The following is a 56,372-nucleotide window of genomic DNA, read 5'->3' as shown; positions in this document are numbered from 1 at the left end:
TCCACCGGGAGTGGCGGGATCGGGTAGTCGCTGTGCTGGCCACGGCATGCCGCGAACGGGCCGTCCGGATCCAGCAGCGCCATCATGTGCGGATCCGCGTGGTCGCGCCACCAGACCGACATCCCGGTCGCCGGGTCGAGCCGCAGGTGCTCCCAGGCTCGCCAGATCGAGTCCAGCCGGCTCAGCGCCTCGGCGTGCCGGTACCACTCGGGGCACCAGACGAACTGCTGGCCGAGTCGCCGGCAGTACAGGTAGACGAGGCGGTCCTCCACGAAGGCCGCGACGTGCGGGTAGAAGAGTTCCTGCTCACCATCCACGGCGCTGCTCCTCGTTCTGCTCCCAGACCGGCACCGGCGGTCCGGCCGGAGCCGAAGGCGCCGACTGCTGCGGGCGGCCGGCATTGATCCAGGCACTCGCGCCGCCCTGCGCCGGGATCGCCGCCGTGGCCCCCGGGTCATGCCGCGCGAACGAAGCCTTCACCGCGGCGGCGTCGGGGCGGACCATCCACGGCACCGTCTTGATCATCGTCGCCGGGATACCCGACGGGAAGACCACGGCCCGGCCGGGCGGCATCGACGCGAGGTCCGAGACCTCCATGATGTGGTGGCGCTGGGTCTGCTTGCTGGTGCCGCGCTCGCCCTTGTTGTAGGACACCGAGCTGGACATGATGTCGTAGTCGCCGATCAGCTTGCTCAGCCGCTCGAGGAAGTTCGCGTCGGACACACCACCGCCGTACACCCGGATGTTCGCGGCGGACCAGAGCTTCTCCATCCCGCGCTCGCCCCAGCACTCCACGCCCTGGGCCCACGACTGCAGGATCGTCATCAGCACGATGCCGCGCGAGCCGAAGTGGCTGTAGAGGTCCGGCAGGTCCTTCCAGCGGCAGACGTTCGCCGCCTCGTCCAGGACGCCCACGAGCGGGCTCGGCATCCGGCCGCCCGGGCAGGTCTTGGCGTAGTCCTCGGCAGCCTCGACGACGGCCACCGTCAGCGCGGTGACCAGCGGGCCCGCAGTACCGGCGCCTTCCTTGGACAGGCTGTAGAGGGTGCCGCCCTCGCGGACGAACTGGTGCGGGTTGAACTGCGGCCGGTTGTCGTTCGGGCCGTTCGGGATGACCCAGCGGGTGACCTTCCGGTTCACCAGGAACTGCGCGCTCTGCTGGGCCGTTCCGTAGATACCGGCGCGTTGCTTGTCCGGCGCGTTGATGACCCCGGACAACGCGTCGGCGGACAGTTGCAGACCGGGAGTCGAGCGCAGGATCCGCTCCGGCTCGTCGTTCCGCTGGTCGGCGAGCCAGGTGTAGACCTGGGTGATCGGGCGCTTGGCCACCGCCGCGGCCAGCAGCAGGCCGGCCAGCAGATCGGTGCCGGCGGCATCGAAGAAGGCGTCGGTGCGGGCGTTCTCGGAGCGCTGGGACGCGACGAAGTGGTCCGCGAGCTGTCGGGCCTTCACCTCGTCGGTGATGTAGCTCAGCGGGTTCCACCACCAGTTCGGCTCCTCGGCGCAGACCTCCTGCGGGTCGAAGACCCAGACCGTCCCCTTGGCCGAGCGCGGGTCCCGGGTGGCGTCGACGATGTCGCGCTTGTTCGAGGTCGCGATCACCGCGCCCGGCGCGTCCAGGATCGCCGGTACTGCGCGGGAGGTGGTCTTACCGGTCCGGGGACCCCACACGTCGACGTGCATGTCCTCCCATGACCCGAAGACCTCCACGTTGTCCCGGACGGTCCGGCCGATCAGTACGCCGGGGCCCGCGTGCCCGGCGCCGAGGCGGTTCGCGATCTGCTGGGCGCCCTCGCGGGTCAGCTTGTAGATCTCCTTCCGCTTCGACATCAGCTGCGCCGAGCGGTCCACCCGGGAGCCTTTGTCCTTCATCCGCAAGACGAGGTAGTAGCCGAGAGCGGCCAGCAGGAGGAGCACCACCAGTTCGGCGATCATGACCCCGGTCGCCGTACCGGACCAGCGGATCGTCCCGTTCAGGATGTCCGCGAGGGTGCTGATCGGGTTCCCCGAGACCGGCCGGGTGTCGTCGATCGCCGACGCCACCTTCACCGCGATCCAGGTGCCCCCCACGATCAGCGCGAACAGCCCGATCCCGATGAACACCAGGACCGATTCGGCGGACAGCCCGCCGGGTCCTGTGCTCTTCCTGCCTTGTGCCATCAGTGACCTCCATCCGGAGTCCGTGCGCTGGCTCCGGTGTTCAGGTGGGTGGATCGCAAGGCGGAGGGAGTGGGCGATGCTTCTTCCATCGTCCGCTTCCGACAACGCCGCGAGGCGCCCGCCTGGGCGCCGGAGACAGTGTGCGGAGTTCGGATGGGGCTCACTTACTCGTCAACTCCCGTTCTGGCGACCACGCGGGTGGTCGGGTCGGGGGGTGGAAGGGTGGTCGGGTCGGCGAAGGTGTATTCCTCGACGACCTCTTCGGTGCCGTCCGCGGCGATCTCCACCTTGAGCGGGGTGCCGTCGGCGCCGGTCTTCCACAGCTTGTTGGTGTCGTTGATCTCGCGCTCGACCGAGGTCAGCCCGACGTGCACCGGGATGCCCGGACGCCCACCGACCTTGACCAGGAAGTTGCCTCGCCCGGGCGGCGCGGCCTCCTCACCGGTGGCCGGGTCCCAGGCGGGCGGGTCCTGCCAGCCGATGAGCATGTTCTGCTCCTCGTCGGACAGCGGGACGACGGCCGTCAGGTTCTCCATCTCGGCGCGCGGCAGACCGCCGCAGATCACCATGCCGGACCGCTCGACGAATCCCTTCGCCTTCATCCGGTCCTCGGAGTGCTCCAGGGCGAGCAGGTCGGACATGGTGTGGGAGATCATCGCCATGCCGACACCACGCTGCCGGTTCAATCGGGTCAGCGCGTCGACCCGGTCGACCAGGCCGCGCCCGGCCCGCAGTACGCGCCAGAGCTCGTCGAGGATGACGAAGTAGTGCCGCCGCGGCTCCAGGCCCGCGTCGGCGAGCGCCTGCGAGACCGCGACGGCGCCGAAGCCGTAGGACCAGCAGGCCAGCAGTACTGCGGCCTGCAGGCTGGTCTCGGAGTCGTCGATGGCGGACACGTCGAACACGACCGGCCGGTCCATAGCCATCGGGTGGTCGGTCTGCTCGGAGAAGATCTCGCCCAGCCGGCCACCACCGACCAGACCGATCAGCGACGCCTCGAGGCCTTCGGTGATCTGCCGGTAGCGGTCCAGGCTGCCGCGGTCCAGGGCGACGTCCCGGACCCGGTCCGGCGCCTCCTGGATCACCTGCAGCAGGTCCCGCAGTACGGGCGTGCCGTCGTGGCGCTCGTCGAGGACCTTGAGGGCCTCGTCGATGATGGTTTCCTCGCGGTCGGTCGGCGGCGCGGACCGCATGATCGAGATCAGCGCGGACACCATCGTCTGGCGCCGGCCGTGCGCGTCGGCCTGGATCGCCTGCCGGGCGCTTCCGGTCAGCCGCAGCGCGGCCTTGCGGGACTCGCCCGGGTCCAGCACGTTCAGGTGTCCGCGGCCACGGCCGAGCTCGATCACCTGGCCACCGAGGGCCTGGATCAGGTCCTTGTAGTCCGGCTTCAGGTCACCCAGCACCAGCGGCATGATCCCGTAGCCGGCCAGGCCGAGAGCCATCCGCCGGGTGATCGTCGACTTGCCCAGACCGGGCTTGCCGAGGACGAACATCGACGGGTTCGAGATCAGCTTGGCCCGCATGAACCAGCTGATCGGGTCGCAGCACATGGTGGCGCCGGACAGGATGTTGCGGCCGATCGGCACCCCGACCATCGGGCTGCCGGTGCCGGCCGCGAACGGCCACATGCCGCACACCTGCACCGTGGTGCCACGCCACTCGGCCGGCGCCTGCAGGTACGTCGAGTAGCCGCCGCCCGCGCCGGGCCAGCCGCGCGGCATCGGCCGCTTGCCGCCACGGGTCGGGTCGACCGTCTTCTGCGCTTTCTTGCTCACACGGGCTCCTGACGGGTCATAGCGATTCCCTGAGGCCGGCCGGGACCGAGAGGTGGCTCTGCAGCACCACGCCGAGCGGGAGCGCCGCGACGAAGGCGGAGTCCTGTGACCCGTACGCGGGACGCAGCAGGATGCGGGCGGTCGCGCCGAGGTTGTCGATCGCGGCGACCATGTCCGGGATCTGCTCGGCCGACATCACCGTGCCGGTGACGAGCATGCCGAAGTTGACCAGACCCGCGCCACGGGCCTCTTCCTGCGCAGTACGGTCGGCGGCCCTGGCCTCGGCGATCGAACGGGCCGACGGACGCGACGAGGTCGACGCCCGGAAGGACGCGTTGCGCTTGTCGGCCTCGACCATCCGGGCCGACGTGGCCGCGTCCAGCGGGCGGTAGAGCAGCGTCACCCGCTTGCGGTCGATGTCCGGGTGGGGGCCGACCAGTTGCGACAACACCGACGAGAACACCTCGCCGCGCGGCGCCTGTGTCATCTGCCAGCTCACCGACCAGGCGCTGTCGTGCCGGTACTTGTCCCAGAACGACTGGGCGCCGGCCGGGCCGACGTCGGTCCACTGCAGCTCGGGCGACATGCCCTGGCTGCGAGCCTCGTCGATCAGACCCGCGGCGGCCGGGTCGTACGCGATCCGGATGGTCTCGCACAGCTCCTGGGCGGTGACCGGACGGGCGGCACCCGCGCCGGTGGAGTTCAGGCTCTGGGTCAGCGCCGGGAGGCGGGAGGCGAGCTCGCGGCCCATGTCCTCTTCTTTGCGCCGCTTGCCGTTGCGGTCCGTGCCCTTGAAGGTCAGCGCGACGCGGGCCGACACCAGCGCCGAGCCCTCGGGGTACGTCTGGATCACCTCGGCCAGCATCGCCCGGGCGATCGCCGGGGTGCCATCCTGCATGTTGTTGGCGACCTCGCGGCGCAGCCGGATGCCGGTGTCGGGCGCGCTCTCGACCGTCACCGAGGCGGCGATGATGCCCGGCTCATGGCCGAGCGAGGCGAGCCACTGGCCCCAGTGCGCGACCCAGACGTCCACCTGGTCCTCGTCGACCAGCGAGGCGCCGTCCGGCTCGGCGTTGATGATCACGGTGAAGTGCCGGGTGCTCGGGTAGAAGAGCAGGGCGAACGGCCGGCCGTAGGAGTCCTTGAACTCGCTCAGCTGCGAGGCGGCTGCCAGCCCGGGCAGCTGGAACTTGCCCCAGGCCGTACGTCCGAGTGGACCGGAACGGTAGATGTTGTGCTTGGCCATCTTTGCTCGCTGCCATCCAATACGGGTCGAGAGGCGTTGCAGTGCGGACTGTCCGTGCTTGTCCTTGGTCATCAGCATCGCCAGGCTGAAGCCGACGATGAGCAGCGTCACCATGGCGGCGATCAGGCCGCCGGCCATGGTGGCGATGATCGTCATCACCAGGCCGCCCATCATGATGCCGGTGCCGAGCGACCCCATCCCGCCGATGCCGGCGGAGGCCGGCTGCCGCCAGTTGCCGTACGTCCGGGGGGCGCTCCGTACGTTGTCAGCCGCTGCCACTTGGTCCCTCATCCATCGCGTCGTTGTTGATCGTCTCGTTGGCGCCGGCCTGGGCGGCTTCCTTCGTCATGTCGACGCCCTTCTTGACCGCGACGGCCGCGGCGACCACCGCGATACCGACCGGTCCAGCCGCTGCGCCGGCGCCTGCCGCGGCACCACCCGCGGCCGCACCACCGGCAGCAGCTCCACCGCCTGCGGCCGCACCGCCCGCGGCAGCTCCACCACCAGCGGCTCCACCGCCTGCAGCAGCCCCGCCACCCGCGGCTCCGCCTCCGGCAGCACCACCACCGGCACCACCGCCAGCTCCACCGCCTGCGCCACCACCCGCACCGCCACCGCCGCCACCGCCACCTCCACCGCCGCCGCCGCCACTGGGCTGCGGCGACGGGCTCCCGGAGCCGCTAGGGCTGGAGCTCTGCGGGCTGGAGCGCGGGACGTTCCGCGAGCCGCTCGGGCCGTTGCTCTCGCTCTGGGCGGACTCGGACGCCTTGTCGGCGATCTTGTCCGCGCCGACCAGCTTGGCCGCCAGCGCACCCGCACCGGCCGAGCCGGCCGTCGCCGAGACCATCGGCGCGATGAAGCGCATCAGGGCCGGCAGGGCGAACAGCGCGAGTACCAGCATGGTGATGCCGGTGACCGTGTTCATGATCTGCGGGCCGGCGCCCTCACCGGGCCGGCCGGTGAAGTTGAGCCCGCGGCCGTTGTTCGAGGTGAGCCTGATCGCGGTCGCGTAGATGAGCGCCGCCACCGGTTTGTAGAGCACGAAGGCGACCAGCCAGGAGATGATCCGCTTGAACCAGTTCTTGCCCATCTCGGTGTTCGTCGCGGCCGCCGCGATCGGCAGTACGCCGACCAGCAGGATCAGCATCGCGGTCCGGACCACCATCAGCACGATCTGGATCACCGAGGCGATCACGGTCAGGATGGCGACGGTGATCATCAGCCCGATGCCGAGCGGACCGGCGGTGGCCGAGATCCCCACCAGCGCGGCCATCGTGGTCCCGAAGGCGTCGCTGTCACCCGTCCCCGGACGGCCACAGGTCCACCCCTGACCGCTGTCGGTCAGCGCGGTGGTGACGATGCAGTTGGCGAACTGGTCGCCGAACTCGATCAGCACCTGGACGACGGCGATGGCCAGCGCGGACGCGACCGCCAGCGTGATCAGCGATCTGAGCAGGTCCCGGACCGCCTCACCGCGTTGGGTGAAGGCCATCTGGATGCCGGCCACCAGCACGCCGATGGTCGCCACGACGACCGCGATGTACTGCGTGTGGCTCCAGATCCAGGCGACCGTGTCGCTGCTGGGGGCGCCGGTCGTCGTACTGCCGACGGCCGGGGTGTCCACGTACAGCCAGAAGGTACCGATGGTGCCGAACAGCGTGGTGCACGCCTCGGCCAACGCATCAAGGATCGGCTGGAACATTTTCTCGATCAACCCTCCGACCACATCGCCGAGGAAATTGCCGATCTCGCACGTCAGCCGCTGGAGCCAGTTGCCACCGCAGTCGAGCGCGATCATCTCAGGCCGTCCTCGGGGAAACGAAACGCAGCAGCGCGGGCAGCGCGACCACGGCCATCAGCATCATCGTCACGCCGGTGATGACCTTCAGGGTGGAGTCCGTGGGCGCGGAGATCAGCTTGATCGCCGCCGCGTAGATGAGTGCGGCCACGGGTTTGTAGATGATGAAGCCGGCCAGCCAGGCGACGGCCCGCTTGAACCACATCATCCCGACCTCGGTGTTGGTCGCCGAGGCGGTCAGCGGCAGTACGCCGACCAGCAGGATCAGCATGCCGTAGCGGACGATCATCAGCGCCAGTTGGACCAGCGAGGTGATCACCATCAGGATGCCGATGAAGACGACCAGGATCAGCCCGAGGCCGCCGTCCTTCAGCGGGTTCACCATGATGTCGGCCAGCTTGGTGGCGAACGACCGGTCCCCGAGGGCCTCGCCGATGATCCATTCGGAGAAGGCGTCCGAGGCCTGGATCAGCAACGAGGCGAAGCCGACGCCGGCGGCGGAGACCATCGTCATCGTGAGCAGGCTCTTGAGGATGTCGCGCAGCGGTTCACCGCGCTGCGAGACGGCCATCTTGATCCCGCCGACGATCACCGCGATCGAGGCCGCGACCACCAGCAGGTACTGGGTGTGGCCCTGGACGAAGCTGACTGTCTGGTTGCCGTCCAGGTTCGGGCTGTCGATGGTGATCCAGAGGAAGCCGACGGCCTGCATCACCGCCTGCACCGCCGACACCACCAGTTCCTTGATGGCGTCGAAGAGCAGACCGAAGAAGGGCCCGAGGGCGAGGTTCACGGCCTCACCGAGGACGTCGGCGATGCAGTCGTCCCAGTTGGGCGGGTACCAGCAGTTGCGCAGCGGAATCATCACGCGCCCCCGAACCGGACGTAACCGTCCAGGGTCCGCAGCAGGTCCGGCGCCGTCTCACCGTTGAAGCTGCCGTCCTCCTTCAGCTCGGCCCGCCAGTCGCCCCGCTGCCAGACCATCGTCACCGGCATCGCGGCGACGTTGCGGTCGTCGATCCGTACCGCGACCGCGATGATCGCGCGGTTCGGCAGGTAGTCCAGCACCTTGAACCCGGTGAACTGCGACTGCCCGGGTGGCGCCGTCTCCGGCGTCCGCGGTCCTCTGGCCTCGGCCAGCGCCCTGGTCCGGCCCGGATTGGCGACGACCTGCTGCATCAGCACCCTCTCGGTCAGTTCGGGATTGCGGATCTGGCCGAGGATCACCATCGCCGCGAGCACTGCTCCGGTCGGCGAGTGGGCGAAGCAGTACCGGATGCCGGCCGAGTCCATCGCGGCCGGACCGCCGACCTGCTGGGTCGGGATCAGCATGTCGGTCTCGAACTCCCACGTCACCGCGATCGGCGCCGTGTGCGGAATCCGCTGGTCCGGGTTCTTTGCCCGGCAGCCGGCCCCCGCTCCCGGCGTGGGCCGCCGGGTCGGCGTACCGGTCGGCTCCTCGGTGGGAGTCGCCGGCGGCACGGTCGGTTCGCCTGTGGGCTGTTCAGTGGGTGCCACGGTGCTCGGCGTCTGGGTGGGCTGGCTGACCGGGGTGCCGTCACCCCGGGCGAAGAACCAGACCAGGAGACAGACGACGATCGCACCGACGACGATCGCCGAGGCGACGAAACCACGTTCTTCCCAGAAGCTGGTGTCCTCGCCTCCGGCGTCGTCTGCTCCCGAGTCAGCGTCGGGATCCCTGCTGAACAGTCCCACCGAGGATCAGCCTCCGACGGTCCGGTGGGCAGGAGTGCACAACGTCACTTCAGGGCGCCCACGAGCACGGTGGCCGAGGCGATCACGATGCAGGCCGCCAGGACCCAGCCCAGCCGGGCCGCGTGCTCGCCACCCTCGCCGCGGCGCTGCCCGACGGCCATCATGGCGCCGGCGATCAGGATGCCGAGGACGCAGATCGAGAAGGCGATCCAGCGCACCCAGTCGATCACCAGGTCGAGCTTGTCCCCACCCGGGGGCTTAGTGCCGCCGTTCATGATCAGGTCGGGAATCAGTTGTGCCAACATCATCGCGCTAGTGCCTTTCAGTATGGGGCGGGGTAGTCCGCTGGGTTTGACGCGCGTAGAGCGTAGATGGATTCAAGAACTTCGAAAACCTCGTCGGGGGTGTTGTCAGGCGTGGGATCCTCCCCCCTTCGCCACTCCTCGATCCACGGAATGTCCCAGACCCTCGGGACACCGCCGCCGACGATGTCGGCGAAGTCGTCGAGCACGCGCGGCAACCGGCCGGGGGCGTCGGCGATCAGCACCAGGCCGAGCACCGCCACTCCCTGGACGACCCCGGAGGCCCACTCGATCGCGGCCCGCTGAGCGGCGCGCAGGCCCGATCCGTGGGTCCGGGCGACCAGCACGACCGGCGTCGGGATCGGCGGCGGCGGGATCGGCCAGCGATGGCCGGCCGCGCGGGTGCCTGGCAGTAGGTGCGACATCGTGGTCTCGCCGGCCCCGCCGTGCACGCCGACCCACCACAGGGTGTCGGCGGCGGGAATGGCGAACTTGGGCAGCCGCTGGTCCTCCGCCGGGGCGGGGACGCCGTGCTGCGGCGCCGACGGACCGCGCGGAGTCAGGTCGACAGGCTGCTGGGGCGGACCCTGCGGCGGCTGCTGCGGACCGGGATTCGGCGGTTGTTGCCGAGTCCACGGGTTGTGCTGCGACTGCGTCATGGCCCCTCCTTTCGCGGCGTGTCACGGGCTGTCGCCCACAGTATTCTCTCGCTATCCGGGTGTGCTGGCGTGACCCATCCACAGGCGAGGATGTTTCTACCCCCTTGTCGGGGTCAGACGAGCCGGGCGGGCTCGCACGGTGGCATGCCATCGGGCGGGAGCATGAGTTCGGGCGGACGACATGCTAGAACGGCCAGGTCCGCGAAGGTCTAGCGAGGGAGTTCTGTGGCTGGAATGAGAGGTCACCGTGGCTGACAAGGGCATTCCGTCCTGGCCCAAGGTGACGATCCGGCTGTATGACGACCACAACGCCGAGGTGAAGATCGCCGGGCGCAGTCACCCGGTCAACCACCACGACCCGCGGCAGGCCGCGATCCAGCTGGTCAGCGAGCGGGCGGCGCAGCTGGGCCGGCCGGTCAAGGCGACCGCGATGGAGTCCGACGGCGTCTCTTGGCCGCTGATCATCCACCCGGACGGCCAGGTCGAGGCGGTCGAGGCGGCGACCAAGAACCAGAAGCCGATCTGGCCGATCATCGTGGCCACGGTGGTGGCCGGAGTACTGATCGCCGCGACCGTGCTCTATCTCGTCGTGCTCAGGCCCGACGACGGTGTTCCCACGCCGACCGAGTCTCCCAAGTTGCCGCAGCTTCCTCCGCCGAGCGTCGGGCCGGACCAGTTCGCCGCGCGTCCGGTGCCACCGGGCTGGTCGGAGAAGGCCAGCTGGACCGTGGACATCAAGCCCGACACCGCGCCCGCCGTCTCGCCCGACGGCAGCGAGGTAGCCATCCTCACCACGGACGAGAAGGTCGCGGTCTTCGACAGCGCGGGCAAGGTCCTGTGGCAGGACAAGGTTCCGCGCGACGCGGAGACGCCGGTCTACACCACCATCGATTCCAAGCCCGTCCTGGCGGTGGCCGCGCCGGAGACCTTGTACTACTGGGCGGGTGACGGCGCCGAGCCGATCGAGCTAGAGCTGCCGAACTCGGCCGAAGTGCAGTTCTTCGGCAGCTCTCCATTGATCGTGCTCAGCAGCGAGGCGGGCACGAGCATCGTGTCGGGTGGCGAGCTCAAGGCCGTCCCGAACCAGCCGCGGCTGTCCACGACCCTGCTGGCCGAGGGCGACAAGGCCCTGATGGCCCGGTACGCCGGACCGCTCTACTGGAGCCAGCCCGGCAAGGATCTGAGCACTGTGCAGCTCACTGCGCCGAAGGGCTTGAAGGACGTCGACCACATCGTTGCCGCCAGCCCCGGCCAGGTCCTGGTGCTGTGGAAGTCGGCCACCGTCGACCAGGTGGTCCCGGTGGTGCACTCCACGGCCACCGGCGCGATCGTCGCCACCTGCCCGGCCGCCTCCACCAGCGATGTCTCCGGCTGGCAATTGGTGCCGGACACGGCCCGCAAGGTGGCCGCGTGGGGTGAGTGCCTGATCAACTTCACCACCGGGGAGACCTCGCGGCTCGAGGGTTTCCAGCCGCTGTCGATCACCGGCCAGACGATCTACGGGACCACCGACGGCAATCTGGTGGTGACCACCCCGGGCGGCAAGGTGTACCCGTTGCCCAAGGGAACCGCCCGGCCGTGGGGTCTCGCCGGCACGCACGCGATCGTCGTACACAACAGCGTGCTGTACGCGTTGGACAAGAAGTGAAGGCCTGGGCGCGGGTGGTGGCCGCGCTGGTCGCCGTGCCGTTGCTCCTGGTGTCGGCGGTCACCGCGGTCGCCGACGACGATCCGGAGCCGACCAAGTGGCCTCAGGTCGTGCAGCCGGACGCCAACGGCGAGGACGATCCCGAGCCGCCGAAGTGGCCTGCCCCGGAAAATCTCTGACCTGGTACTCCGTACGCCCCGGTGGCCAGCTTGGGTCCACAACACGAGAAGGCCCGCTCTCGGCGAGGAGAGCGGGCCTTCTTGGTCTTGCGTGAGGTGCTGCCTCAGACGGAGACGACCTCGAGCCGAACGGTCGCGGCCACGTCCGGGTGCAGCTGCACCGAGACCTGGTGCTTGCCGGTGGTCTTGATCGGCGAGCCGATCGAGATCGCCCGCTTCTCCACCAGCGGTCCGCCCGCGGACTTGATCGCGCCGGCGATGTCCGCCGGGGTGACCGAGCCGAACAGGCGGCCGGTCTCGCCGGCCTTCACGTCCAGCTTGACGCCCAGCTGCTCGAGCTGGTTCTTGACCTCGCTCGCGTGCTCCTTGCCCTGGATCGCCCGGGCGTCACGCGCCCGCTTGATCGACTGGATCTGCTTCTCTGCTCCACGGGTCCAGCCGATGGCCAGACCGCGGGGCACGAGGTAGTTACGGCCGTAGCCGTCCTTGACCTCGACGATGTCGCCGGGGGCTCCGAGGCCCTCGACTTCCTGCGCCAGGATGAGCTTCATGTCTCAGACCTCCCTCAGCGAGCGGTGCTCGTGTAAGGCAGCAGAGCCACCTCGCGAGCGTTCTTGATAGCGGTGGCCACGTCGCGCTGGTGCTGCACGCAGTTGCCCGTCACCCGGCGCGCACGGATCTTGCCGCGGTCGGAGATGAACTTGCGCAGCAGCGCGGTGTCCTTGTAATCGACGTACGTTGCCTTGTCCTTGCAGAAGCCGCAGACCTTCTTCTTCGGCTTCCGAATGATCTTGGCCATTGTGGTGCTCTCTTCCTACTACGAAAGCCCGGCTACTGCCGGAATGGTCACTCGGTAAATTGTCCTGCTCAGCTCAGAACGGAGGCTCTTCCATCGAGCCGCCGCCACCCTGACCTGCCCAGGGGTCGTTCTGCGGCGCGGACTGACCGCCACCGCCGCCGCCACCCTGCGGGGTCGCCCAGGGGTCGTTCTGCGGGGCGCCACCCTGGCCGCCGCCGTAGCCACCACCCTGGTTGCCGCCACCGCCACCACCGAAGCCGCCACCGCCGCCGCCACCTTCGCCGCCGGGACCGGAGCGCATCGCTTTGGTCACCTTGGCAGTGGCGCTGCGCAGGCTCGGACCGACCTCGTCGACGTCGATCTCGAAGACCGTGCGCTTGTTGCCCTCGCGGTCGTCGTACGAACGCGACTTCAGCCGGCCCTGCACGATCACGCGCATGCCGCGCTGCAGCGACTCGGCCACGTTCTCCGCGGCCTGGCGCCAGACGGAACAACTCAGGAACAGCGACTCGCCGTCCTTCCATTCACCTGACTGCCGGTCGTACGTCCGCGGGGTCGACGCGACGCGGAAGTTCGCGACGGCCGCACCGGACGGAGTGAACCGGAGCTCAGGGTCGTCGACAAGATTGCCGACCAGTGTGACGACGGTTTCGCCTGCCATTGCCGTTCCTCCTGCTTTCGGGTGTGGCTGTGTCTACAGCTATCAGTAGCGGATGGCACCGACACTGAAGCTGCTGACGACCCCAGGGATCAGTGCTGGTCCGGACGGATGACCTTGGTGCGCAGGATCGACTCGTTCAGCGTGAGCTGACGGTCGAGTTCCTTCACGACTGCCGGCTCGGCAGTCAGGTCGATGATGGCGTAAATGCCTTCGGACTTCTTCTTGACGTCATAAGCCAGCTTGCGCCGGCCCCAGATGTCGAGCTTCTCGACCGTGCCACCTTCCTTGCGGACGATGTTCAGGTACGTGTCGAGGGACGGCTCCACGGTGCGCTCTTCGAGCTCAGGGTCGAGGATCACCATGACTTCATAACGACGCATGCGCGAACTCCACCTCCTTCGGACTTGGCGGCCACGGTCTCTCCGTGGCAGGAGGGCGATGCGGGTCGCTCGGCGCCGACAATCGCCGTCGGCGTCAAGCAGTAAGCCCGGTCGAAGGACCGGGCCCACACCAACAGAATACCAGCGGTCGGACACGCTCTTGACCACTATCCACAGGCCTCTATCCGCGGATGTGCTCCGGAGTTTGAGCCTGAGCAGCAACTCTATGCCTCCGAGCAACTACTACAAGCAACGGTAGCGCCAGAGCGATCGAAACTGTGGACAACAGTACGAAACCGCCCTCGGCGAAGAGCCAGGTGGAGGTGGCCGTGGCCAGCGCCGAGACGGCCCAGACCCAGGCTTCCACTCGGCTCTCCAGCCTGGCCTGAGCAGCCGGGGAGCCTGCGGCGGCCTGGGTCAGGAACGCGCTGCCGCCGAGGTAGCAGAGGTTCCAGGCGTAGCCCAGGAGGAACAGGGCCGGGGTGAAGGTCAGCCCGCTCGGCCCTGCCACGACTAGGGCAGAGACGACGAGGGTGGCGAGTCCGGCGAGCATCACGGGCTTCGGACCCACCCTGTCGATCCACCAGCCAGTGACGGGTGCCAGCGCGAACATGCCCAGCGTGTGAGCGGACAGCATCAGCCCGAGCACGCCGAGCCCGTGACCGTGATGGTGTGCGTGCACGGGCACCGAGGTCATCAGAGCCACCATCACCAGGTGCCCGACGAGCATGACGCCAGCCGCGACCACCGTCGTACTGCGGGCTGCCGCAACCGGGCGCGGCTCGCCCCGAAGGTCCGAGGAATCCGAGGCGTCCTCGCCGCCCGGGGCGCGCTGCGCGGCCAACTGCGGCCGGATCCGGCTCGCCGCGAGCAAAGCCGAGAACGCTGCAGCCACCGCGAGGAGGAACGGTCCAGCGAGTGGCGGGAGTCCCGCACCTTCGGCAGCGACCTGGGCTGGCTGCAAGAGGAACGGGCCACCCACGGCGCCTGCAGTACTGGCCCAGACGACTGTGCTCATGGCGGCCGCTCGTCGTGCGGGTGCGACCACCTCAGCGGCGGCGTACCGGGAGAGCAGGCTTGCGGCGTTTCCTGCGCCGAGCAGGAACATGCCTACGAAGAGCAGGAGCACGGGCCCTCCGACAGCGGCCAGCACTGTGAGAGCACCGCCCGCCACCGCTACGCCGTACACGGTCCGCAGGGCCTGGGCGCGGCCGAACCGGGCGCTCCACCAGCCGACGGCCACCGCGCCGGCCGCAGTACCGAGGACGCCTGCGGTGTTGGGCAGCCCGGCCAGGCCGGCAGACAGTTCGTCAGCGATCAGGATCGTGCTCACGGCGCTCGCGGCGACCATCGCGGCGTTCATCAGGGCGGCGGCCAGAATGACGGGGATCAGCATGGCATCAACGCTAGAAAGGCCGTGGCGGCTGCTGAATGCCCGAAGTAAGGCATCAGCTCTTGCCGGGCCGCGATATCGAAGGTGCTCTTGGGAGATGACCTTTCAGGAGCGAAACCTGGACGCCACCGACTGGCAGATCCTGTCCGAGCTGCAGGCCGACGGGCGGCTGTCGTTCAACCAACTCGGCAAGCGGGTCAACCTGTCACCCCCGGCCGTCGCGGACCGGGTCCGAAGGCTGGAGGAGTCCGGGGTGATCGTCGGCTACAAGGCGCAGGTCGATCCGTCCCGGGCCGGGCAGCCGCTGTCGGCCTTCGTCCAGATGCGCTGCACGACCGGACGCTGCCTGCTGAAGACGACCAGGTCCGAGGACTTCCCCGAAGTACTCGAGATCCACAAGCTCAGCGGCAACTCCTGCACCATGCTGCGGGTCCGGGTCGCGTCCATGCGCCATCTGGAAGGGCTCTTCGAGCGGCTGGGCGAGCACGGCGAGATCAACACCCACGTCGTCTTGTCGACGGAGTTCGAGGGCCGCCCGGTGCAGCCGCCCGCCGTCGACGCCCGGCCGGTGACCCGGTCGCAAGGCTGGTCCTGACGGGGTCTTGCCGGACTGTCGGTGGACGGTCATAGGGTGGCGGCATGAGCTTGAAGCTAGGTGCGCACGTCGATCAGGACGACCCGCTGGCCGAGGCGGCCGACCGGGGCGCCGACCTGGTCCAGTTCTTCCTCGGCGACCCGCAGGGGTGGAAGGGACCGAAGGTCTCGTACTCCGACGGCGCCGAGGCGCTGCAGGCCCGCGCGGAGGCCGAGGGCATCGACCTGTACGTGCACGCGCCGTACGTGCTCAACGTCGCGACGCTGAACAACCGGATCCGGATCCCGAGCCGCAAGCTGCTCCAGCAGACCCTGGACAAGGCGGCCGAGGTGGGCGCCAAGGGTGTCATCGTGCACGGCGGTCACGTCGGCAAGGACGACGACCCCGAGACCGGTTTCGACAACTGGCGCAAGTGCATCGAGCGGGCCGATCTGCCGGTGCCACTGCTGATCGAGAACACCGCGGGCGGCGACAACGCGATGGCCCGGCGGCTGGAGCGGATCGCGCGGCTGTGGGACGCGGTCCAGGCCTCCGGCAACGAGAACGTCGACAAGGTCGGCTTCTGCCTGGACACCTGCCACTTCCACGCCGGCGGCGAGGAACTGCCGACGGTGGTGGAGAAGGTGCTGGCAATCACCGGCCGGATCGACCTCGTGCACGCGAACGGCTCCCGTGACGCCTTCGGGTCCGGTGCCGACCGGCACAGCAACTTCGAAGAGGGCGAGATCGACCCGGCCGAGATCATCGCCGTGGTGAAGGCCGCGGGCGCGCCGGTGGTGGTCGAGACGCCGAACAGCGACCACGGGCAGAAGGCGGACATCGACTATCTGCGGGCCCACCTGAAGTAGCTTCCTGTACCGTCCGGCGCATGCCCGATGCCGAACCGTCGCCTGAGCGCGCCCAGCGCATCAGCAAGCGCCTCCTCTGGACCTGCGCCGCGCTCACCGCGGTCATCGGGGTTTTCCTGGTGGCCGACGTGGTCAAGTCGGCCGACACCTACCAGCCGCAGGCCTGGGTCGGCGTGACACTGTCCGCGCTGGCCATGCTCGGCCTGATCGTCCTGTACGTCGGTTGCGCCCGCGGGCGGCTCGACCTCGGGCAGTCGGCTGTGGGCAAGCTGAATCTCTTCCAGCTGTCAACTGTAGGCCTGGTGATCGCGGTGGGGGCGGACATCCTGATCCCGGATCGCGACACCGGCGGACTCGCCCTGCTGCTGCCGTGGGGCATCACCTACTGGCTGCACAACCTGAACCGCGAGCCCAAGCCCTAGCCCCAGCGGACAATGGCCGGATGCAGAACTGGACCGAACAGGTACCCGAGCTCTTCGCACCGGCGTTCTGGGGGTGGGGCGAGCTCGACGTCCGGTTCAGCACCGAGCAGCCACCCGACGAGCTGATCAGCAACGTGCACGTGGTCGCCCGGACCGAGGGCGGCATCGTCGTCTGCCGCAACGACCTCGGCTGGCGCTTCCTGCCCGGCGGAACCCGCGAACCGGGCGAGGCGATCGTCGAGACCGCTCGCCGCGAACTCCTGGAGGAGGCCGGCGCGCGCCTGCTCGGACCGCTGACGTGGGTCGGCGCCCACCGCGCGGATCACCGCCGGCCCGGACCGTACCGGCCGCACCTGCCGCATCCGGTCTCCTACTGGATCAACGTCGTCGCCGACGTGGTCATCGACCACGAACCGACCAACCCGGCTGACGGCGAGCAGGTCCTGGAGGTCGTCGTACTGCCGGCCGACGAGGCGATCGCGTATCTGGACGCGATGGACGACAACCAGGGCGTGATGGGCAACGTGGTCAGGCTGGCTCAAGCAATGGGACTGATTTAGCCTGCACCGACCGTGAGGTGATCGACCAGGAGGTGAACAATCGCGCCGCCCTGTCGCGCTGAGGATGAAAGCTGTCCACAGCCGACGGAAGTCCTGCCCCAGGGGCATCGGCCGCCGACAGAAGCGTCAGCGGAGGTTCAGGCCGCCGTCTAGGAGGATTACTTCGCCGGTCAGATAGTTGTTGGCGATGATTGCGGCGATCAGGTCGGCTACGTCTGAGGGTTGGGCGGCGCGGCGCATCGGGCTGCTGGTTTTCCACAAGGTTTGGGCTTCGGTCCAGGTCGCGGTCATGGCGGTGTCGACCAGGCCGGGGGCTACGGCGTTGACCCGGACGGCTGGGCCGAGGGCGGCCGCGAGGAGCTTTGTGACGTGGTTGAGGGCGGCCTTGCTGGCGGCGTACGCGATGGAGCTGCCCTTCGGGCGGACTCCTGCATGGCTGGTTACGTTGACGATGCAGCCACCCGACTCGCGGAGCGCGGGCAGGGCCGCAGTACAGAGGAGCCAGGGCGCGATCAGGTTCACGTCGAGGAGGCGTCGCCAGTCGGCGGCGGACAGGCCGTCCAGTTCGGCATGCGGGACAGGCCAACTGATGCCCGCGTTGTTGACCAGTACGTCGAGCCGCCCGTGCTCCGCGATCACCCGGGGCACCAGCCCGGCGGCTTCGTCCTCGTTCTCGAGGTCCGCCTGCAGGTAGCTGCCGCCGAGTTCGGCGGCCAGCGCCAGGCCGGCGTCCCGGCTGCTCCGCGAGTGCACCACCACCATTGCCCCGTCGGCCGCCAGCCGTCTCGCCGTCGCCTCGCCGATCCCGGAGGTCGAGCCCGTCACCAACGCCACCGCACCTGTCTGCACCGGTCCAGCCTAGAAACCTATGTACGCCGACGCGCATCGTCCCTACCTTGAGGAGATGAAGCCGTACGAGGAACTCGTCGAGGAGGCGCTGGCCGCGTCCTTCAGCGGCTGGGACTTCGGCTGGCTCGGTTACCGTGCGGTGAGCGCCGATCTGTCCTGGTCGTACGACCGGCTGGCCCGGTCCGCGCTGGAGCAGGCGACCCGCGTGCTCGACATCGACACCGGTGGCGGCGAACTGCTGGCCTCGCTCGCGCCATTGCCGGAAGCAACAATCGCGACGGAGGGCTACGAGCCGAACGTTCCGCTCGCGCAGTGCCGGCTGGCCGCGCTCGGCGTCGACGTCCGGCGGCACGGTGTCCTGGATCCGCTCCCGGTCGAGGACGACGCGGTCGACCTGGTGCTCAACCGCCACGGCCGCCTCGAAGCGCCAGAACTAGCCCGCGTACTGCGTACCGGCGGCGTGCTGGTGACCCAACAGGTCGGCAGCCGCAACCACGCCGACCTGAACGAGGCGCTCGGTGCTCCCCCGGTGATGCTGGCGGCCGCGAACCACTGCGAGGGCGCGGTGAACGCGCTGCACGAACAGGGCTTCGAGATCCTCGAGGCCGCCGAGGAGTGGCCGGAGTTCGTCTTCCTCGATGTCGGCGCGATCGTCTTCCACCTGCGCGCGATCCCGTGGCAGATCCCGGACTTCGACGTCGACAAGTACGAGCCCGCGCTCCGGGCGCTGGACCAGCGGATCCGCACTGAGGGCCCGTTCGTAGCCCACAACCACCGCTACCTGATCAGGGCCAGGCGTCAGGCCCGGTAGCGCAGCCCATCCATCAGCAGGTCGAGCAGCCGCCCGGCCTGTTCGCGGTTCGATCCGGCGGCCAGCGCGACCCCGCTCAGGCTGATCAGCACGTCCCCGGGCGCGACGTCCGACCGGATCTCCCCGGCCGCGGCGCTCGCCTCCAGCAGGGGCCGGATCGCACCGACCAGCAGTTCGACGCTCTGCGCGTACGGATCGGCGCCGGACGCGATCACCGCGCGCAACGCGTCGGCCATACCGAGTTTGCGGGTCATGTAGTCGATGAAGCGATCCATCCAGGCCCGGGTCGCCTCGGCCGGCGCCATCGAGGCGAGCAGTTCGGGCGCGGCGTCGCAGACGACGGCCAACTCGTTGCGGTAGGCGGCCTCGACCAGTGCCTCGCGGGTCGGGAAGTGCCGGTAGAGCGTGCCGATCCCGACGCCGGCGTTCTTCGCGATGCCCTCGAGGGTCGCTTCCAGCCCGCACTTGGAGAAGGACTCGACCGCCGCCGCGAGCAGCAGGTCGCGGTTGCGCTGGGCGTCCGCGCGCAGCGGACGTTCACCGCTCACGCCCATGCCACTCTCCCTTCGCTTCCCGCCGTCGGACCAAGAACCTAGCCGAACCCACCGTCGACTTGATAAACGGAGGCTCCTCCGATTAACTGGAAACCTACCGGAGGAACCTCCGTTTAATCCTAGCTCGGATCAGAACAGGACAGCTGATGAGCAGAATCACCACACCTTTCACCCGCGAGTCGACCGCGGACCAAGTGATCGGCGGAGTAGACCTGACTGGCCGCCGGGCCGTCGTCACCGGCGGCGCGTCCGGCATCGGCGTCGAGACCGCCCGGGTACTCGCGGCCGCCGGCGCCGAGGTCACCCTCGCCGTCCGCAACCTGACGGCGGGCGAGCAAGCGGCCGCTGAGATCACCGCTTCGACCGGCAATCAGAGTGTCTTCGTCGCGCCGATCGAACTGGCGGACCGTTCCTCGGTCCGCTCCTTCGCCGACAACTGGCAGGGCCCACTGCACATCCTGGTGACCAACGCCGGCGTGATGGCCGAACCACTCAACCGGACGCCGGAGGGCTGGGAGCACCAGTTCGCGACCAACCACCTGGGCCACTTCGGCCTGGCGCTCGGGCTGCACCCGGCCCTCGCCGCTGCCGGGAACGCCCGGATCGTCTCGGTCAGTTCCAGCGCGCACCTGAGATCGGGGGTCGTGTTCGACGACATCCACTTCGAGCACCGCCCGTACGACCCGTGGGCGGCGTACGGGCAGTCCAAGACGGCCAACGTGCTCTTCGCGGTCGAGGCGACCAAGCGCTGGGCGCCGGACGGGATCACCGCCAACGCATTGATGCCGGGTGGCATCCGGACCGCCCTCCAGCGGCACGTGGACCTGGACGCGGACCCCGCGCTCAAGGAGATCTTCGACAACTACCCGTGGAAGACGGTCGAACAGGGCGCGTCCACCTCGGTCCTGCTCGCGGCGTCGCCGCTGCTCGAGGGAATCGGCGGCCGGTACTTCGAGGACAACAACGAAGCCCTGCCGCACGCACCGGGCATCGAAGGTGTGGCCGAGCACGCTCTCGACCCGGACGCGGCGACCCGGCTGTGGGAGGTCTCGCTCGATCTGCTGCTGAGCTGAAGGCATTTCTCACCTGCGGTCCGAGTCCCCCCAGGTGAGCGGCATCCGGTCAGGTTTCCGGCTCGGCTACGGTCTGGCGCTGCGGGCCGGTAACCTGACGGACCGTGAGTGACTTGAGCATCCGGACCATCTCCGCCGAGCAGCACGCCGCGTACGTCGCGGCGCAGCCTTCGGCGAGCTTCCTGCAGACCCCGGGCTGGGCGGCGGTGAAGAGCGAGTGGAAGGCCGAGTCGCTGGGCTGGTTCGATCCCGCCGCTCCGGATCAACTGGTCGGCGTCGCCCTGGTGCTCTACCGGCAGATGCCGAAGGTCAAGCGCTACCTCGCCTACCTGCCCGAGGGACCGGTGATCGACTGGGACGCGATCGACCTGGGCCGGTACCTGCGGCCGCTGGCGGCGCACACCCAGGAGCAGGGCGCGTTCGGGCTGCGGATGGGTCCGCCGGTGCCGACCCGGCGCTGGACCGCGAAGACGATCAAGGACGCGATCGCCAGCGGGCAGCAGCCCAAGCTCGGCGACGTCCGGCCGGACGTGATCGAGCCGTCCGGCGCGACCGTGGCCGCCCAGCTGCGCGCGCTCGGCTGGAAGCCGCCGCGCACCGGCGAGGGCTTCGCCGCGGGACAGCCGCAGTACGTGTTCCAGGTGCCGCTGGCCGGCAAGACGCCGGACGAGCTGCTCACCGGCATGAACCAGCAGTGGCGGCGCAACATCAAGAAGTCGGCCAAGCTCGGCGTCGAGGTCTCCCTCGGGACGCCGGAGGACCTGAAGGCCTTCCACGCGCTGTACGTCGAGACGGCCGAGCGGGACCACTTCACCCCGCGGCCGCTGCCGTACTTCACCAAGATGCAGGCGGCGATGGCGAACCAGCCGGCCGACTGCTGCGACTTCCGGCTCTACAACGCCTACCACGAGGGCGACCTGGTCGCGTCGACGATCTGGGTCCGGGTGGGCGGGCACTCCTGGTACTCCTACGGAGCCAGCTCCACCGCGAAGCGAGACGTCCGCGGATCGAACGCGATCCAGTGGCGCATGATGTCGGACGCGCTCGAATCCGGTGCGTCCGTGTACGACCTACGGGGCATCACCGACACCCTGGACGCGAACGACCCGCACGTCGGGTTGATCCAGTTCAAGGTCGGCACCGGCGGCGAAGCCGTCGAGTACGTCGGTGAGTGGGATCTGCCGTTGAACAAGGCGCTCTACACCGCATTCGACCTCTACATGAGACGGCGATGAAGCTGACATGCCCCTGACCCTGCACATCGACTCGGACCGCTGGCGCGACCACCTCCGTTCCACGTGGAACCAAGACATCATCCCGGTCGCCAAGGGCAACGGGTACGGCGTCGGCAACACCCGGTTGCTCGCCGAGTCCCGCGCGCTGGGCGCCAAGACCGTCGCGGTCGGCACGTACTTCGAAGTACCGCCGGACTTCAAGGACGACGTCGTGGTGCTCTCGCCGTGGCGGCCGTTCCTGGAGATCCCGCAGGGCAAGAACGTCATCCACACGGTCAGCCGGCTGGCCGACCTGGTCTCCATCCCGGCCGGCAGCCGGGTGCTGATCGAGGTGCAGACCTCGATGCGCCGGCACGGCATCGGCGCGCGCGAACTGCGGCACACGATGTTGCTGAACGCCCTGGACCGGATCAAGTTCGAGGGCTGGTCCCTGCACTTCCCGATGGGCGCGGGCGGCACGTCCGCGAACATCCGGGAGGCGCAGGAGCTCGGCAAGGCGGCCCGCGCGGTCCGCAACGGCCCGCTGTGGGTGTCGCACGTGCCGGCCCAGAAGCTGGCCGACATCGGCGACGACGTCCGGCTCCGGATGGGCACCGGCCTCTGGCTCGGTGACCGCGGCGCCTTCTCGGTCGCGGCCACCGTGCTCGACGTCCATTCCGTACGCCGGGGCGAGCGCGTCGGGTATCGCCAGCGCCGGGTCGCCGGGGACGGCCACATCCTGGTCGTGTCGGGTGGCACCGCCCACGGCGTCGGCCTGGAGGCTCCAACCGCGGCCGCCACCGTGCGGCAGCGGGCGATCGCGATGGCCAAGGGCAGCCTGGACGCCGCCGGAATGGCGCTGTCGCCGTTCACCATCGAGGGCAAGCAGCGCTGGTTCGCCGAGCCCCCGCACATGCAGGCGAGCATGCTCTTCCTGCCGTCCTCGGTCGCCCCACCCGCGGTCGGCGACGAGGTCGGCGTCGATGTCCGCTTCACCACCACCGTCTTCGACCGGGTGTCGATGGACTGAGCGTGGACCTGGAGCTTGACTTCAGGTGCCCTTGAGGTTGGAGCGTGGGGGTATGGGCGAACTGACATTCCTGGACCGGATCGAGCAGACCACGGGGGCGCTCGCGTTGCGGGCGGAGTCGTACCGGTTGCTGGGGCTGGCCGCCGGTGACACCTGCGTCGATGTCGCCTGCGGAGCCGGGCACGCGGTCGGTGAGTTGACCGCGGCCCAGATCAAGGCGATCGGCGTCGACACCGACCCGGCCGCCATCGCCACCGCCAGATCCCGTACTCCGGACGCGGTGTTTCACGTGGCACCATCCGATCAACTGCCGCTGGAAGACGAATCGGTGGACGGCTATCGCGCTGCCCGGCTGTTCCACCTCCTCGCCGACCCACAGCCGACGATGGCCGAGGCCTACCGAGTACTACGGCCCGCCGGGCGGATCGTGCTCGTCGGTCAGGACTACGGCTTCTTCATGCTCGACAGCGACGACCAGGATCTGACCGACGTGGTCCTGCTCGGGCTCGAGTCGCGCTCGGTGTCTCCTCGTGCGGCACGTGGCTACCGCGATCTGCTGCTCGACAACGGCTTCCACGACGTCGAGGTGGTCGTCCACACCGAGGTGGTCACCGACCATCGGCTGCTGGCGAAGCAACTCGAAGGCGCGGCGGCGGCCGCGGTCGAGAAGGCGCTGATCACCCGCGACGACGCCGACGGCTGGCTCGCCGAACAGACCGACCGCGGCCGCCGCGACCGCTTCCTCGCCGTCCTCCCGATCCTGCTGGTCGCCGCAACCCGCTGAGTCCCGCGGGTCAGCCGTTCTTGAGGCCGCCGCGCCAGCGGACGGTGGGGAGGAGCGCGCCGAGGTTCACCCGATCCTTGTTCGCGGCAACGATGTCGAACATCGACTCGATCAGCGTGTCCGACAGCAGGTGCGGCTGCAGGCCGAGGCCGACCAGGCCGGTGTGCTTGACGTTGTAATAGTGCTCGGGCTGCTCGACCCGCGGGTTCTCCAGGTGATCGACCTGGACCGGGCCGGGGAAGCACTCGGCGACCAGGGCGGCGATCTCGCTGACCGAGTAGCTCTCCGTCATCTGGTTGAAGACGCGGAACTCCCCTGCCTCCGCAGGGTTCTCGACCGCAAGCCGGATGCACTCGACCGTGTCCCGGATGTCCAGCAGGCCACGGGTCTGGCCGCCGGTGCCGTAGACGGTCAGCGGCTCACCGAGCACGGCCTGGATGACGAAGCGGTTCAGCACCGTGCCGAACACCGCGTCGTAGTCGAAGCGGGTCGCCAGCCGCGGGTCGCGGATCGTCTGCGGCGTCTGCTGCCCGTAGACCACGCCTTGATTCAGGTCGGTGACCCGCAGACCCCAGACCCGGCAGCCGAACTCCAGGTTGTGCGAGTCGTGCACCTTGCTCAGGTGGTAGAACGAGCCCGGCTTCTTCGGGTAGAGCATCCGGTCCTTGCGGCCGTTGTGCTCGACCTCCAGCCAGCCCTCCTCGATGTCGATGTTGGGCGTGCCGTACTCCCCCATCGTGCCGAGCTTGACCAGATGGATGTCCGGGTCGATCTCGGCCATCGCGTACATCAGGTTCAGCGTGCCGATGACGTTGTTCTGCTGGGTGTAGACGGCGTGCTGCCGGTCGATCATCGAGTACGGCGCGGCCCGCTGCTCGGCGAAGTGCACGATCGCCTCCGGCCGGAACTCACGGAGTACTTGGTAGACGAAGTCGGCGTCGAGCAGGTCACCGGCGTACGACGCGATCCGCTGTCCGGAGACCTCTTCCCAGGCGGCGACCCGGGTGTCGAGATCCTCGATCGGGACCAGGCTGTCGACGCCCAGTTCGCGGTCGTACCCCCGGCGGGCGAAGTTGTCGAGCACTGCTGCCTGATGCCCTTGATCGGACAGATGCAGCGCTGTCGGCCACCCCAGGTAACCGTCACCACCCAGGACGAGAACACGCACGGACCGACCACCTTCCGGACAGGGAACAACCTTTGTCCTGATCATTTGTACCCACTCGACGCCAGATTCACCTTGGAGAAGCCTGGCAATCTCCTGTGAATCGGGTCGCACCGGCGACGTTCAGGCTCAGCGGGCACAATGGGCTGGATGCAAGAACATTCCGGAGCCTTCAGCAACGCCACCGGGCGTGACCTCGAGCAGGGCGGCGCGGATCAGCCTCGCTACCGCCGCTACCAACTCGACCTGATCTCCCCGTACTGCGGCCGCTCGGTGCTCGAGGTGGGCGCCGGACTGGGCGAGTTCGCGGCGGGTTTCACTGGTCTGGACCGATTGGTGGTCACCGATGCCGACCCGGACGCGGTGAAGTTGCTCGCGGCCCGTTTTTCCGATCGGCCCGAGGTCGAGGCGCGGCAACTGGCGCTGGGCAGCGAGTTCAGCCTGGACAAGCCGGTCGACTCGGTGATCGCGATCAATGTGCTGGAACACATCGAGGACGACGCCGGCGCGCTGCGATCGCTGGCCGAACTCGTGGTGCCGGGCGGGTCGATCGTCCTCTGGGTGCCCGGCTACCAGCAGTTGTACGGGGAGTTCGACCGCCGTGTCGGGCACGTCCGCCGGTACACGCCGGCCACCGTCAGCGACGCCGTACTAAGAGCCGGGCTGCAGGTCGAGGTCGCGAAACCGGTCAACCTGCTCGGCGGCATCGCCTGGTGGGCCGCGGTCCGCCGAGGGGGCAGCACCGCGCCGAATCCGAAGCTGGTGGCGATCTACGACCGGTTCGTCGTACCGGTCACTCGGGCGGTGGAGCGCCGGATCCGAGTCCCGTTCGGGCAGACGGTGCTGTGCGTGGCGCGGGTGCCGGCCTGAACTTGTTGCCGCGAGCAAGCACGTACTCGCGGAGCCAGGTGGTCGTCATCACCCGCGCGTAGTTGGCGCCGTACACGACACCGGGGCCTTTCTTGCTGGTCCCGTCGCCGCGGCGGCGCATGGTCATCGGCAACTCGACCACGCGAGCTCCGCTCGCCAGCACTCCGAGCAGCAGCTCCGACGACTGGTACTGCGGCTCCCGCAGCGTCACCGAGCAGGCCAGCTCGGCCCGCATCGCCCGGAACCCGAACGACGTGTCGGTGAGTTTCCGCCTGGTCAGAACCGACGCCAGTACGGCGAAAACCCGTACTCCGAGCCAGCGCAACCTGCTGTCCGCGTCCTCCTCACCCAGGCGGCGTGAACCGGTGACGAAGTCGGCCTGCCCGTCCAGGATCGGCTTCAGCAGCGCGTCGAGCTCATCGTTGTCGTACTGCCCGTCCGCGTCCGTAGTGGCCACGTACTGCGCTCCGCCCTGCCCGGCAAGGTGATACCCCAACCGGAGCGCCGCACCTTGGCCACGATTGCTCGGGGCGATACACACGTAGGCCCCCTGGGCGGCGGCGATCTCGGCAGTGTTGTCCTCGGCCCCATCCACGACCACCAAGACGTCGACGGGCAGACCCGCGCACGTCTTCGGCATGTTCGCCAGCACCGGGCCGATCCCGCCGGCTTCGTTGTAGGCGGCAATCACCACGACGAGCGGCGCGAAGGCCGGCTCGCCATGACGTTCGCGGAAGTCCTCCAGCGCCTCGGAGTCCACCTTGTCCGGGTAGTTGGCCATGGCCGGTCGTCCCTGGTCGGCCCCCAGCAGCGCGCGCAGCCCGATCGCTCCCGCCAGCGGGAACAGCACCAACCCGGGCAGCTGATAGCGCCAGGAGAACTCGAAGGCAGCAGAGCCGAGCAGCAGGATCAACCCGCCCGCAACGGGTAGGAGTGCGGCAGAGCGAAGACCGGACTTCCTGGCTCGGCCGAGACCGGCCACGGCTGCTAGAGCGATCAGCACGGCTATCCCGAGTGCCAACCCGGAGGTGTAGCCACCGTTCAGCTGGTAAGCCCTGAGGATCGCCGCAGGATCGTGGTTGACGTGCGGCGGCATCCCGCCCCACCGCTGCGAGGCCTCGACCGTGTCCGGGTCATCCAGGTTCGGATAGGTCAACTGGAACTGCCACCGCTCCAGCGGTACGTCGTCCGGCGAGGTCGTCCTGGTGGGAGCGAATCCCTTCAGGAAGTCCTTGAAAGCGGCCCAGGCCACGTCGAACGGCTGATGCCGGATCACCAGCCCGCTGAACTCCTCGGCCAACTGCTGCTTGGTAGTCCCCGGTGGTAGCGGGCCCGGCCAGTTCGGATCGCCGTAGTGGTTGTGCGCGTACTTGTCGACGCCGAGACGTTGCCCCAGCGGCTCCTTCGGGCAGAACAACCTGGTGCCCTCGTTGAGCGGCAGCTTGGCGCAGTCGGCGACCACTGCGGTCCGCCCGTAGAGGACCTGGTTCTCCGCGCCCGAGATCGCCCACCTACCGGTCTCAGAGTGGAAGTTGCCGGCGTAGGCGACCAGGACGAGAGCGAATCCGGCCAGCGCGGCACCGGTACGCAGTACGAGTTGGGTGCGGCGGTGGCGCCAGGCCGAGCCGACCACGACGAGGTACAGGAGCACAGGAACGATCAGGGTCAGGCCGATCGTGCGTACTGCGAACGCGGCGCCCAGGAGCAGCCCGGCCAACCCTGCTCGCTTCCAGCCCGGCTTACCCCAGCCAAGCAGGATCCAGAGGATCGCGACGAGCAGTACGTCGAAAGTGGTTTCAGCCATGATGTTCTGCTCGATCTGCACCTGGTAGGCGTCGAGCAGGATCGGTGCGGCGGCCAGTGCGGCGAGCCAGCGGTAGACGCCGAGCCGCCGGGCCAAGGCGTAGATGGCGATGCCTATGCCCAGACCCGCCAGGTGCTGGACGATCACGACGCCCGTCAGGCCGCCGAGGTCGACCAGAGGGCGCAGTACGAAGTCGTAGCCGATGGGGTTGAGCTGGTCGGGCTTCAGCTCCTCCATGTTCTTCAGGTACTGCACCGAGTCGGTGTAGATGATTGACGGCCGGTAGGCGATGGCCGCCAGGACACGAAGCGCCAAGCCGGCCACCAGGAAGATGGCCAGCAACCAGTGCGTTCTGAGCGCCCTCTTCACTGTTGCCGGAAGTACTGCCACGTCCGAGCCAAGCCGTCCTTCAGCGTCACAGTCGGCCGGTAGCCGAGCTTCTCTGCGCTCGCGGACACGTCGACCACCACTGCCGGCATCTCCCCGGCCTGGGCGTCCACGTGCTCTGCCGGGACGGCAGCACCCGAGACCGCGCGGACTGCCTCGAGCATGTCCATCACCGACACGGAGTCACCTGAGCCGATGATCGCCCGGCCGTCGTACTGGGTCTCCAGGGCCAGGAGCACGCCCGCGACCACGTCGTCGATGTAGACGAGGTCCCGCCGCTGCAGGCCGTCGCCGTACACGCGGACGCCTTCTCCGGCCAGCGCCGCGCGCATCATCCGCGGCACGAAGCTGTCCTTGTGCGCCATGCCCGGGCCGTAGACGTTGGTGAACCGCAGAGCCGCCGTCGCCAGGCCGTAGCTGCCGGAGTACGCCGAGAGCAGCATCTCGCATGCCGCCTTGGTCCCGCCGTACGGCGTGAGCGGGCGCAGGGGCAGGTCGGCGGTGATGGTCTCGGTCCCGACATTCCCGACGACGGCGTTCGTGGACGCCATCACGAAGCTGCCCACACCGCTGCCCCGGGACAGCTCGAGCAGGACCTGGGTGATCGTCACGTTCTCCGCGAACGTCTTCATCGGCGCGTCGACGGAGCGCAGTACCGACGTCATCGCGGCCAGGTGGACCACCGCGCGCGGCCGGGTCTCGAAGGCCGCGATGCACACCTCCTGGTCGGCCAAATCGCCGGTGATCGCCGTGACGCCGGCGTCCCAGGAGGGGTCGGGCGGATTCCGGTCCACTGCCGTCACGGGGATGTCCCGCTGCCGCAGCGCGGCGACCACGGCCCGGCCGATGAAGCCGGACGCGCCCGTCACGAGCACCCTGTCGTCGTATCCGTCCATACCTGCCAACCTACCGAAGGGGCCACCCGCGAGCGCAGATCCGGGTCTGCTGCACGAACGGTCCGCGACGAACCCTTGACCACGGGTGATCATGATGGGCAGGATCACCCCGGACGCGGGCTGACAACCTTGTCATCGGGGCCGCGTAAACATCTCGGTCACCGGACCCATCGAACGTGGCTCCGGCGGCCGGTCTGCCGTGCAAGGAGCCGTAGATGAACTTCCGCCGCCCCCTGGGGCTCGTCACGTCTCTCGGGCTTGTTGTGACAATGACTGCCATGACGTCAGCAAGCGCCGCCGAACCGATCGAGTCTCAGGCCGCCACCCAGCCGCCCGCGGCCGGGTCCACATCGTTCTTCACCTCCTTCGAACCGGGCCAGCCGCAGCCCGGCTACACCGACGAAGTCGAGACCGGCCCGGACGGGAAACCCCGGACCGACGGCGTCCAGGGCCCGACGCCGACCGGGATCGGCGGCAGCGAGATGGACAAGGTCACCACGGTGACCGCGAACGGTGAGAACACCGGTGGCGGTGAGATCGCGACGAACGCGGCCGACGGGGACAAGTTCACCAAGTGGCTGGTCTTCCAACCAACCGGTTGGTTGGTTTACCAGACCTCGGCCCCGGTCACGATCCGGAAGTACGCGCTGACCTCGGCGAACGACGCCGACGGCCGCGACCCGCAGAACTGGACCGTCTCCGGCTCGAACGACGGCACCACCTGGACCACGCTGGACACCAGGACCGGCGAGAGCTTCGAGAACCGGTTCCAGACGAAGGAGTACACCTTCGCCAACGACACGGCGTACACCTTCTTCAAGCTGGACGTGACCCTGAACCACGGCGAGAACATCGTCCAACTGGCCGACTGGTACATCTCGAACGGCGCCCCGCTGCCGCCTCCGGGTGAGGTGGCCGAGTCGCGCCTGGACTCCGGCCCGACCAGCGCCTACAACGCCCGCGCCCGGACCGGCTTCACCGGCGTGAAGTCCTTCCGGTACGCCGGCCACCAGACCGCCGAGGGCCGCGGGTACACCTGGAACAAGGTCGCCGACGTGGACCTGAAGGTCGGCAAGGACACTCGCCTGTCGTACAAGATCTTCCCCGAGCACGTCGAGGGCGACCTGAGCTACCCGAGCACCTTCGCGGCGCTGGACCTCGCCTTCGACGACGGCACCTACCTGAGCGACCTCAAGGCGAAGGACCACCACGGCTTCGAGCTCAGCCCGCGCGGTCAGGGCGACGCGAAGGGCCTGTCCACGAACCAGTGGAACAACATCGAGGCCGACCTGGGCACGGTAGCGGCCGGCAAGACGGTGAAGCGGATCCTGGTCGGCTACGACAAGCCGAGCGGCCCGGCCGACTTCCGCGGCTGGATCGACGACGTGCGGATCAGCAAAAGCACAGCCAACCCGGCCACTGATGACACTGCCGCGCAGAAGACCGCACGCAAGCACCCGTCGGACCTGGCGATCACCACCCGCGGGACGAACTCCACCGGCGGCTTCTCCCGGGGCAACAACTTCCCGGCGACCGCGGTGCCGCACGGCTTCAACTTCTGGACGCCGGTGACGAACGCCGGCTCGATCTCCTGGCTGTACGACTACGCCAAGGGCAACAATGAGCAGAACAAGCCGGAGATCCAGGCGTTCTCGATCAGCCACGAGCCGAGCCCGTGGATGGGTGACCGGCAGACCTTCCAGGTGATGCCCCAGGTCGTCACCGGCGCGGCCACGCCGACCGCGGACCGCAAGGCCCGGGCCTGGGCGTTCAGCCACGACAACGAGATCGCCAAGCCGTACTACTACGGCGTCACCTTCGACAACGGCAACGCGGTCGAGCTGACCCCGACGGACCACGCGGCGATGCTGCGCTTCTCCTTCCCGGCCGGCCAGGCGTCGCTGGTGTTCGACAACACGAGCAACCTCGGCGGCCTCACTCTCGACGCCGAGACCGGCGTGGTGACCGGCTACAGCGACGTCAAGAGCGGGCTGTCCACCGGCGCCGGCCGTCTCTTCGTGTATGGCGTGGTCGACCAGAAGGTGGTTGCCAGCGGCAAGCTGGCGAACGGTGGCGGCGCGAACGTCGGCGGCTACTTCTCCTTCGACCCGAAGGTGAAGCAGGTACAGCTGCGGATCGCGACCTCGCTGATCGGCACCGCGCAGGCGAAGAAGAACCTGGAGCTCGAGCTCGCCGAGGGCAGCCGCTTCGACAAGGTCCGCGACGCCGCGCAGGAAGCCTGGGAAGAGAAGCTGAGCACGATCGAGGTCGAGGGTGCCAGCGCCGACCAGCTGACCACGATCTACTCGAACCTGTACCGGCTGTTCCTCTACCCGAACAACGGCTCGGAGAACACCGGCACCGCCAAGAAGCCCGTGATCAGCTACGCCTCGCCGGTGTCGCCCAAGGTCGGCACGGACACGCCGACGACCACTGGCTCGAAGATCGTGTCCGGCCAGACCTATGTGAACAACGGGTTCTGGGACACCTACCGGACCGTCTGGCCGGCGTACAGCCTGTTCGCGCAGAACGAGGCGGCCGACCTGGTGAACGGATTCGTCCAGCAGTACAAGGACGGCGGCTGGATCTCCCGCTGGTCCTCCCCGGGCTACGCCAACCTGATGGTCGGCACCAGCTCGGACGTCGCTTTCGCCGACGCCTACCTCAAGGGGATCAAGGGCATCGACGTCCAGGCGACGTACGACGCCGCGCTCAAGAACGCGGCTGTCCGGCCGCCGACGGCGAACGTCGGGCGCAAGGGCCTGGACCTCGGCATCTTCAACGGCTACACGGCCAACACCACCGGTGAGGGCTTCAGCTGGTCGATGGACGGCTACATCAACGACTACGGCATCGCGAACATGTCGAAGGCGCTGTACGACGCGGCGAAGAAGAGCGACCCGCGCAAGCAGGAGTACCTGGACAACTACCAGTACTACCTGAACCGGGCCCGCAACTACGTCACGCTGTTCGACCCGACGCTGAACTTCTTCCAGGGCAAGGGACCCGACGGCGTCTGGGGCAACTCGCCGAGCACCTTCGACCCGCGCGACTGGGGTCACGACTACACCGAGACCAACGCCTGGAACATGGCCTTCTCGGTCCCGCAGGACGGCGCCGGCCTGGCCGCCCTGTACGGCGGTCGCGACGGCCTGGGGAAGAAGCTCGACGAGTTCTTCACCACCCCGGAGGACGCGTTGCACACCGGCGGCTACGGCGGCACGATCCACGAGATGCTCGAGGCGCGTGATGTCCGGATGGGCCAGTACGGCCACAGCAACCAGCCCTCGCACCACATCGCGTACATGTACAACTTCGCAGGCCAGCCGGCCAAGACGCAGGAGAAGGTCCGGGAGGTCCTCGACCGGCTCTACCTCGGGTCGGAGATCGGCCAGGGCTACCCGGGCGACGAGGACAACGGCGAGATGTCGGCCTGGTACCTGTTCAGCATGCTCGGGTTCTACCCGCTGCAGGTCGGCTCCCCGACGTACGCGATCGGGGCGCCGCTGTTCACCAAGGCGACGGTGCGGCTGGGCAACGGCAAGAAGCTGGTGGTCAGCGCGCCGAAGAACAGCGCGACCAACAAGTACGTCCAGGGCGTCAAGGTCAACGGCAAGAAGTGGACCTCGACCTCGCTGCCGCACGACCTGATCGCCGAGGGCGGCAAGATCGAGTTCGACATGACCGACCAGCCGGCCGCCTGGGGCACCGGCCGCAAGGACGCGCCGCCGTCGATCACCACCCCGGGCGAGGACCCGAAGACGTGGCGGGACTCGACCGAGGACGAGGGCGCCGTCACCGCGGCCGGCGGCGTGGACGTGTCCGCGCTGACCGACAACGACTCCAAGAAGCAGGTCACGCTGACCGGCGCCACCCCGACCGTGACGGTTCAGTTGCAGCAGGGTCGCCCGGTGGCGATGTACAGCCTGACCAGCGGAAACACCGGTACTGCGCCGGCGGCGTGGGTGCTGGAGGGTTCGACCGACGGCACCACCTGGTCGCAGGTGGACAAGCGGTCCGGGCAGACGTGGGCGTTCCCGGCGTACACCAGGTCGTTCAGCATCGCCTCGCCCAAGGCGTACACGCAGTACCGGCTGGTGATGACTCCGGCGGCGGGTGCTGATGGGGTGACGCTGTCCGAGCTCGAACTGCTCGGCACGTTGAAGGGCGTCGAGCCCGGGACCCACCCGAGCGACCAGCGGGTGGCCAAGACCCAGCCGAGCCCGACTCCGTCGCAGTCGATCGACCGGAACTACGGGTGAAACAAACGTCCGGCGGAACCCGCCCCTGAGGGGTTCCGCCGGACGTCACTTCTGAAGAAGTGGAGGGGTGGCGACCCCGCCCGGCCTGCCACCCCTTCCTCCCTACTGACGAGCGAGGCGCGCGATAGGTTGCCTTGACCCGAAACTGTCCACATCGTGGACACGTCGATGATGGGCGGGTGACCGAGCTCGTGGACGACCTACCGCCTCGTGAACTGGCCGAGCTGCGACTCAGGGCAGAGCAGCTGGTCCGCGACGGGGAGGACCGCCCGCTGCTGGAGCTGGTCAGAGAGCTGCGGACCGACGAGCAGTGGTGGGTGCATCTGTGGGCTCCTGCAGTCGCTGTGGCGGCCAGACGACTAGGGGCGCCCAATGCGATTGCGCTACTGGAGGAGGCCGTTGCCGCTGGCCTCAGCCAGCCGGAGCTGTTCGAGGGCGAGCTGGAGAAGCTGTTCGGTGCCGACGCCGCCTGGCCTTCGTTGCGGGAGCGCATGCGGGCTAACGTTCCGCAGCCGCTGGTAGAGCTCACCGACTGGCCTGAACCCGGCCCCGCACTGCCGGTCGAGCTCTACACGATCGCGCCGGACCGCCTGGCCCCACTGCTCGCTCGACTGCCCAGGCCGTCGCCGTCGGCCTGGGAGACAGCCCGGCGGATGCTGGCCTGGGTGCACGCCCAGTGGGACCACGCGAACGACCATGTCGAGGACCCGGACGCGCTGAACGTGCTCGAACGAGTGGAGGCCGGGGCCCGGTTCGCCTGTGCCGAGTATTCGATCGTGCTCAGCCAGGCGCTGAACGCAGTACGGATTCCTTCGCGGCGGGTGGATCTGCGGCAGGCCGACCACCACGTCGGCGTCGGGCGCGGCCATGTCGTGAGCGAGGCCTGGATCGACGACCTGGACCGGTGGGTGCTGCTGGACGGGCAGAACGGGTCGTACTGGGTCGATGCCGGCGGCCACCCGCTCGGCGTCCGGGAGTTGCAGCGGTCGGCCGAAGTACCGGCGTTCGTCGGGGCGGGCGACGTGGAACCGCTCACGAACGCACAAGCCGCCGGCTGGTTCTCGTACTTCGCCTCCGCCTCGACCACGGGCTACACCTGGTCGGAGGGCTCGTTCGCACCGGTCTTCCAGGAGCAACGCACCATCCGTACTCCGCGCCTGCTGCGCGACGGCGACCTCGCCTACCCCCGCCTCTCGGCCATCACCACCGGCATCGGCGGACGGGGTACCAACCCCACGGTCCGCTTCACCCACGCGCATCCCTATGGCACCGGGATCCGGCTCGGCCCGGATCTCCTCCACGACGGCGAATGGCCGCTCGACCTGACCCCGGGAGTCCACGAGCTCACCGCCACCATCGTTACGCCGTACGGGGAGACCGCGCCGCAGCGGTTCAGCTACGTCAGCCGCTCCAGCGGCCGATGAAGAAGGCGGCCGCCCAGATCGCGAAGAGGGGTATCGCCACCGCCAGGTAGAGGCGGGCCAGCCAGGGTCTTCGTTCGACCAGGACCGCGAGACCGATCCACAGCGGCCACCACAGCAGGGTGGCCCGGGTCAGCGAGAAGACCCAGTACGACGTGACGAACGCGGCGACCGTGCTCCCCACCCAGGCGGCCTCCCCCCACGACCGGCGCCGGAGCAGCCAGACGAGCAGCGCCAGGCCGACGAACAGCGCGACGAGTTCGGCCCGGAACATCCACGTCCAGTCGCTGCGATCCCCGGCGAAGTAGCCCGTGCTCGCGGCGTCGAAGGTGTGCCGCACCGAGACCCACGGCTCGGTGAACTCGCGGGCCCAGCCCTTCTCCTGCGCTTCCTGCCAGGCGAACCACGAGCCGTGGATCTGCTTCAGGTAGGCCATGAAGGCGAGCACCGGCACCGCCGGCAACGCCAGAAACGGGATGGACGGCCAGTCCCGCTTCTTCGAGGTGATGAACTCGACCACCAGCGCGAAGGCCAGGAAGATGCCCGACACCCGCACGGTCGAGGCCAGCGCGACGAAGATCGCCGCCTTCGCCCACCGGCCCTGCCGCGCCGCCAGCCAGCCGGGGAAGGCGAAGGCACAGAACAGCGCCTCGGTGTACGGCGCGGCCAGGAACACCCCGACCGGAGCCGTGAACCAGATCAGCGCGGCCTTCGGCCCGAAGTTCGCCAACTGGGGAAACTCGTACTGCGCCAGCCTGGCCAGCGCGATCCCCGCCACCGCGCTGGTGACCAGGGAGATCACGACACCGGCCGCGACCGGGCCGATCCCGATCGAGCCGACGATCCGCATCAGGAACGGCAGGCCGGGGAAGAACGCCGCGAGCGGAGCACCCGAAGGCTCGCCCTTGTCGTAGCCGAACTCCGCGATCGCGGTGAAGTGCGGGACGTCCCACTGGATCCAGGCCCGCCAGACCTTCGGGTAGTTGTCGCCCGGGTTGAACAGCAACGGCGCCGACACCGAGATCAGGAAGATCCCGATCCGGGTGACCAGCCACCATCCGAGCGTCTCCCGGGCCAGCAGGTCCGGCATCAACTCCCGCAGCCGGCCGGCGTCCCGGGCGCGCTTGGCCCGCCGCGGCTGCTCGTCCTCCGCCACCGCCCGCTCAGCAACCACCAGGCGCCCGTTTCTGCGCAGAACCCAGCCACCACGCAACGAACCGCCTACCCGCACTCACACCGACCATGGTGCCTCATGCCCCGGCCAAGCCCTTCACCGCGACCGGCGCGACCGACTGCGCCCGACCACCCCACCAGCCACCACCACGACCACCCCGGCCGCCATGATCGCCGACGGAACCGACCGTCGTCGTCCGCGAAACCAGGTCGAGCTTCTCTCCGGTCTCCGGCCACCGACACACCGAACTGATCGGAACAGCACCCTCAGGCCTCCAGAAGCCTCCGAAAACGAAGACGGCACCCGAAGTGGGTGCCGCCTTAATCGAGCTACTGGTTGCCGTCGCCTGGGTCGTTCGGCCCGCCTGGATCGTTCGGGGTGCTGCCCTCAGTGGGTGGTGTGGTCGGCAAGGTCGGCCACGGGGGTTTCGGCGTCCGCGTCTTGGTCGGCGATTTCGTCGGCGTCCGCGACGGGGTGTTGGACGGCGTGTTCGACGGGGTGTTGGACGGCGTGTTGCTCGGGGTGTTGGACGGCGTGTTGCTCGGCGGTGTCTTTGAGGGGGTGAACGTCGGGGTCGGCGTCCCCATGTTCTCCTCGCTCGGCTCCGAGAACTCCTCCACCGGCAGGTCCTCCAGCGACGGCTTCATGAAGTCGACCCAGGTCTCGGCCGGGTAGCCGCCACCGAAGAACGCGTTCTCGTCGGTGTAGTCGTCCAGGTCGGACTCACCCTCCTTGCCGGCCCGGTAGAGCACCGCCGTCGACAGTTGCGGGGTGTAGCCGACCCACCAGGAGGTGAGCGTGTCGTCGCCCTCCTTGAACTTCTCGCACTTGCACTTGAGGTTCGCGCGTCGGTGGTCGACCGACATACCGCCGGCGGTACCGGTCTTGCCCGCGGCCGGGCGGTCGATCTCGCGAGCGGCGCTACCGGTGCCGCCCTTGGCGTCGACCACCTGCTGCAGGGCGTAGCTCGTCGTCTTGGCGATCTCCGGGTCGATCGCCTGGGTGGCCTGCAGCTTCGACTTGTCGGACCACAGGACCTTGCCCGTGATGTCCTTGACCTCGCTGATGATGTGCGCCGGCGTGCGCTTGCCATCGGCCGCGAAGGTTCCGTACGCGCTCGCCATGTCGACCGGCGAGGCGTAGGCGTTCGGGCCGAGCACCAGCGCCGGCGCGTCCCGGTCGGCGGCCGGGATGGTCGGGATGCCGGCCGCCTCGGCGGCCTTGGCGACCTTCTCCGGGCCGCTGTCCAACTGCCGGTCGACGAGGTCGTAGAAGGCGGTGTTGACCGACTTCTCGGTCGCGGTCAGCAGGCTGACCGTGCCGTAGTCCTCGCCGAACTCGTTGTCGTACTTGCCGCCGCGGATCTCGATCGGGCCGTCGCCCTCGAAGGTGTCCTCGAGGGTCTTCCCCTCCTGCAGGGCCGCCGCGACCGCGAACGGCTTGAAGGACGATCCCGGCCGGGCCCTGGCGGTCGCCCAGTTGATCTGGCTCTTCAGGAAGTCGGGTCCGCCGACCATCGCGACCAGCTCACCGGTCTCCGGCCGGACCGAGGCCAGCCCGATGTGCAGCTTGTCCGGCTTGCCCGGCTGCTTGTCGCTGAAGACGGCCTTGACCGCGTTCTCCTGCAGTTTGTAGTCGATCGTGGTCTTCACCCTGAGACCGTCGCCGACGATCTGCTCGTCGGTGAAACCGAGCTTCACCAGTTCCTTGCGAGCCATGTCCAGCAGGAAGCCCGCCGAACCCTTGTACCGGCTGCTCTTGCCCTTCTTCTTCAGTGCCGGAAGGTTCTTGCTGTAAGCATCGGCCTGCGCCTGAGTGATGGTGCCGGACAGGCGCATACCGTCGAGCACGTACCGGTAGCGACTGAGAATGCGGTCCTGAGTCTTCTTGGACTTGTCGTCCACATCGAAGATGCTCGGGTTGTTCAGCACGGTGGCCAGCAGAGCGGCCTGCGGAACGCTGAGGTTCTTCGGGTCCTTGACCTGGAAGTACGCCTCACCCGCGGCGGCGACGCCGTACGCGCCCTCGCCGAAGTAGATGGTGTTCAGGTAGCCCTCGAGGGTGCTCTTCTTGTCCTGCGAACGGCTCAGCTTGGTCGCGATGAACAGCTCGGAGAACTTCCGCGAGAAGGTCCGCTCCTGGGTCAGGTACATGATCTTCACGTACTGCTGGGTGATCGTCGAACCGCCCTGCAGTTGCTCGCCGCGGGCGATGTTGAAGGCGGCCCGGGCCATGCCGGACGGCGAGATGCCGGGGTTCGTCCAGAAGGTCCGGTCCTCGGCCGCGATGACGGCGTCCTGGACGTGCTTCGGGATCTGGGCCAGCGGCACCGATCGCCGGTTCTGCTCGTAGAGCGACCCCAGTTCGCGAGTACCGTTCGCGTACGTCACCGTGGTGGTGTTGGTCGCGAACTCCTTGTTCACGTCCGGGATGTCGGTGGTCTGGTAGCCGATGAAGAAGGTGGCAGCGGCTCCGATCACGCCGAGGAAGAACAGTGCCAGCAACCAGCCGGCGACCCTCAGTGCCCAGTGTTTCTTGCGGCGTGCGCGGGTAGGAGCCTTCCTACGAGCTTCACTCACAGTGCAATCCTCGACGATCTCGCTGAAGTCATTGCGACCCAGAGTACGGCGGATGTGGTAACGCTCCCTAAACCGATGGATCCTAACCGGTCGTCCGGTCACCGTTCCCACCCTGGTCCGGAATCGGCTGGAACCGCTTTCCGGCGCTCAGCCGGTGACGTGCGGCGCCAGCAGCGTGACGGCGATCAGAGCCGTCGGGAAGCAGGCCAGGAACATGGTGAACGTGTAGCCCATGATGTCGCGGGCCTTGAGGCCGAGGATGGCCAGCGTCGGCAGCATCCAGAACGGCTGCAGCAGGTTGGCGCTGGCCTCGCCGAGGTCGTACACGACGACCATCCAGCCCGCGTCCACGGTGAGCTGGTTGGCCGCGTCCAGCACGTACGGCGCCTCGATCACCCATTTGCTGCCACCACTGGGAACGAAGATCCCGAGGATGCAGGAGTAGATCGCCACCAACGGCGGGAAGAAGAACTGGTTGCTTGCCTGCACCAACCATCCGGCCAACCGGGCGGAGATCCCGGTGTAGGCGATCATGCCGAAGATGCCGCCGTACAAGGGGAACTGCAGCAGTACTCCGGCCGCCGCCGGCGCGCCGTCCCGCACTGCCCGGGCCATCCGCCACGGCCGCCAGTGCAGCAGCATCGCCAGCAGAAAGAGGATCAGGTTCACCGTGTTCAGGTCGAGCGCGTTGAAGAAGCTCTTGCCGTCGAAGTAGCGGACCAGGTAGACCACGCCGAGCAGGACCACCAGCAGGCTGAACAACGGCGAGTGCTCGAGCCAGTCACCCGGCCGGCGTTTCTCCTCCTCACCGTCCACCCGCTGCCCGTTGTACGCCGAACCACGCCCGATCAGGGGGCGGAGCTCGATGCCGATGTCCTCAGCGGTCTTGGAGCTTCCCTCGCCCGGTGCGATGAACCAGGCCATCGCCACGCCCACGCAGTACACGAGGAGCGTCGCGACGATCGCCTGCCAGGTGAAGATCGTGTCGGTGAGCGGTATCAAGCCGCTCTCGCGACCACCGGCCCGGATCACCTCCTGGATTGGCGCCGGGCTGCTGCTCGCGCTCGCCACCTGCAGGGCGGCCGAGCCGGACAGGCCCTGCGCCCAGACCGTGCCGAGTCCCAGGAACGCCATCGCGCCCAGAGCCCGGTAGTCCGCCTTCGGCACGTTGCGAGCCACCTCGCGGGCGAGGATCGCGGCGAAGATGAGGCTGAAGGCCCAGTTCAGGTAGGACGCGAACATGGCGACGGCCGCGACGAAGGCGACCGCAGTACGGGGGGATTGGGGGATCCGGGCCAGCCGGGTGATCAGCCGGGCGACCGGACCACTGGTGGCCACGGCGTACCCGCCGATGATGATCATCGCCATCTGCAGGGTAAAGGCGATCAGAGACCAGAAGCCGAGGCCCCAGGCGTCGACCATGCCGAAGCCCTTGGTCGCGGCCGGGTCGTCCGGCCGCTTCAGCAGCGGCTCGCCGGTGACGAGGCCGAACAGCAGCACCACGAAGGTGCCGACCAGGACGAAGCCGAACGCGTCGGGCAACCACTTCTCGGTGAAGGCGGTGAACCTCAGCGCGGTCCGGGCCAGCGGCCCCTCGCGCTCGGTGTCGTGCTTCGCGTGCTTCCCATGGCTGTCGGTCATGGGGCCTCCTGGTCTGGACTGAGGAGTGTAGGGAGCGTCGCGACCGGAGCGACGAGGGAAGGCCGGGAGGCTGAGCCCCATGACCCGCCGCGCCGGAGGCACGGCATGCCTATTGCCATGACCCTCCGCTCTCGCACCACGACGCTGTGTCAGCTGATTAACGCAGATCGGCGCCTGACGTAACAGCTTTCTCCGGCGGTGTGGCGGGACCGAGGTGACAAAGGTCGACTTTGTCATGAGTTGTGAGGGGTCCTTCTCGTGCTTACAGTGGCGGTGCGATGTATCAACTCGATACATCAGGTCATGACAAAATGGGTCGAGGGAGGTGGGTCATGGGAAACCGCAGTGGTGTCCTGGAGCTCGCCGTACTCGGCCTGCTGCACGAAGCGCCGATGCACGGTTACGAGCTCCGCAAGCGCGTCAACGCCCAGTTCGGCTGGGGACGCGTGCTGTCGTTCGGGTCGCTCTACCCGTGCCTGAAGGCGATGCTCCGCAACGGACTGATCTCCGCCGACGCCGGTACTCCGGACGCCGGCCGGAGGCAGAAGATCGTCTACACGATCACGGCCGACGGCAAGGACCACTTCGCGAGCGCGATGCACGACGCCGGTCCGTCGGCGTGGGAGGACGACACGTTCGGCGTCCGGTTCTCGTTCTTCGGCCGTACCGATCCGGCCACCCGGTTGCGCATCCTCGAGGGCCGCAGGGCCCGGATGGAGGAGCGGCTGGCCAACTTCCGGGCCGCGATGAGCCGGACCGCGGAGCGGGTCGACGCGTACACCCTCGAGCTGCAACGGCACGGCCTGGAGTCGGCCGAGCGCGAGGTCCGCTGGCTGAACGAACTGATCGACGGCGAGCGACGCCAGCAGCGGCCCCCTGACCAGCAACAACCGCCTGCAACACCCCCCAACTAAGGAGTTCCAGATGACTTCGATCCGCGTAGCGATCGTCGGTGTCGGCAACTGCGCCAGCTCGCTCGTCCAGGGCGTGCACTACTACCGCGACGCGAAGCCCGACGAGCGCGTCCCCGGTCTGATGCACGTCCAGTTCGGCGACTACCACGTCCGCGACGTCGAGTTCGTCGCCGCGTTCGACGTGGACGGCAAGAAGGTCGGCCTCGACCTCGCCGACGCGATCGGCGCCAGCGAGAACAACACGATCAAGATCTGCGACGTGCCGCCGACCGGCGTCACCGTGCAGCGCGGCCACACGCTGGACGGTCTCGGCAAGTACTACCGCGAGACCATCACCGAGTCCGACGCGTCGCCGGTGGATGTCGTCGCCGCCCTGCGTGAGGCGCAGGTCGACGTACTCGTCTGCTACCTGCCGGTCGGTTCGGAGCAGGCCGCGAAGTTCTACGCGCAGTGCGCGATCGACGCGAAGGTCGCCTTCGTCAACGCGCTGCCGGTGTTCATCGCCGGCACCAAGGAGTGGGCGGACAAGTTCACCGCGGCCGGCGTGCCGATCGTCGGCGACGACATCAAGTCGCAGATCGGTGCCACCATCACCCACCGGGTGCTGGCCAAGCTGTTCGAGGACCGCGGCGTCACCGTCGACCGGACCTACCAGCTGAACGTCGGCGGCAACATGGACTTCAAGAACATGCTGGAGCGCGACCGGCTGGAGTCCAAGAAAATCAGCAAGACCCAGTCCGTCACCTCGCAACTGGTCGACGACATCGACCCGCGCAACGTGCACATCGGCCCGTCGGACTACGTGGCCTGGCTGGACGACCGCAAGTGGGCCTTCATCCGGCTCGAGGGCCGCAACTTCGGCGACGTCCCGCTGTCGCTGGAGTACAAGCTCGAGGTCTGGGACTCGCCGAACTCGGCCGGCATCATCATCGACGCCATCCGCGCCGTGAAGATCGCCAAGGACCGCGGCATCGGCGGCCCGATCCTGTCCGCCTCCTCGTACTTCATGAAGTCCCCGCCGGAGCAGTACGCCGACGACGTCTGCCGCGACCTGGTCGAAAAGTTCATCAAGGGCGAGATCGAGCGCTGATCCCAGCCCCACAAGCGCCAACAACGCGAAGCCCTCGCAGCCGGATGCTTCCGGCTGCGAGGGCTTCCGTTTCCCGACCGCCGGCCCCCGCCACCTCCACCCACCCGGCTACGGCCCTCGCGACCTCCCGCGCACTTGCTCGCGTCCCCAACCCCAGACCGCCAGACCCACCCCGCCGCCTCCACCCACCCGGTACGGCCCTCGCCACCTCCTGCGAGCTTGCTCGCGTGCCCAGCCCCAGACTCCATCCACTCGCCCACTCACCTCAAGCCGCACTAGGTTTTCCCCATGCAACTACACGTGGGCTGCGCAATGTGGACCCACGTCCCCTGGCAGCATCGCTTCCTCCCCCACCCTCTCCCACCCAAGGAACGCCTCCAGGCCTACGCATCCTGGTGCAACGCGGTCGAGGGCAACACCACCTTCTACGCAACCCCCGCCCGCACCACCGTGGAAATGTGGGCCGCCCAAGTAGACCCAACCTTCCGCTTCGTCCTGAAGCTCCCCAAGGTGATCACCCACGACCACCGCCTCAACAAAGCCGACGAAGAACTACGAACCTTCCTGACCGCGATGGAACCCCTCGGCCCCCGAGCCCACGCCCTCTGGATCCAACTCCCGGCCTCCTTCGCCCCGACCGATCTAGGCTCCTTAGCCGCCTTCCTTCACAAAGCCCCGTCCACCTTCAGGTACGCGGTCGAAGTACGACATCCCGCGTTCTTCGAAGAGGAACGATCAACCCGCCTGCTGGAGCAGGTCCTCGCCCGCGTAGGCGCCGAATGGGTCCCCTTCGACACACTGACCCTGTTCCAGACCCCCGCGACCAGCTACGTCGAGCGCGAGGCATGGATGAGCAAGCCGCGCCTCCCGCGACGAACCCGCGCGCTGACCCGGTACCCGATCGTCCGCTACATCGGCCGGGACGACCTCGACGTCACGATCAACGGCTGGCAATACCTGGCAGACCAAACCGCCGAGTGGCTCCGCGAAGGCCGCTCGCCCACGATCTTCCTGCACACCCCCGACAACGCCGAGTCGCTCGCCCTCGCCCGCCGCTTCCACAACGACGTCCGCACCCGCGTACCCGAGCTCGACCCCCTCCCCGAGCCGATCCCGGCAGAACCTCCAACCCTCTTCTGAGGGTTATCCACAGCTGGGAAATCCGCGGCCGATCAGCGGCTGAATCTCCCTATGTTCTCCGTCGAGACCAACTCTCGGGAGGACAGCCATGGACGACGAACGCACCACCCCAACCGGCGACCGCTATGACCGCACCCAGGAACTGATCGCCGATCTCCGCCGCCGCGCAGAAGACTGCGACGACCCACGCGAGAAGGCCAATCTCCAACGCTCCGCGGACTCCCTCGTCCGCCTGGCCGCGGCACTGCGCCCATGACCGCGGCTCCCACGTCGTTGGCCACGTTGCTCCAGAAGCACGCCCGAGCAGCCCTTCGGATCAGCCGCGCCGACCAGACCGCCTGGAATGGCAAGGTCGTCGAGGCCGGCGAGGGCATCCTCGGTCTGGCGCACTGGGACGGCACTCTGCATCTGGACCGCGACTGCATCCTCGACCCACTGCAGGAGATGTACGACCGCTCCGGCGAGCACCAGTCGGAAGCCGCCCTGATCCGCTACCGCGAGGCCCTGGTCACCCTGCTCCACGAACAGTCCCACTTCCTTGGACCGACGGGCTCGACCCAAGAGGCAGCCCGATCAGCCTTCAAACTCCTAGGCGGCCGCCACCTGGAAGAAGGCGTCGCAGAAGCCTGGGCTCACGACTCCCTGAACACCTACATCCACAAGCTCGGTATCGACAAAGTTGCCCCCGGCATCACCGAAACCCGCAGCCAACCCTCGTACGCCGCGTTCGTCCCGGCCGTCCGCCTGCTCACCGCCGACCTGGACCGTCAAGCCCAGTTGCCGCCCGGCGAATCCCTCCGCCTCCTCAACCGTCAAACCGCCGAGGGCCAGTGGAGCACCGTCGTCAACCTCATCTACCACTCAAGCCGCCTCTCCCAGCTCGTCCCACCCGACCAAGAGCCCGCCGCCCGCTTCCACCTCGAGGAGGCCCTCCGCACTTCCTTCCACGCCTTGGAAACCTACGAGCCCTTCCCCCGAGGCTTCGCGACCTCCCGCTCCCACGCCGCCGGCACGCGCCTCATCACCCTCCTCCACCAAGAACTAGCCACCGCCGAAAAGCACTACGACGCCCCCACCAGCCCAGCCCTCAACCACTCCCGCCAACGCCCCGCCACCACCTCCGCACAACCGAAGGCCGCCATCCACCACGCCCTCGCCGGCGTAGCCCCACCAACCCACCAGCCCTCGCCCCAGACCCCAAGCCCAAGCCCAAGCCCAAGCCCAAGCCCAGCAAGGGCTATCTCCAACTCCAGGTCACCGACCAGCGACCTGAGCCTCTAATCAGTTGCCATAGGCACTCGGGTCAGGCCCACATGAGTCCCGACAACTACGGTCCCAGTAGGCGGCGAGATCAGCGCGCCAACTCGACCGTGCCCGCACTCCCATCAATGGTGATCTCCTGCCCGTCCCGCACGGTCTTCATCACCGACGGAACACCAAGCACAGCAGGAATCCGACGCTCGCGGGCAACGATCGCCGCATGGGAAAGACGCCCACCCGTCTCCGTCACCACCCCGCCAATCATCCCGAACAACGGAGTCCACGATGGATCGGTATACCGGCACACCAAGATCTCCCCGACCCCGACTCGCCCGAAGTCCCCCGGCCCCTCCACCACGCGAGCCACACCCGACAAAACGCCCGCGCTCCCACCAACCCCCTGCAGCACCTTCGGCCCGGCCAACCCGGCCAACCCGTCGGCTTGCATGGTCGGCTGGTCCGCCTGTCCGATCGGCTGGTCCATCTGCCTGGTCGGCTGATCCGCCTGCCTGGTCGGCTGGTCCGTCTGTCTGGTCGGCTGATCCGCCTGCGGGGGAAGGCGAACTGGAGGTAGCGGTGCTGTGATGGGCCGGGCTTGGAGCAGCCAAAGGCCCGTGGAGTCCAGCGCGAACTCGATGTCCTGCGGGGCTCCGAGGCGAGCGACCACAGCACGGCCGAGTTCGTCCAACTCGTGGAGTTGGCGCTCTGTCAGGCAGAGGCGCTCACGGTGGTGAGGCGGGACCTCCGTGGTGATGGTGGTTGTGCCGTCGGCATCGCGGTCGATTCGGGTCTGCTTGGACCCGAGCTGGTGTTCCATCTGTCCGTCGTCGGACACGGTGAACAGGTCCGGTGTCACCAGCCCTTGAACGACGCTCTCACCGAGCCCCCAGGACGCTTCAACGACCGAATCACGCCCGCTGCTGAACAACACCCCCGCAACCTCGGCGTCGACCTGCCGCTGAACGATGACAGCCATCGCGGGACCCCGCTCAGTGCTCCGGTCGCCGTCGGTGCGGGATTGAGGCGCATGGTGGGTTTGGCGATAGGTGATGGCTCTATGGGTCCAGAGGGAGGACCAGCAGGCCTGGACTCGGTCGGCGACTGCGGCGAGGCCTTGGACTCCTAGGTAGGTGTCGTGTTGGCCTGCTGCGGACGCGTCGGCGGTGTCTTCGGTGGTAGCTGACGAACGGACTGCGACCGGTGCATCCCCCAGCTCGGTCAGCGCCTCGGCGAGCTCAGTGAGCAGCTCGGCTGGAAATGGTTGTGCCCGGACAAGCCGACGTACCTCGTCGCTGCCGTGGTCGGCAAGCACGCGGCTGCCGTGGTCGGCAAGCTCGGCACGGCCACGCTCGGCAAGCTCGGCGCTGCCACGCTCCGCAAGCTCGGCGCGGCCACGCTCGGCGAACTCGGCGCGGCCACGCTCCGCAAGCTCGGCGCGGCCGTGGTCGGCAAGGGCGCGGCCGTGGTCGGCGGGCGCGGCGCTGGCGTGTTCGGCGAGCACGTCGGAGAGTTCCAGGCTGGCGGTTGCCGCGACGTAGGCGTCCAGCGGGATGACGAACCCAGGTGGGACGGGAAAATCCGCCGCGGCGAGTTTGCCCAGGACGGCGGCCTTGGCGCCGGCGTTCTCCACCGTGGCGTGGGTGAGGCGAATCAACAACGTGTGGCTCCCGGCTCGACTTCAACAAAATGTTGACAACACTTTGTTGATGATGGACTGTTTTCGGGTGCGAGGCAATGACGGTGCTGCGGCGAGTGATCAAGATCGAGCTCAGCGGGAGCGGGAGGCTCGGGAGCGGCTGTTGGGCGCCGGGGCCGATCGGCTGGAGCAGCGGCCTTGGCAGCGAGGCGCGATGCCGCCGACGGCGGTTGACCTGATCCAGTTCTTCCTGTGGAGGTCGGGCTCTGCTGCCTTCGGTGAAGGGGCGAGCGATCAGGAGGTCGCGGACGCGGCGGTGGCGGCGTTGCAGTTGCTTCCGGCGGCGCGGGCTGAGATCGATCAACTGGAGACGGGGTTGCTGTTCGCGGCGCGCGGCCTGGGTCTCACCTGGGCTCAGATGGCGAACGCACTCGAGCTGAATTCACCCCAAGCCTGCCAGCAGCGTCTCGACCGCCTCACGGCGCGAGCCAGCAGGTCAACGACCGGTGCCGCACCGGTCGGCCGGAGCGCGTCAGAAGGGCAGAGCGCGCCAGGCGGGCGGAGCATGTCAGAGGGGCGGAGCGCGGTGGATGGGCGGAGCCCGGTGGATGGGCGGAGCCCGGTGGATGGGCGGAGCGCGGTGGATGGGCGGAGCGCGGTCGACGGCTGGGTTGGGGCGGATGGGCAGGTGAAGTGATGGGGAATGGGTCGGAGCCTGGGTTGCTGGTGTTGCATGCGGTGCGGTTGGGAGGGGTGGCTGAGGATCGGGCGGTGGCGGGGCGGTTCGGGCTGGATGAGGCGGCGACAGCCGACTTGCTGCTCGACTTTCAGGCCTACGGGTGGATCACGAAGAGCATGTTCGCTGGGACGGGTGGCTGGTCACTGACCGACGCCGGGCGGGCGGAGAACGAACGGCAGCTTGCACGGGAGATCGAGCAGACAGGCGGCCGCGAAGTGGTTCACGCGACTTACCAGGAGTTTCTTCCGCTCAATGGGCGCCTCCAGCAAGCCTGTACGGATTGGCAGATCCGGCCGACCACGGCGGACGCGCTGGCGTTCAACGATCACAGCGACTCAGCCTGGGACAGTCGTGTCGTCGAGGAACTGAGCGCCCTCGCCCAAGCACTCAAGCCGGTGCAGGATCAGCTCGACAGTGTTCTCGAGCGCTTCCGCGACTACGACACGAGGTTCGTTGCCGCGCTCGACCGCGTGCTGGCAGGTGATCTCAGTTGGGTTGACCGAACCGGTGCTGACTCCTGCCACACAGTCTGGTTCGAACTCCACGAGGATCTCATCGCAACCTTGGGCCTTCCTCGCGGCCGGTGAGGGCGGTCTACGCCGAGGTCACCCGGCGGCTGCGCGAGTGCGACCTGATCGTCGTCGTCAGGCCGTCAGGCCGTCAGGCCGTCAGGCCGTCAGGCCGTCAGGCCGTCAGGCCGTCAGGGCGATAAGGGCCGAGCCTGCGGTTGGTCAGCCCGCCAGAGGATGACCAACCGCAGGGGTATCAGGACGGGTTCACGGCCAGGGTGTAGGCGCCGCGGCTCCCGTAGGTGGAGTAGCCGGTGTTGAGGGGGTCTCCGTAGCCGACGTTGTCGACGCGGAGGTAGTACGTGCCGGGCTGAAGGTTGCTGCTGACGCTGGCGCCCAGGCCGGTCGGGGTACCTGCGTTGGTTTGGCCGGAGGCTGGGTCGGCTGAGGTGACGACCGCGCCGGCGGAGTTGAGCAGGTCGAGTTTGATGTCGAGGTTGCCGCCGAAAGCGGCCGAGCCGGCCGTTGCCGTGTAGCTCCCTGCTACTGCGACGTCGACCCGGTACACGTCGGTGTCGGACTCGGCGGCGATGATGCCGTTCGCGGTGGCGCCGACTGCGAGAGCTACCGCGGCAGCTGTGGTGTCACCTGCCTCGTCGGCGCGCAGTGCCAGGCCGTGGGAGCTGATGACCGAGTAGTCGTCCTCAGAGTTGTTGGCGCCGGAGTACTCACCCTTGCTCCACTGGCTGATTCCGCGGTAGTAGCCGACGCCCATGATCGGCGCCCAGGCTCCGTGACCCTGGTAGTAGCCGACTGACGAGGTGCCGTCGTGGCCGAGGCCGACGTTGTGCCCTGCCTCGTGGGAGGCGGCTTCGGCGAGGTTCTTCGCGCCGGTGCCGACACCGCGGGTGAAGACCAGCGCAGGCTGGTAATAGTCGTGCTGGCCGGCGTTGTCGTAGACGCCGATGTAGGCGACACCACCGCAGCCACAACCCGACTGGTACCAGGTGTCGGGATCGATGAGCACTCGCGTGCCGTACTGCTGGTCCGAAGTACTGGTTCGGTTGATCGCGTCCTGTGGCGGCTCCTGCGTCGTCACGTCGACGTCGAAGGCGGCGTAATCCTCCGCGACCCGCGCCCACACTTCGCGTACTACGTCCTGCTCGGCGGTCCCGAAGCTCGCCGGATTCCCATCGGTGTCGTACCGCGAGACGTTGACCGGGTCGATCCCCTTGTCCGCGTTCCACGCCGTACCGGTGATGCTGTGACCGTCGAAGTCCAAGTAGATCACCTGGTTCGCGCCCGGCCTGCTGTGCAGCTCGAAGGCCGGACCCTCGGCCGCGGCGACCGCCTCGGTGGCCCAGCGGGGTGACACCTCGGGGACCATCTGCGCATCGGTCAGACCTGGTTCCTTGTAGAACAGCCTGCCGTCAGAGTCGAGCCAGCTGGTCTTGTCGGTGGCAAGCGTGTCGCGCAACTTCTGCTCGGACAGACCATTGCGCTGGGCAACCTCCGCGAGCCGGGCCTGAACCTTGCCGAGCGCGGCGGTGCCGGGAGTAGGTCTGCCGATCAGTTGGTCGAGCGGTGTCGGTTGTGCGTCAGCCTGAGTGCCGGCGGCAACCGCCAGCGCTCCGAAGACGACGGCACCTGCACTGACCAGTGCGGCGGTGCGGCGGAACCTGCTCATTCGGAATCCTCCTCAAGGATTCCCCCCGTTTCTCTGTCCCCCCGTGGACAGAGCCGGGACATGTGGACGGGCCGAGCGCCCACATGTCCCGGCGACAACTCGTGCTAGCCGGCGGTGACGCGGACGGAGTACCCGCCGCGGCTGCCGTAGGTCGAGTAGCCGGTGTTCAGCGGGTTGCCGTAGCCGGTGTTCTCGATCCGAAGGTAGTACCGCCCGGCGGTGACCTGACGGCTGATGCTCGCGCTCAGGCCGGTCGGCGTAGCGGAGTTGGTCTGGCCGGAGGCCGGGTCCGCGGTGGCGACGACGGTGCCGGCCGAGTTCAGCAACTGGAGCCTGATGTCCAGGTTGCCGCCGGAGGCCGCCGCGTTGGCCGCGAAGTTGAAGGTGCCGGCGGCCAGGTCGATCCGGAACGTGTCGATGTCCGAGTCGTTGGCGTAGACGCCGTTGACGGTCCCGCCCAGGGTGAGCGCGGTCGCGTCAGCGGTGCCGTTGCCGTGGTCGTCGCCGCGCAGGGCCAGACCGTTGGAGCCGACCACCGCGAAGTCGTCCTCCTTGTTGTTGGCGTTCGAGTACTCGCCCTTGCTCCACTGGCTGATCGCCTTGGAGTAACCGACACCCATGATCGGCGCCCAGGCTCCGTGACCCTGGTAGTAGCCGACCGACGAGGTGCCGTCGTGGTTGAGCCCGACGTTGTGGCCGGCCTCGTGCGAAGCGGCCTCGGCGATGTTCTTCGCGCCGGTGCCGACGCCCTTCGTGAAGACCAGGGCAGGCTGGTAGTACGCGTGCCGGCTGGTGTTGTCGTACACGCCGACGTACGCGACGCCGCCGCAACCACAGCCGGACTGGTACCAGCTGGTCGGGTCGATCACGACGCGCGTGCCGTACTGCAGGTCCGACGAGCCCGACCGGGTGATGGCCGACTCGGGCGGAGCCTGGGTGGTCACATCGACGTCGAACGGCGCGTAGTCCTCGGCGACCCTGGCCCACACGTCCCGTACGACGTTCTGCTCGGTGGTGCTCCAGGTGGAGGTGTTGCCGTCGGTGTCGTACGGCGTGACGTTCACGGTGGCGGGCTTGCCGTTGGTGTTCCAGGCGGTGCCGCTGATCGTGTGGCCGTCGAAGTCCAGGTAGATCACCCGGTTCGAGCCGGGCTTGCTGTGCAACTCGAACGCCGGGCCGGTGGCGGCGGCGACGGCGCTCCGGGCCCAGGCCGGCGACGCGGTCGCGGACCGCTGCTCCTTCGCGCTGGCGACCGGCTCGGCGTAGAAGAGCTTGCCGTCCTTGTCGAGCCAACTTGTCTTGTCACTGGCCAGGATCCGCTGCAACTGCTGCTCGGCGATGCCGTTGCGCTCAGCCAGTTCGGCGAGTCTCGGCTGGAGCTTGCCGAGCGCGGCCTTACCCTGGATCGGCTGGCCGAGTAGTTGGTCCAACGGGGCCGGGGACGGACCCTGTTTCGCGTCTGCCTGGTTGCCGGCCACCACGGCCAGCGCACCGAACAGAACGGCACCGGCGCCTACGAGCGCACCGGTTCGGCGGAACCTGCTCTGCATCTGGGGCCCTCCTCAGGGGACTCCACGGCGTCGCCAGGCGTCTGGGGGGACTGGCCGGGGCGAGCCGTTGCCTCACTTGACGTGCGCGTGCGCGCACTTTGCGTACATTGCCGCATCGGTTGCCTGCCTGTATACGTTTTTCCGCGGAATTTACCTACACCAGAGGCTCCGTCCACCTGGGACCGACTGGTTGACAGGGCAACAGCCGGGTGTGATTCAGCTCACAGATCGAGAATTGTCGAGTTCGGCGGAAGCCGGCCGACGCCTGGTCAAAAGCAACCGAATCCATCAGGGAGATCCACCATGAAGCTCACCTTGCACACCTTCCTCAGCATCGACGGCGTCATGCAGGGTCCGGGTGGGCCCTCCGAGGACCGCAGCGGCGGGTTCGACCGTGGCGGCTGGCTGGTGCCGTACTCCGACGAGGGCATGGGCGAGATCGTCACCGGCTGGTTCGAGAAGGCGGACGCGATCCTGCTCGGGCGGACGACCTACACGATGATGCAGGAGTTCTGGTCGCAGGTCACCGATCCGGAGAACCCGGTCGCGACGGCGCTCAACAACCTGCCGAAGTACGTCGCCACGTCGACGCCGCTGGAGCCGGGGTGGAACAACAGCACCGCTCTTACTGACGACGCGATCGCGCAGATCCGCGAACTGAAGGCCAAGCCCGGCGATGGCGAACTGCAGGTGCACGGCTCCTGCGGACTGGCCCGCTCGCTGCACGAGGCCGGCCTGATCGACGAGTACCGGCTGCTGACCTTCCCGGTCGTCGTCGGCACCGGCAAGCGGCTCTTCACCGACGGCGCGCCGGCCTCGGGCTTCGAGGTGGTGGACAGCCGGATCACACGCACCGGTACTACGTACGTCGCGCTCGCGCCGACGCCGTTCCGGGCCGGTGACATCGAGGTCGAGGACGGAAAGGAGAAGGAGATCCGCTGAGGGTCCTACAGGAGGAGGACCTGGCGGATTGACGCGCCGGAGGCGAGGGTGTCGAACGCCTCGTTCAGGTGGTCGAGGGGCACGGTGGCGGTGAGTAGGCGGTCTACTGGGAGGCGGCCTGCTTGGTAGAGGGCGATGTAGCGCGGGATGTCTCGGGTGGGGATGGCTGAGCCTAGGTACGAGCCTTTGAGGGTGCGTTCCTCAGCCACCAAGGACACCGCGGGGATGGACAGCGTCTGGGAGGGATGCGGCAGGCCGACCGTCACCGTGGTTCCGCCGCGGCGGGTGGCGGCATAGGCCTGGCCCAGGACGGATGCGCTGCCGACGGTTTCGAAGGCGTAGTGGGCACCACCGCCGGTCGCCTCCCGTACCTGCTCGGCGACATCGTTGCTCCGGGCATCGATTGCGTGGGTGGCGCCGAGCTCGAGGGCGAGCGCAAGCTTCTCCGGTACGACGTCAACCGCCACCAGCGGATGTGCTCCCACGAGCACTGCCCCGAGTAGTGCCGACAGCCCGACACCGCCGAGTCCGAAGACGACCGCGCTCTGGCCCGCCCGCACCCGAGCCGTGTTCACCACAGCCCCGACTCCCGTCATCACCGCACAGCCGAAGAGCGCTGCGATCTCCGGCGGCAACTCCGGGTCGACCTTCACCGCCGACCGGGCCGACACCACCGCGTGGTCGGCGAACCCGGACACACCCAGGTGGTGGTTCACTCCAGCCAGCCGACGTTCTCCGGAGAGCAAGGTGCCGGCAACGTTGGCTGCTGCGCCTGGTTCACACAGGGCCGCGCGCCCTTCCGCACAAGGGCCGCAGGCGCCGCAGGCCGGGACGAAGGCGAAGCAGACCGAGTCCCCCACAGCGAACCCCGCCGCCTCCGACTGGAGAACCTCGCCGGTCGCCTCGTGCCCGAGCAGCATCGGCATCACCCGCGGCCGGGACCCGTCGATCACGGACAGATCCGAGTGGCACAACCCGGCCGCGCGAATCCGGACCAGCAGCTCCCCCGGGCCCGGCGGCGCCAGTTCGACCTCCTCGATCCGCAGCGGCCGCGATTCGGAGTACGGGCTGGGCAGGCCCATCTCCCGCAGTACTGCTCCTCGCACGATCATCCGGCGATTCCTTCCAGGGCGGCGCGGACGGAGTCGGGCAGAGCGACCGGGCGGCGGTTCTCCCGATCCACGAAGACGTGCACGAAACGGCCCGTCGCGGCGGGCTCGTCCGAACCCGAGCGGAACAGGCCAATCTCGTAGTGCACGCTGGAGTTGCCGAGCTTCGACACGCGCAGTCCGGCATCCACCGTCTCCGGAAACGCCAGCGACTGCTTGAAGGTGCAGGCCGACTCGACGCAGAGCCCGATCACCTCACCACGATGGATGTCGAGTTTCCCGGCCCGGATCAGGAACTCGTTGATCACCGTGTCGAAGAAGCTGTAGTACTCGACGTTGTTCACATGCCCGTAGACGTCGTTGTCCTTCCAGCGCGTGGTGATCGCCAGGAAGTGCGCGTAGGAGCTCCGATCCATCGCCCCACCATAAGCGGCGGCACCTGATCCGAGGGGCCGGTCGCGCGCCCTGCGCTTAGTCCTGCCAGAGGCCGATGCGGTTGCCGTCCGGGTCCAGGAAGATGGTCATCCGGCCGAGGCCGGGGACTTCCCAGGGAGGGACGGCCGTCTTGGCGCCTAGCTGCTCGGCGCGAGCCAAGGACTCCTCGAGGTCAGAGACAGAGAAGTAGGTCACAATGCCGGCCGGGTGAGCGGGGTCCTGCTGGCCGATGCCGCCGGGGAGGGCGTCCGGGTCCGGGTCGATCAGGGCATAGTTCAAGGCCTCGATGAGCTGCAGGCGCCAGCCGAAGAGCTGGGCGTAGAAGGCACGCGTCACAGCCGCGTCCTTGGCGGTGATGTCGATCCAAGCGGGGTACTTGTTCTCCATGTCCGGTACGTCGGAGCCACTGCGGCTTGCTCGACAACCCACCGGCTACCCACCGGCAACCCGCCGACAACCTACGGTCGCGTAACTTACGGTGCCGTAGGGTGGAGTGGACCGCCGACGAAGGAGATCCTGGTGAACGACAAGCTGGTGACGAACCTGCTGCACGAGCTGGAACCCGTCGTCGAGGAGAATCTCGAGCGGCACCTGGCCATCACCAAGAACTGGAACCCGCACGACTACGTCCCCTGGAGCGAGGGCCGCGACTTCGCCTTCCTCGGCGGCGAGGACTGGTCGCCGGAGCAGTCCCGGCTGGACCCGGTCGCCAAGATCGCGATGATCACCAACCTGCTGACCGAGGACAACCTGCCCTCGTACCACCGGGAGATCGCCACCCAGTTCGGCCTCGACGGCCCGTGGGGCACCTGGGTCGGCCGCTGGACCGCGGAGGAAGGCCGGCACGGGATCGCGCTGCGCGACTACCTGGTGGTCACCCGCGGCGTCGACCCGGTCGAGCTGGAGGTCGCGCGGATGGCGCACATGACCGCCGGCCACGTCGTCGAGAAGAACATGCTGGAGGCGATCGCGTACGTCAGCTTCCAGGAGTTGGCCACCCGCGTCTCGCACCGCAACACCGGCAAGGCCACCGGCTGCCCGATCGCGGACCAGTTGCTGGCCCGGATCGCCACCGACGAGAACCTGCACATGATCTTCTACCGGAACCTGGTCTCGGCCGCGTTCGAGTCGGCGCCGAACGAGACGATGCGGGCGGTCGTCAACGAGGTCCGCGACTTCTCGATGCCGGGCGCCACGATGGAGGGGTTCGCCCGGAACTCGGTGACGATCGCGAAGGCCGGCATCTACGACCTGCGGCTGCACCACGACGAGGTGGTCGCGCCGATCCTGCGGAAGTGGAAGGTCTTCGAGCGCGAGGACCTGAGCGGCGACGGCGCCAAGGCGCGCGACGAGTTGGGCGAGTTCATGGAAGCGCTGGACGCCCAGGCGACCCGCTTCGTCGAGCAGCGAGCCCGCCTCCGCGAACGTCAGGCCGCCCGCGCCTCCAGTTGATCGGTAATCAGCCTGGTAGATGTGAGGTGCCGTAGCGGTGGGCCGATGCGTTTTGTTGAGCTAGGCGACGGAGGGCCAGCAGGACCGGGCCGCCCAGGGCTGTTAAGAGCACGGTGGCTTCGACCGTTCGCTGGCGGTCGTCCGTCGGCAGGTGGCTGACCTCTGCGTCGGCGATCTCGGTAGCGGCCGAGGCATAGGTTTCCAAGAGCTCGTCGTCCAGGTGGTAGCCAACCTTCTCCAGGGCGTCGAGTGCGGCCGCCAGCAAGAGACGGTCCCGGGACTCGGAGTAGACCAGCCAGCTGCGATCGGCCACGAGGTCGTCGACGCGCAGCCGGGACTCCGGAGTCGCCACCAGATCGTCCGGGATCAGCGCGCCGTGCGCCGCGCCGAGCACCTCGTGCAACTCCCGGGACTCCTCGTCCACCTCCGCGAGCACCCCCCGAACGCGCGCCAGCGACAAACCACCCGACTCCACCAGCGCCCGTATCAGCCGCAGCCGGCGGACGTGCGCTTCGTCGTACCGCGATCTGGTGGCGCCGACCGCTTCACCCGGCGGCAGCAGGCCCTCGCGCAGGTAGTACTTGATCGTCGCGACCGGTACGTCGGTCCGGCGCGACAACTCAGCGATCCACATCCACGATCCTCCTCTTGACTTTTAGAGAGTATCACTCTCCAATATTAGGGAGTCGTACTATCCAACCGAGGGGACGAGCCATGATCGAGGGACGGCAGACAGCGGCGTACGACGGGGAGTTGGTGGTCTTCCTGATCGGGATGCGGGTCAACAAACTCCGCGCCTGGCGGCAGTGGCTGCCGGTCTCGAAGGCGATGGGTCCGATGCTGCGCGAACTGATGGGAGATCCAGACAGCGGTCTGCTCAGTTTCCGAACGTTCCCTGGGCTTCGCAGCGTGACGATGATCCAGTACTGGGAATCCACCGAGAAGCTCCAAGCCTTCGCCAACGACGCGCAGCGCACGCATCGGCCGGCCTGGACCGAGTTCTACCAGCTGGCCTACAAGAGCAACGCGGTCGGCATCTGGCACGAGACCTACGTGGTCCCGGCCGGCCACACCGAGACGATCTACGGCAACATGCCACTCCTCGGACTCGGCAAGGTCGCCGGCGTAGTACCGGTGAACTCGCGCGGCCGCACTGCCGCCGAAAGGCTCGCCACGAAGTAGTGGTTACAGTGCAGGCGTGCAGTTCATCCGGGATCTCGGCAGGCTGCTCAGGCGTGGAGATTTCCGGCGGCTGTTCGCCGTCCGGTTGACGTCGCAGTTCGGCGACGGGGTGTTCCAGGTCGCGCTCGCGGCGTACGTGCTGTTCTCGCCCGAGCGGGCGCCGGATGCCGCCGCCATCGCGGGACTGTTCGCCGTCGCGCTGCTCCCGTACTCCGTGCTTGGTCCGTTCACCGGCGTGCTCCTCGACCGCTGGTCGCGGCGGCAGATCCTCTTCGGCGCCAACCTGACCCGGGCCGCGCTGGTCCTCGTCGTCGCCGCGATCGTTGCCATCGGCAACGCCGGGCTGCCGTTCTACCTGGCCGTGCTGCTCACCCTCGGAGTGAACCGCTTCCTGCTGTCCGGGCTTTCCGCCGGCCTGCCGCACGTCGTCGACCGCGACGAACTGGTGATGGCGAACGCGGTCACCCCGACCTCGGGCACCGCCTCGTTCCTGGTCGGCGGTGGTGTCGGCGCCGGGGTCAAACTGATCAGCGACTCCGATCTGGCCGTCCTCGGTACGACGTCCGTCGTCTACGTGGCGGCGGCGCTGCTCGCCCTGAGGCTCGGCCGGTACCAACTCGGCCCCGACCTGACCGGCGAGCGGCCGGGTGTCGTCGAGGCGATCCGCGGGATCGTGGCCGGGCTGATCGACGGCGGCCGGCACCTCAAGGAGCGGCGCCAGCCGGCGCTCGGGCTGGCCGCGATCGGCTCGCTCCGGTTCTTCTTCGGCCTGGTCACCGTCGCGATGATCCTGCTCTACCGGAACAAGTTCTACGGACCGGACCAACTCGACCAAGCCTTCGGGGCACTCGCGCTGGCGACCGGAGCGGTCGGCGCCGGCCTGTTCCTCGCCGCCCTGGTGACACCGTGGGCGACGCGAGTGCTCACGCTCAGACGATGGATCACCGTCCTCTTCGTCGCGGCCGGCGTCGTCACCGCGATCCCCGGCGGTCTCTACACCCAGCCCGCGATCCTGGTCGCCGGCTTCCTCACCGGCTTCTGCGCGCAGGGCGTGAAGATCAGCGTCGAC

54 protein-coding genes (1 of these 54 only partly in view) are annotated in these 56,372 nt (G+C 68.3%); 25 read left to right on the top strand and 29 right to left on the bottom strand.

What is annotated here, in order from left to right; genetic code table 11:
- The 9 genes from ABD255_RS09075 to ABD255_RS09035 form a co-directional block, all read right to left on the bottom strand.
- On the bottom strand, positions 1-317 hold the 5' portion of the coding sequence (locus ABD255_RS09075) for a DUF4913 domain-containing protein (RefSeq protein ID WP_344211824.1). The gene continues 58 nt to the left of window position 1, outside the view; only the first 317 of its 375 coding nucleotides appear in the window; the start codon lies at positions 315-317; its stop codon lies beyond the left edge, outside the window.
- Positions 307-2,160 carry a TraM recognition domain-containing protein gene (locus ABD255_RS09070; RefSeq protein ID WP_344211822.1) on the bottom strand — a complete coding sequence of 618 codons (1,854 nt, stop codon included), beginning with the start codon at positions 2,158-2,160 and terminating at the stop codon, positions 307-309. The genes ABD255_RS09075 and ABD255_RS09070 overlap by 11 nt, the downstream gene beginning before the upstream one ends.
- Before the next feature lie 164 nt (positions 2,161-2,324).
- On the bottom strand, positions 2,325-3,938 hold the full coding sequence (locus tag ABD255_RS09065) for an ATP/GTP-binding protein (protein ID WP_344211820.1): 1,614 nt from the start codon (positions 3,936-3,938) through the stop codon (positions 2,325-2,327).
- 16 nt (positions 3,939-3,954) lie between these two features.
- Positions 3,955-5,475, bottom strand: a complete 1,521-nt coding sequence (locus ABD255_RS09060) for an SCO6880 family protein (protein WP_344211818.1) — start codon at positions 5,473-5,475, stop codon at positions 3,955-3,957.
- On the bottom strand, positions 5,450-6,982 hold the full coding sequence (locus ABD255_RS09055) for a TrbL/VirB6 family protein (RefSeq protein ID WP_344211816.1): 1,533 nt from the start codon (positions 6,980-6,982) through the stop codon (positions 5,450-5,452). Before ABD255_RS09055 ends, ABD255_RS09060 begins: the two co-directional genes overlap by 26 nt.
- A gap of 1 nt (position 6,983) precedes the next feature.
- The gene (locus ABD255_RS09050) at positions 6,984-7,847 is read right to left on the bottom strand and encodes a TrbL/VirB6 family protein (protein ID WP_344211814.1); all 864 of its coding nucleotides are present in this window, start codon (positions 7,845-7,847) and stop codon (positions 6,984-6,986) included.
- Positions 7,847-8,698, bottom strand: coding sequence for a PT domain-containing protein (locus tag ABD255_RS09045; RefSeq protein WP_344211812.1), 852 nt, complete (start codon positions 8,696-8,698; stop codon positions 7,847-7,849). The genes ABD255_RS09050 and ABD255_RS09045 overlap by 1 nt, the downstream gene beginning before the upstream one ends.
- Before the next feature lie 44 nt (positions 8,699-8,742).
- Positions 8,743-9,006, bottom strand: a complete 264-nt coding sequence (locus tag ABD255_RS09040; RefSeq protein ID WP_344211810.1) for a conjugal transfer protein TrbC — start codon at positions 9,004-9,006, stop codon at positions 8,743-8,745.
- Positions 9,007-9,020: 14 nt separating this feature from the next.
- Positions 9,021-9,659, bottom strand: coding sequence for a DUF6668 family protein (locus tag ABD255_RS09035; RefSeq protein ID WP_344211808.1), 639 nt, complete (start codon positions 9,657-9,659; stop codon positions 9,021-9,023).
- Between the two features lie 247 nt (positions 9,660-9,906).
- Here ABD255_RS09035 and ABD255_RS09030 point away from each other — a divergent pair, with 247 nt between their 5' ends.
- Positions 9,907-11,307, top strand: coding sequence for a hypothetical protein (locus tag ABD255_RS09030; protein WP_344211806.1), 1,401 nt, complete (start codon positions 9,907-9,909; stop codon positions 11,305-11,307).
- Positions 11,304-11,486, top strand: a complete 183-nt coding sequence (locus tag ABD255_RS09025) for a hypothetical protein (RefSeq protein ID WP_344211804.1) — start codon at positions 11,304-11,306, stop codon at positions 11,484-11,486. The genes ABD255_RS09030 and ABD255_RS09025 overlap by 4 nt, the downstream gene beginning before the upstream one ends.
- Positions 11,487-11,590: 104 nt before the next feature.
- Here the strand turns inward: ABD255_RS09025 and rplI are convergent, their stop codons facing one another.
- The 5 genes from rplI to ABD255_RS09000 all read right to left on the bottom strand — a co-directional run bounded on the left by rplI (position 11,591) and on the right by ABD255_RS09000 (position 14,722).
- The gene (gene rplI / locus ABD255_RS09020; protein ID WP_344211802.1) at positions 11,591-12,037 is read right to left on the bottom strand and encodes a 50S ribosomal protein L9; all 447 of its coding nucleotides are present in this window, start codon (positions 12,035-12,037) and stop codon (positions 11,591-11,593) included.
- A 14-nt stretch (positions 12,038-12,051) separates the two neighbouring features.
- Positions 12,052-12,285, bottom strand: a complete 234-nt coding sequence (gene rpsR / locus ABD255_RS09015) for a 30S ribosomal protein S18 (protein WP_012924539.1) — start codon at positions 12,283-12,285, stop codon at positions 12,052-12,054.
- A 73-nt stretch (positions 12,286-12,358) separates the two neighbouring features.
- Positions 12,359-12,946, bottom strand: a complete 588-nt coding sequence (locus tag ABD255_RS09010; protein WP_344211800.1) for a single-stranded DNA-binding protein — start codon at positions 12,944-12,946, stop codon at positions 12,359-12,361.
- A gap of 89 nt (positions 12,947-13,035) precedes the next feature.
- Positions 13,036-13,326, bottom strand: a complete 291-nt coding sequence (rpsF, locus tag ABD255_RS09005) for a 30S ribosomal protein S6 (RefSeq protein ID WP_112245171.1) — start codon at positions 13,324-13,326, stop codon at positions 13,036-13,038.
- A gap of 181 nt (positions 13,327-13,507) precedes the next feature.
- On the bottom strand, positions 13,508-14,722 hold the full coding sequence (locus ABD255_RS09000; RefSeq protein ID WP_344211796.1) for an MFS transporter: 1,215 nt from the start codon (positions 14,720-14,722) through the stop codon (positions 13,508-13,510).
- 94 nt (positions 14,723-14,816) lie between these two features.
- Here ABD255_RS09000 and ABD255_RS08995 point away from each other — a divergent pair, with 94 nt between their 5' ends.
- The 4 genes from ABD255_RS08995 to ABD255_RS08980 are packed head-to-tail and all read left to right on the top strand — an operon-like array spanning position 14,817 to position 17,144.
- On the top strand, positions 14,817-15,314 hold the full coding sequence (locus tag ABD255_RS08995) for an Lrp/AsnC family transcriptional regulator (RefSeq protein ID WP_344211795.1): 498 nt from the start codon (positions 14,817-14,819) through the stop codon (positions 15,312-15,314).
- A gap of 44 nt (positions 15,315-15,358) precedes the next feature.
- The gene (locus tag ABD255_RS08990; protein ID WP_344211794.1) at positions 15,359-16,162 is read left to right on the top strand and encodes a deoxyribonuclease IV; all 804 of its coding nucleotides are present in this window, start codon (positions 15,359-15,361) and stop codon (positions 16,160-16,162) included.
- Positions 16,163-16,182: 20 nt separating this feature from the next.
- The gene (locus ABD255_RS08985) at positions 16,183-16,584 is read left to right on the top strand and encodes a hypothetical protein (RefSeq protein WP_344211792.1); all 402 of its coding nucleotides are present in this window, start codon (positions 16,183-16,185) and stop codon (positions 16,582-16,584) included.
- Between the two features lie 20 nt (positions 16,585-16,604).
- Positions 16,605-17,144: an NUDIX hydrolase gene (locus tag ABD255_RS08980; RefSeq protein WP_344211790.1), complete on the top strand. Its 540-nt coding sequence runs from the start codon at positions 16,605-16,607 to the stop codon at positions 17,142-17,144.
- 126 nt (positions 17,145-17,270) lie between these two features.
- Here ABD255_RS08980 and ABD255_RS08975 read toward each other — a convergent pair whose 3' ends face one another.
- A complete protein-coding gene (locus tag ABD255_RS08975) occupies positions 17,271-17,993 on the bottom strand; it encodes an SDR family NAD(P)-dependent oxidoreductase (protein WP_344211788.1) in 723 nt (240 codons plus the stop codon).
- Positions 17,994-18,048: 55 nt separating this feature from the next.
- Between ABD255_RS08975 and ABD255_RS08970 the strand changes: the two genes are divergently transcribed.
- Positions 18,049-18,804, top strand: coding sequence for a class I SAM-dependent methyltransferase (locus ABD255_RS08970; RefSeq protein WP_344211786.1), 756 nt, complete (start codon positions 18,049-18,051; stop codon positions 18,802-18,804).
- Here the strand turns inward: ABD255_RS08970 and ABD255_RS08965 are convergent.
- Positions 18,792-19,358: a TetR/AcrR family transcriptional regulator gene (locus ABD255_RS08965; RefSeq protein ID WP_344211784.1), complete on the bottom strand. Its 567-nt coding sequence runs from the start codon at positions 19,356-19,358 to the stop codon at positions 18,792-18,794. The genes ABD255_RS08970 and ABD255_RS08965 overlap by 13 nt on opposite strands.
- A gap of 146 nt (positions 19,359-19,504) precedes the next feature.
- On the opposite strand from ABD255_RS08965, the gene ABD255_RS08960 reads away from it, so the two are divergent.
- The 4 genes from ABD255_RS08960 (at position 19,505) to ABD255_RS08945 (ending at position 23,459) form a co-directional block, all read left to right on the top strand.
- Complete coding sequence (locus tag ABD255_RS08960) at positions 19,505-20,431, top strand: SDR family NAD(P)-dependent oxidoreductase (protein WP_344211782.1); 927 nt, start codon at positions 19,505-19,507, stop codon at positions 20,429-20,431.
- A gap of 104 nt (positions 20,432-20,535) precedes the next feature.
- Positions 20,536-21,666, top strand: a complete 1,131-nt coding sequence (locus ABD255_RS08955; protein WP_344211780.1) for a lipid II:glycine glycyltransferase FemX — start codon at positions 20,536-20,538, stop codon at positions 21,664-21,666.
- A 7-nt stretch (positions 21,667-21,673) separates the two neighbouring features.
- Positions 21,674-22,675, top strand: a complete 1,002-nt coding sequence (locus tag ABD255_RS08950) for an alanine racemase (RefSeq protein WP_344211778.1) — start codon at positions 21,674-21,676, stop codon at positions 22,673-22,675.
- A gap of 52 nt (positions 22,676-22,727) precedes the next feature.
- Positions 22,728-23,459, top strand: coding sequence for a methyltransferase domain-containing protein (locus ABD255_RS08945; RefSeq protein ID WP_344211776.1), 732 nt, complete (start codon positions 22,728-22,730; stop codon positions 23,457-23,459).
- Positions 23,460-23,469: 10 nt separating this feature from the next.
- On the opposite strand, the gene ABD255_RS08940 is transcribed toward ABD255_RS08945, so the two are convergent.
- Entirely contained in the window at positions 23,470-24,627 is a 1,158-nt protein-coding gene (locus ABD255_RS08940) for an NAD-dependent epimerase/dehydratase family protein (RefSeq protein ID WP_344211775.1), read from the bottom strand.
- 147 nt (positions 24,628-24,774) lie between these two features.
- Here ABD255_RS08940 and ABD255_RS08935 point away from each other — a divergent pair, with 147 nt between their 5' ends.
- Complete coding sequence (locus tag ABD255_RS08935) at positions 24,775-25,494, top strand: class I SAM-dependent methyltransferase (RefSeq protein WP_344211773.1); 720 nt, start codon at positions 24,775-24,777, stop codon at positions 25,492-25,494.
- On the opposite strand, the gene ABD255_RS08930 is transcribed toward ABD255_RS08935, so the two are convergent.
- Together ABD255_RS08930 and ABD255_RS08925 are read right to left on the bottom strand one after the other, a co-directional pair.
- A complete protein-coding gene (locus ABD255_RS08930; protein ID WP_344211771.1) occupies positions 25,418-27,688 on the bottom strand; it encodes a glycosyltransferase family 2 protein in 2,271 nt (756 codons plus the stop codon). The two genes, ABD255_RS08935 and ABD255_RS08930, sit on opposite strands and share 77 nt — an antisense overlap.
- Complete coding sequence (locus ABD255_RS08925; protein WP_344211769.1) at positions 27,664-28,581, bottom strand: NAD-dependent epimerase/dehydratase family protein; 918 nt, start codon at positions 28,579-28,581, stop codon at positions 27,664-27,666. The genes ABD255_RS08930 and ABD255_RS08925 overlap by 25 nt, the downstream gene beginning before the upstream one ends.
- Before the next feature lie 278 nt (positions 28,582-28,859).
- On the opposite strand from ABD255_RS08925, the gene ABD255_RS08920 reads away from it, so the two are divergent.
- Together ABD255_RS08920 and ABD255_RS08915 are read left to right on the top strand one after the other, a co-directional pair.
- Entirely contained in the window at positions 28,860-32,843 is a 3,984-nt protein-coding gene (locus ABD255_RS08920) for a GH92 family glycosyl hydrolase (RefSeq protein WP_344211767.1), read from the top strand.
- Between the two features lie 179 nt (positions 32,844-33,022).
- Entirely contained in the window at positions 33,023-34,267 is a 1,245-nt protein-coding gene (locus ABD255_RS08915) for a transglutaminase domain-containing protein (protein ID WP_344211765.1), read from the top strand.
- Here the strand turns inward: ABD255_RS08915 and ABD255_RS08910 are convergent.
- From ABD255_RS08910 to ABD255_RS08900, 3 genes are all read right to left on the bottom strand, one after another.
- Positions 34,245-35,438 carry a mannosyltransferase family protein gene (locus tag ABD255_RS08910; protein ID WP_344211763.1) on the bottom strand — a complete coding sequence of 398 codons (1,194 nt, stop codon included), beginning with the start codon at positions 35,436-35,438 and terminating at the stop codon, positions 34,245-34,247. The genes ABD255_RS08915 and ABD255_RS08910 overlap by 23 nt on opposite strands.
- 329 nt (positions 35,439-35,767) lie before the next feature.
- Positions 35,768-38,017 (bottom strand): transglycosylase domain-containing protein, encoded by a 2,250-nt coding sequence (locus tag ABD255_RS08905; protein ID WP_344211761.1) that lies wholly within the window; start codon positions 38,015-38,017, stop codon positions 35,768-35,770.
- Positions 38,018-38,164: 147 nt separating this feature from the next.
- Entirely contained in the window at positions 38,165-39,658 is a 1,494-nt protein-coding gene (locus ABD255_RS08900) for a short-chain fatty acid transporter (RefSeq protein ID WP_344211759.1), read from the bottom strand.
- A gap of 332 nt (positions 39,659-39,990) precedes the next feature.
- On the opposite strand from ABD255_RS08900, the gene ABD255_RS08895 reads away from it, so the two are divergent.
- The 5 genes from ABD255_RS08895 to ABD255_RS08875 all read left to right on the top strand — a co-directional run bounded on the left by ABD255_RS08895 (position 39,991) and on the right by ABD255_RS08875 (position 44,083).
- Complete coding sequence (locus ABD255_RS08895; protein WP_344211757.1) at positions 39,991-40,572, top strand: PadR family transcriptional regulator; 582 nt, start codon at positions 39,991-39,993, stop codon at positions 40,570-40,572.
- 10 nt (positions 40,573-40,582) lie between these two features.
- Positions 40,583-41,662 carry an inositol-3-phosphate synthase gene (locus ABD255_RS08890; protein ID WP_344211755.1) on the top strand — a complete coding sequence of 360 codons (1,080 nt, stop codon included), beginning with the start codon at positions 40,583-40,585 and terminating at the stop codon, positions 41,660-41,662.
- A 288-nt stretch (positions 41,663-41,950) separates the two neighbouring features.
- Complete coding sequence (locus tag ABD255_RS08885; protein WP_344211753.1) at positions 41,951-42,802, top strand: DUF72 domain-containing protein; 852 nt, start codon at positions 41,951-41,953, stop codon at positions 42,800-42,802.
- Between the two features lie 88 nt (positions 42,803-42,890).
- Positions 42,891-43,058 carry a hypothetical protein gene (locus ABD255_RS08880; protein ID WP_344211751.1) on the top strand — a complete coding sequence of 56 codons (168 nt, stop codon included), beginning with the start codon at positions 42,891-42,893 and terminating at the stop codon, positions 43,056-43,058.
- A complete protein-coding gene (locus ABD255_RS08875) occupies positions 43,055-44,083 on the top strand; it encodes a hypothetical protein (protein ID WP_344211749.1) in 1,029 nt (342 codons plus the stop codon). The genes ABD255_RS08880 and ABD255_RS08875 overlap by 4 nt, the downstream gene beginning before the upstream one ends.
- Before the next feature lie 70 nt (positions 44,084-44,153).
- Here the strand turns inward: ABD255_RS08875 and ABD255_RS08870 are convergent, their stop codons facing one another.
- Positions 44,154-45,719, bottom strand: a complete 1,566-nt coding sequence (locus tag ABD255_RS08870) for a PEP/pyruvate-binding domain-containing protein (RefSeq protein WP_344211747.1) — start codon at positions 45,717-45,719, stop codon at positions 44,154-44,156.
- Positions 45,720-45,861: 142 nt separating this feature from the next.
- On the opposite strand from ABD255_RS08870, the gene ABD255_RS08865 reads away from it, so the two are divergent.
- Together ABD255_RS08865 and ABD255_RS08860 are read left to right on the top strand one after the other, a co-directional pair.
- Positions 45,862-46,395 (top strand): hypothetical protein, encoded by a 534-nt coding sequence (locus ABD255_RS08865; protein WP_344211745.1) that lies wholly within the window; start codon positions 45,862-45,864, stop codon positions 46,393-46,395.
- A 29-nt stretch (positions 46,396-46,424) separates the two neighbouring features.
- Complete coding sequence (locus ABD255_RS08860; RefSeq protein ID WP_344212336.1) at positions 46,425-47,024, top strand: transcriptional regulator; 600 nt, start codon at positions 46,425-46,427, stop codon at positions 47,022-47,024.
- A gap of 178 nt (positions 47,025-47,202) precedes the next feature.
- Here the strand turns inward: ABD255_RS08860 and ABD255_RS08855 are convergent, their stop codons facing one another.
- Complete coding sequence (locus ABD255_RS08855; protein ID WP_344211743.1) at positions 47,203-48,633, bottom strand: PPC domain-containing protein; 1,431 nt, start codon at positions 48,631-48,633, stop codon at positions 47,203-47,205.
- Positions 48,634-48,737: 104 nt separating this feature from the next.
- Positions 48,738-50,183 (bottom strand): M12 family metallo-peptidase, encoded by a 1,446-nt coding sequence (locus tag ABD255_RS08850; RefSeq protein WP_344211741.1) that lies wholly within the window; start codon positions 50,181-50,183, stop codon positions 48,738-48,740.
- A 303-nt stretch (positions 50,184-50,486) separates the two neighbouring features.
- On the opposite strand from ABD255_RS08850, the gene ABD255_RS08845 reads away from it, so the two are divergent.
- Positions 50,487-51,125: a dihydrofolate reductase family protein gene (locus ABD255_RS08845; RefSeq protein ID WP_344211739.1), complete on the top strand. Its 639-nt coding sequence runs from the start codon at positions 50,487-50,489 to the stop codon at positions 51,123-51,125.
- A 5-nt stretch (positions 51,126-51,130) separates the two neighbouring features.
- Here ABD255_RS08845 and ABD255_RS08840 read toward each other — a convergent pair whose 3' ends face one another.
- From ABD255_RS08840 to ABD255_RS08830, 3 genes are read right to left on the bottom strand one after another with little or no spacing between them, the layout of a single operon-like run.
- Positions 51,131-52,237, bottom strand: a complete 1,107-nt coding sequence (locus ABD255_RS08840; RefSeq protein WP_344211737.1) for a zinc-dependent alcohol dehydrogenase family protein — start codon at positions 52,235-52,237, stop codon at positions 51,131-51,133.
- Positions 52,234-52,650, bottom strand: a complete 417-nt coding sequence (locus ABD255_RS08835; RefSeq protein WP_344211735.1) for an acyl-CoA thioesterase — start codon at positions 52,648-52,650, stop codon at positions 52,234-52,236. The genes ABD255_RS08840 and ABD255_RS08835 overlap by 4 nt, the downstream gene beginning before the upstream one ends.
- A 55-nt stretch (positions 52,651-52,705) precedes the next feature.
- Positions 52,706-53,056, bottom strand: coding sequence for a VOC family protein (locus ABD255_RS08830; protein ID WP_344211733.1), 351 nt, complete (start codon positions 53,054-53,056; stop codon positions 52,706-52,708).
- A 132-nt stretch (positions 53,057-53,188) separates the two neighbouring features.
- On the opposite strand from ABD255_RS08830, the gene ABD255_RS08825 reads away from it, so the two are divergent.
- On the top strand, positions 53,189-54,121 hold the full coding sequence (locus tag ABD255_RS08825; RefSeq protein WP_344211731.1) for an acyl-ACP desaturase: 933 nt from the start codon (positions 53,189-53,191) through the stop codon (positions 54,119-54,121).
- A gap of 7 nt (positions 54,122-54,128) precedes the next feature.
- Here the strand turns inward: ABD255_RS08825 and ABD255_RS08820 are convergent, their stop codons facing one another.
- Positions 54,129-54,755 (bottom strand): MerR family transcriptional regulator, encoded by a 627-nt coding sequence (locus ABD255_RS08820; protein WP_344211729.1) that lies wholly within the window; start codon positions 54,753-54,755, stop codon positions 54,129-54,131.
- 80 nt (positions 54,756-54,835) lie between these two features.
- On the opposite strand from ABD255_RS08820, the gene ABD255_RS08815 reads away from it, so the two are divergent.
- Positions 54,836-55,303, top strand: a complete 468-nt coding sequence (locus tag ABD255_RS08815; RefSeq protein WP_344211727.1) for a DUF4188 domain-containing protein — start codon at positions 54,836-54,838, stop codon at positions 55,301-55,303.
- 16 nt (positions 55,304-55,319) lie between these two features.
- Positions 55,320-56,372, top strand: a 1,053-nt coding sequence (locus ABD255_RS08810; protein WP_344211725.1) for an MFS transporter, incomplete at its 3' end; no start/stop codon positions are given.

Source organism: Kribbella sancticallisti (genome assembly GCF_039530625.1).
Classification (GTDB): Bacteria; Actinomycetota; Actinomycetes; order Propionibacteriales; family Kribbellaceae; genus Kribbella; species Kribbella sancticallisti.
The sequence above is the reverse complement of the archived record's forward strand: the minus strand, read 5'-3'. Positions and strand labels throughout refer to the sequence as shown.

Bases quoted from the DNA above. Each gene is read 5' to 3' on its own strand.
- ABD255_RS08985 (WP_344211792.1), top strand. From the start codon at position 16,183: ATGCCCGATGCCGAACCGTCGCCTGAGCGCGCCCAGCGCATCAGCAAG.
- ABD255_RS09050 (WP_344211814.1), bottom strand. From the start codon at position 7,847: ATGATTCCGCTGCGCAACTGCTGGTACCCGCCCAACTGGGACGACTGC.
- ABD255_RS09040 (WP_344211810.1), bottom strand. From the start codon at position 9,006: ATGATGTTGGCACAACTGATTCCCGACCTGATCATGAACGGCGGCACT.
- ABD255_RS08925 (WP_344211769.1), bottom strand. From the start codon at position 28,581: ATGGACGGATACGACGACAGGGTGCTCGTGACGGGCGCGTCCGGCTTC.
- ABD255_RS09000 (WP_344211796.1), bottom strand. From the start codon at position 14,722: ATGCTGATCCCCGTCATTCTGGCCGCCGCCCTGATGAACGCCGCGATG.
- ABD255_RS08855 (WP_344211743.1), bottom strand. From the start codon at position 48,633: ATGAGCAGGTTCCGCCGCACCGCCGCACTGGTCAGTGCAGGTGCCGTC.
- ABD255_RS08990 (WP_344211794.1), top strand. From the start codon at position 15,359: ATGAGCTTGAAGCTAGGTGCGCACGTCGATCAGGACGACCCGCTGGCC.
- ABD255_RS09060 (WP_344211818.1), bottom strand. From the start codon at position 5,475: ATGAGGGACCAAGTGGCAGCGGCTGACAACGTACGGAGCGCCCCCCGG.
- ABD255_RS09055 (WP_344211816.1), bottom strand. From the start codon at position 6,982: ATGATCGCGCTCGACTGCGGTGGCAACTGGCTCCAGCGGCTGACGTGC.
- ABD255_RS08995 (WP_344211795.1), top strand. From the start codon at position 14,817: ATGACCTTTCAGGAGCGAAACCTGGACGCCACCGACTGGCAGATCCTG.
- ABD255_RS08880 (WP_344211751.1), top strand. From the start codon at position 42,891: ATGGACGACGAACGCACCACCCCAACCGGCGACCGCTATGACCGCACC.
- ABD255_RS09010 (WP_344211800.1), bottom strand. From the start codon at position 12,946: ATGGCAGGCGAAACCGTCGTCACACTGGTCGGCAATCTTGTCGACGAC.
- ABD255_RS09035 (WP_344211808.1), bottom strand. From the start codon at position 9,659: ATGACGCAGTCGCAGCACAACCCGTGGACTCGGCAACAACCGCCGAAT.
- ABD255_RS08875 (WP_344211749.1), top strand. From the start codon at position 43,055: ATGACCGCGGCTCCCACGTCGTTGGCCACGTTGCTCCAGAAGCACGCC.
- ABD255_RS08960 (WP_344211782.1), top strand. From the start codon at position 19,505: ATGAGCAGAATCACCACACCTTTCACCCGCGAGTCGACCGCGGACCAA.
- ABD255_RS08920 (WP_344211767.1), top strand. From the start codon at position 28,860: ATGACGTCAGCAAGCGCCGCCGAACCGATCGAGTCTCAGGCCGCCACC.
- ABD255_RS08890 (WP_344211755.1), top strand. From the start codon at position 40,583: ATGACTTCGATCCGCGTAGCGATCGTCGGTGTCGGCAACTGCGCCAGC.
- ABD255_RS08895 (WP_344211757.1), top strand. From the start codon at position 39,991: ATGGGAAACCGCAGTGGTGTCCTGGAGCTCGCCGTACTCGGCCTGCTG.
- ABD255_RS08820 (WP_344211729.1), bottom strand. From the start codon at position 54,755: ATGTGGATCGCTGAGTTGTCGCGCCGGACCGACGTACCGGTCGCGACG.
- rpsR (WP_012924539.1), bottom strand. From the start codon at position 12,285: ATGGCCAAGATCATTCGGAAGCCGAAGAAGAAGGTCTGCGGCTTCTGC.
- ABD255_RS09070 (WP_344211822.1), bottom strand. From the start codon at position 2,160: ATGGCACAAGGCAGGAAGAGCACAGGACCCGGCGGGCTGTCCGCCGAA.
- ABD255_RS08815 (WP_344211727.1), top strand. From the start codon at position 54,836: ATGATCGAGGGACGGCAGACAGCGGCGTACGACGGGGAGTTGGTGGTC.
- ABD255_RS08885 (WP_344211753.1), top strand. From the start codon at position 41,951: ATGCAACTACACGTGGGCTGCGCAATGTGGACCCACGTCCCCTGGCAG.
- ABD255_RS08935 (WP_344211773.1), top strand. From the start codon at position 24,775: ATGCAAGAACATTCCGGAGCCTTCAGCAACGCCACCGGGCGTGACCTC.
- ABD255_RS08980 (WP_344211790.1), top strand. From the start codon at position 16,605: ATGCAGAACTGGACCGAACAGGTACCCGAGCTCTTCGCACCGGCGTTC.
- ABD255_RS08835 (WP_344211735.1), bottom strand. From the start codon at position 52,650: ATGGATCGGAGCTCCTACGCGCACTTCCTGGCGATCACCACGCGCTGG.
- ABD255_RS08945 (WP_344211776.1), top strand. From the start codon at position 22,728: ATGGGCGAACTGACATTCCTGGACCGGATCGAGCAGACCACGGGGGCG.
- ABD255_RS08850 (WP_344211741.1), bottom strand. From the start codon at position 50,183: ATGCAGAGCAGGTTCCGCCGAACCGGTGCGCTCGTAGGCGCCGGTGCC.
- ABD255_RS08965 (WP_344211784.1), bottom strand. From the start codon at position 19,358: ATGGGCGTGAGCGGTGAACGTCCGCTGCGCGCGGACGCCCAGCGCAAC.
- ABD255_RS08970 (WP_344211786.1), top strand. From the start codon at position 18,049: ATGAAGCCGTACGAGGAACTCGTCGAGGAGGCGCTGGCCGCGTCCTTC.
- ABD255_RS08845 (WP_344211739.1), top strand. From the start codon at position 50,487: ATGAAGCTCACCTTGCACACCTTCCTCAGCATCGACGGCGTCATGCAG.
- rpsF (WP_112245171.1), bottom strand. From the start codon at position 13,326: ATGCGTCGTTATGAAGTCATGGTGATCCTCGACCCTGAGCTCGAAGAG.
- ABD255_RS08950 (WP_344211778.1), top strand. From the start codon at position 21,674: ATGCCCCTGACCCTGCACATCGACTCGGACCGCTGGCGCGACCACCTC.
- ABD255_RS08900 (WP_344211759.1), bottom strand. From the start codon at position 39,658: ATGACCGACAGCCATGGGAAGCACGCGAAGCACGACACCGAGCGCGAG.
- ABD255_RS08840 (WP_344211737.1), bottom strand. From the start codon at position 52,237: ATGATCGTGCGAGGAGCAGTACTGCGGGAGATGGGCCTGCCCAGCCCG.
- ABD255_RS08830 (WP_344211733.1), bottom strand. From the start codon at position 53,056: ATGGAGAACAAGTACCCCGCTTGGATCGACATCACCGCCAAGGACGCG.
- rplI (WP_344211802.1), bottom strand. From the start codon at position 12,037: ATGAAGCTCATCCTGGCGCAGGAAGTCGAGGGCCTCGGAGCCCCCGGC.